Origin of the sequence: Pseudomonas sp. BT-42-2, from assembly GCF_025847435.2 — a bacterium.
GTDB classification, from domain to species: Bacteria; Pseudomonadota; Gammaproteobacteria; order Pseudomonadales; family Pseudomonadaceae; genus Aquipseudomonas; species Aquipseudomonas urmiensis.
The window spans coordinates 113439-169831 of sequence record NZ_JAOYTM010000006.1; the positions used below are offsets into that span (position 1 = coordinate 113439).

General features: G+C 62.8%; 51 protein-coding genes and 1 pseudogene (2 of these 52 cut by a window edge). 25 read left to right on the plus strand and 27 right to left on the minus strand.

Going from position 1 to position 56393, the window contains the following annotated elements; all coding sequences use genetic code 11:
• From OIU19_RS05135 to OIU19_RS05150, 4 genes are all read right to left on the minus strand, one after another.
• A protein-coding gene (locus OIU19_RS05135; RefSeq protein WP_264233877.1) for a uroporphyrinogen-III C-methyltransferase crosses the window boundary here: on the minus strand, window positions 1–189 show its 5' portion. It extends 912 nt beyond the left edge of the window; only the first 189 of its 1101 coding nucleotides appear in the window; the start codon lies at window positions 187–189; the stop codon falls past the left edge of the window.
• A gap of 45 nt (window positions 190–234) precedes the next feature.
• Window positions 235–1002 carry a uroporphyrinogen-III synthase gene (locus OIU19_RS05140; protein WP_264233879.1) on the minus strand — a complete coding sequence of 256 codons (768 nt, stop codon included), beginning with the start codon at window positions 1000–1002 and terminating at the stop codon, window positions 235–237.
• Window positions 999–1940 (minus strand): hydroxymethylbilane synthase, encoded by a 942-nt coding sequence (hemC, locus tag OIU19_RS05145; protein WP_264233881.1) that lies wholly within the window; start codon window positions 1938–1940, stop codon window positions 999–1001. Before hemC ends, OIU19_RS05140 begins: the two co-directional genes overlap by 4 nt.
• A 135-nt stretch (window positions 1941–2075) precedes the next feature.
• Window positions 2076–2825 carry a LytTR family DNA-binding domain-containing protein gene (locus OIU19_RS05150; protein WP_264233883.1) on the minus strand — a complete coding sequence of 250 codons (750 nt, stop codon included), beginning with the start codon at window positions 2823–2825 and terminating at the stop codon, window positions 2076–2078.
• 311 nt (window positions 2826–3136) lie between these two features.
• On the opposite strand from OIU19_RS05150, the gene argH reads away from it, so the two are divergent.
• Window positions 3137–4531, plus strand: coding sequence for an argininosuccinate lyase (argH, locus tag OIU19_RS05155; RefSeq protein WP_264233885.1), 1395 nt, complete (start codon window positions 3137–3139; stop codon window positions 4529–4531).
• 235 nt (window positions 4532–4766) lie between these two features.
• On the opposite strand, the gene OIU19_RS05160 is transcribed toward argH, so the two are convergent.
• Window positions 4767–5426, minus strand: a complete 660-nt coding sequence (locus tag OIU19_RS05160; RefSeq protein ID WP_264233887.1) for a glutathione S-transferase — start codon at window positions 5424–5426, stop codon at window positions 4767–4769.
• A gap of 145 nt (window positions 5427–5571) precedes the next feature.
• Between OIU19_RS05160 and OIU19_RS05165 the strand changes: the two genes are divergently transcribed.
• The 3 genes from OIU19_RS05165 to OIU19_RS05175 all read left to right on the plus strand — a co-directional run bounded on the left by OIU19_RS05165 (window position 5572) and on the right by OIU19_RS05175 (window position 9234).
• Window positions 5572–5871 (plus strand): hypothetical protein, encoded by a 300-nt coding sequence (locus OIU19_RS05165; RefSeq protein WP_186552941.1) that lies wholly within the window; start codon window positions 5572–5574, stop codon window positions 5869–5871.
• 72 nt (window positions 5872–5943) lie between these two features.
• Window positions 5944–6189, plus strand: a complete 246-nt coding sequence (locus tag OIU19_RS05170; protein ID WP_186552942.1) for a TIGR02647 family protein — start codon at window positions 5944–5946, stop codon at window positions 6187–6189.
• Between the two features lie 180 nt (window positions 6190–6369).
• Window positions 6370–9234 carry a class I adenylate cyclase gene (locus OIU19_RS05175; protein ID WP_264233890.1) on the plus strand — a complete coding sequence of 955 codons (2865 nt, stop codon included), beginning with the start codon at window positions 6370–6372 and terminating at the stop codon, window positions 9232–9234.
• Window positions 9235–9310: 76 nt separating this feature from the next.
• Here the strand turns inward: OIU19_RS05175 and rnk are convergent, their stop codons facing one another.
• The 3 genes from rnk to cyaY form a co-directional block, all read right to left on the minus strand.
• Window positions 9311–9721, minus strand: coding sequence for a nucleoside diphosphate kinase regulator (rnk, locus tag OIU19_RS05180; RefSeq protein ID WP_264233893.1), 411 nt, complete (start codon window positions 9719–9721; stop codon window positions 9311–9313).
• A gap of 135 nt (window positions 9722–9856) precedes the next feature.
• Window positions 9857–10069, minus strand: a complete 213-nt coding sequence (locus tag OIU19_RS05185; protein ID WP_264233895.1) for a DUF1289 domain-containing protein — start codon at window positions 10067–10069, stop codon at window positions 9857–9859.
• 1 nt (window position 10070) lies between these two features.
• Window positions 10071–10403, minus strand: a complete 333-nt coding sequence (gene cyaY, locus OIU19_RS05190; protein WP_264233897.1) for an iron donor protein CyaY — start codon at window positions 10401–10403, stop codon at window positions 10071–10073.
• A gap of 188 nt (window positions 10404–10591) precedes the next feature.
• Here cyaY and OIU19_RS05195 point away from each other — a divergent pair, with 188 nt between their 5' ends.
• Genes OIU19_RS05195 through OIU19_RS05220 form a run of 6 tightly spaced genes read left to right on the plus strand, consistent with a single transcriptional unit; the run spans window position 10592 to window position 15202 of the window.
• Window positions 10592–10795, plus strand: a complete 204-nt coding sequence (locus tag OIU19_RS05195) for a lipoprotein (protein ID WP_264233899.1) — start codon at window positions 10592–10594, stop codon at window positions 10793–10795.
• Between the two features lie 9 nt (window positions 10796–10804).
• Complete coding sequence (gene lysA / locus OIU19_RS05200; protein WP_186552949.1) at window positions 10805–12052, plus strand: diaminopimelate decarboxylase; 1248 nt, start codon at window positions 10805–10807, stop codon at window positions 12050–12052.
• A gap of 4 nt (window positions 12053–12056) precedes the next feature.
• Window positions 12057–12887, plus strand: a complete 831-nt coding sequence (gene dapF, locus OIU19_RS05205; RefSeq protein WP_264233902.1) for a diaminopimelate epimerase — start codon at window positions 12057–12059, stop codon at window positions 12885–12887.
• A 13-nt stretch (window positions 12888–12900) separates the two neighbouring features.
• Window positions 12901–13611 (plus strand): DUF484 family protein, encoded by a 711-nt coding sequence (locus OIU19_RS05210; RefSeq protein WP_264233903.1) that lies wholly within the window; start codon window positions 12901–12903, stop codon window positions 13609–13611.
• A complete protein-coding gene (gene xerC / locus OIU19_RS05215) occupies window positions 13611–14510 on the plus strand; it encodes a tyrosine recombinase XerC (RefSeq protein WP_264233905.1) in 900 nt (299 codons plus the stop codon). Before OIU19_RS05210 ends, xerC begins: the two co-directional genes overlap by 1 nt.
• Window positions 14507–15202 (plus strand): HAD family hydrolase, encoded by a 696-nt coding sequence (locus OIU19_RS05220; protein ID WP_264233907.1) that lies wholly within the window; start codon window positions 14507–14509, stop codon window positions 15200–15202. The genes xerC and OIU19_RS05220 overlap by 4 nt, the downstream gene beginning before the upstream one ends.
• A 104-nt stretch (window positions 15203–15306) precedes the next feature.
• Here OIU19_RS05220 and sutA read toward each other — a convergent pair whose 3' ends face one another.
• The 3 genes from sutA to glnK all read right to left on the minus strand — a co-directional run bounded on the left by sutA (window position 15307) and on the right by glnK (window position 17769).
• The gene (gene sutA, locus OIU19_RS05225) at window positions 15307–15630 is read right to left on the minus strand and encodes a transcriptional regulator SutA (RefSeq protein ID WP_186552954.1); all 324 of its coding nucleotides are present in this window, start codon (window positions 15628–15630) and stop codon (window positions 15307–15309) included.
• A gap of 430 nt (window positions 15631–16060) precedes the next feature.
• Window positions 16061–17383: an ammonium transporter gene (locus OIU19_RS05230; protein ID WP_186552955.1), complete on the minus strand. Its 1323-nt coding sequence runs from the start codon at window positions 17381–17383 to the stop codon at window positions 16061–16063.
• A gap of 47 nt (window positions 17384–17430) precedes the next feature.
• Window positions 17431–17769, minus strand: coding sequence for a P-II family nitrogen regulator (gene glnK, locus OIU19_RS05235; protein ID WP_002555808.1), 339 nt, complete (start codon window positions 17767–17769; stop codon window positions 17431–17433).
• A gap of 419 nt (window positions 17770–18188) precedes the next feature.
• Between glnK and OIU19_RS05240 the strand changes: the two genes are divergently transcribed.
• From OIU19_RS05240 to OIU19_RS05260, 5 genes are all read left to right on the plus strand, one after another.
• On the plus strand, window positions 18189–18479 hold the full coding sequence (locus OIU19_RS05240; protein WP_264233910.1) for an accessory factor UbiK family protein: 291 nt from the start codon (window positions 18189–18191) through the stop codon (window positions 18477–18479).
• A gap of 131 nt (window positions 18480–18610) precedes the next feature.
• Complete coding sequence (locus OIU19_RS05245) at window positions 18611–19765, plus strand: hypothetical protein (protein WP_264233912.1); 1155 nt, start codon at window positions 18611–18613, stop codon at window positions 19763–19765.
• 123 nt (window positions 19766–19888) lie between these two features.
• Window positions 19889–21376: a YifB family Mg chelatase-like AAA ATPase gene (locus tag OIU19_RS05250; protein ID WP_264233913.1), complete on the plus strand. Its 1488-nt coding sequence runs from the start codon at window positions 19889–19891 to the stop codon at window positions 21374–21376.
• Window positions 21377–21518: 142 nt separating this feature from the next.
• Window positions 21519–21770, plus strand: coding sequence for a DUF2790 domain-containing protein (locus tag OIU19_RS05255; protein ID WP_264233915.1), 252 nt, complete (start codon window positions 21519–21521; stop codon window positions 21768–21770).
• A gap of 173 nt (window positions 21771–21943) precedes the next feature.
• The gene (locus tag OIU19_RS05260; protein ID WP_186552976.1) at window positions 21944–23245 is read left to right on the plus strand and encodes an Nramp family divalent metal transporter; all 1302 of its coding nucleotides are present in this window, start codon (window positions 21944–21946) and stop codon (window positions 23243–23245) included.
• 42 nt (window positions 23246–23287) lie between these two features.
• On the opposite strand, the gene OIU19_RS05265 is transcribed toward OIU19_RS05260, so the two are convergent.
• Both OIU19_RS05265 and OIU19_RS05270 read right to left on the minus strand, forming a co-directional pair.
• Window positions 23288–23671, minus strand: coding sequence for a response regulator transcription factor (locus tag OIU19_RS05265; protein WP_264233919.1), 384 nt, complete (start codon window positions 23669–23671; stop codon window positions 23288–23290).
• Window positions 23668–24663: a response regulator gene (locus OIU19_RS05270; protein ID WP_264233921.1), complete on the minus strand. Its 996-nt coding sequence runs from the start codon at window positions 24661–24663 to the stop codon at window positions 23668–23670. The genes OIU19_RS05265 and OIU19_RS05270 overlap by 4 nt, the downstream gene beginning before the upstream one ends.
• A gap of 262 nt (window positions 24664–24925) precedes the next feature.
• On the opposite strand from OIU19_RS05270, the gene OIU19_RS05275 reads away from it, so the two are divergent.
• Window positions 24926–30025, plus strand: a complete 5100-nt coding sequence (locus OIU19_RS05275; RefSeq protein WP_264233923.1) for an AAA family ATPase — start codon at window positions 24926–24928, stop codon at window positions 30023–30025.
• A 31-nt stretch (window positions 30026–30056) separates the two neighbouring features.
• Here OIU19_RS05275 and ycaC (OIU19_RS05280) read toward each other — a convergent pair whose 3' ends face one another.
• Both ycaC (OIU19_RS05280) and OIU19_RS05285 read right to left on the minus strand, forming a co-directional pair.
• Complete coding sequence (gene ycaC, locus OIU19_RS05280; RefSeq protein ID WP_186552979.1) at window positions 30057–30683, minus strand: isochorismate family cysteine hydrolase YcaC; 627 nt, start codon at window positions 30681–30683, stop codon at window positions 30057–30059.
• Window positions 30684–30741: 58 nt separating this feature from the next.
• Window positions 30742–31104: a helix-turn-helix domain-containing protein gene (locus OIU19_RS05285; RefSeq protein ID WP_264233926.1), complete on the minus strand. Its 363-nt coding sequence runs from the start codon at window positions 31102–31104 to the stop codon at window positions 30742–30744.
• A gap of 135 nt (window positions 31105–31239) precedes the next feature.
• Between OIU19_RS05285 and OIU19_RS05290 the strand changes: the two genes are divergently transcribed.
• Window positions 31240–32214 (plus strand): GlxA family transcriptional regulator, encoded by a 975-nt coding sequence (locus OIU19_RS05290; RefSeq protein ID WP_264233928.1) that lies wholly within the window; start codon window positions 31240–31242, stop codon window positions 32212–32214.
• A gap of 133 nt (window positions 32215–32347) precedes the next feature.
• Complete coding sequence (locus OIU19_RS05295) at window positions 32348–34132, plus strand: monovalent cation:proton antiporter-2 (CPA2) family protein (protein ID WP_264233930.1); 1785 nt, start codon at window positions 32348–32350, stop codon at window positions 34130–34132.
• Between the two features lie 5 nt (window positions 34133–34137).
• On the opposite strand, the gene OIU19_RS05300 is transcribed toward OIU19_RS05295, so the two are convergent.
• Entirely contained in the window at window positions 34138–34422 is a 285-nt protein-coding gene (locus OIU19_RS05300) for a HigA family addiction module antitoxin (RefSeq protein ID WP_264233931.1), read from the minus strand.
• Between the two features lie 463 nt (window positions 34423–34885).
• Here OIU19_RS05300 and OIU19_RS05305 point away from each other — a divergent pair, with 463 nt between their 5' ends.
• Window positions 34886–35179, plus strand: coding sequence for a hypothetical protein (locus OIU19_RS05305; RefSeq protein ID WP_186552983.1), 294 nt, complete (start codon window positions 34886–34888; stop codon window positions 35177–35179).
• A gap of 84 nt (window positions 35180–35263) precedes the next feature.
• On the opposite strand, the gene ycaC (OIU19_RS05310) is transcribed toward OIU19_RS05305, so the two are convergent.
• A complete protein-coding gene (ycaC, locus tag OIU19_RS05310; RefSeq protein ID WP_264233933.1) occupies window positions 35264–35893 on the minus strand; it encodes an isochorismate family cysteine hydrolase YcaC in 630 nt (209 codons plus the stop codon).
• Window positions 35894–36114: 221 nt separating this feature from the next.
• On the opposite strand from ycaC (OIU19_RS05310), the gene OIU19_RS05315 reads away from it, so the two are divergent.
• Together OIU19_RS05315 and OIU19_RS05320 are read left to right on the plus strand one after the other, a co-directional pair.
• Window positions 36115–37026, plus strand: a complete 912-nt coding sequence (locus OIU19_RS05315) for a LysR substrate-binding domain-containing protein (protein WP_186552985.1) — start codon at window positions 36115–36117, stop codon at window positions 37024–37026.
• A 220-nt stretch (window positions 37027–37246) separates the two neighbouring features.
• Entirely contained in the window at window positions 37247–38509 is a 1263-nt protein-coding gene (locus OIU19_RS05320; RefSeq protein WP_264233935.1) for an OprD family porin, read from the plus strand.
• A gap of 54 nt (window positions 38510–38563) precedes the next feature.
• On the opposite strand, the gene OIU19_RS05325 is transcribed toward OIU19_RS05320, so the two are convergent.
• The 4 genes from OIU19_RS05325 to ycaC (OIU19_RS05340) all read right to left on the minus strand — a co-directional run bounded on the left by OIU19_RS05325 (window position 38564) and on the right by ycaC (OIU19_RS05340) (window position 42895).
• Window positions 38564–40405 carry an amidohydrolase gene (locus tag OIU19_RS05325; RefSeq protein ID WP_264234330.1) on the minus strand — a complete coding sequence of 614 codons (1842 nt, stop codon included), beginning with the start codon at window positions 40403–40405 and terminating at the stop codon, window positions 38564–38566.
• A 333-nt stretch (window positions 40406–40738) separates the two neighbouring features.
• A complete protein-coding gene (locus OIU19_RS05330; protein WP_186552987.1) occupies window positions 40739–41557 on the minus strand; it encodes an alpha/beta fold hydrolase in 819 nt (272 codons plus the stop codon).
• Window positions 41558–41610: 53 nt separating this feature from the next.
• Entirely contained in the window at window positions 41611–42177 is a 567-nt protein-coding gene (locus OIU19_RS05335) for an antibiotic biosynthesis monooxygenase (RefSeq protein ID WP_264233938.1), read from the minus strand.
• A gap of 88 nt (window positions 42178–42265) precedes the next feature.
• Window positions 42266–42895, minus strand: coding sequence for an isochorismate family cysteine hydrolase YcaC (gene ycaC, locus OIU19_RS05340; protein WP_264233940.1), 630 nt, complete (start codon window positions 42893–42895; stop codon window positions 42266–42268).
• Between the two features lie 326 nt (window positions 42896–43221).
• On the opposite strand from ycaC (OIU19_RS05340), the gene OIU19_RS05345 reads away from it, so the two are divergent.
• Entirely contained in the window at window positions 43222–44649 is a 1428-nt protein-coding gene (locus tag OIU19_RS05345) for a mechanosensitive ion channel family protein (protein ID WP_264233942.1), read from the plus strand.
• A gap of 313 nt (window positions 44650–44962) precedes the next feature.
• On the opposite strand, the gene OIU19_RS05350 is transcribed toward OIU19_RS05345, so the two are convergent.
• Together OIU19_RS05350 and OIU19_RS05355 are read right to left on the minus strand one after the other, a co-directional pair.
• Entirely contained in the window at window positions 44963–46249 is a 1287-nt protein-coding gene (locus OIU19_RS05350) for an FAD-binding oxidoreductase (RefSeq protein ID WP_264233950.1), read from the minus strand.
• Window positions 46250–46375: 126 nt separating this feature from the next.
• Window positions 46376–47866, minus strand: coding sequence for an aldehyde dehydrogenase family protein (locus OIU19_RS05355; RefSeq protein WP_319004484.1), 1491 nt, complete (start codon window positions 47864–47866; stop codon window positions 46376–46378).
• Between the two features lie 136 nt (window positions 47867–48002).
• On the opposite strand from OIU19_RS05355, the gene OIU19_RS05360 reads away from it, so the two are divergent.
• Together OIU19_RS05360 and OIU19_RS05365 are read left to right on the plus strand one after the other, a co-directional pair.
• The gene (locus OIU19_RS05360; protein WP_264233952.1) at window positions 48003–48890 is read left to right on the plus strand and encodes a LysR family transcriptional regulator; all 888 of its coding nucleotides are present in this window, start codon (window positions 48003–48005) and stop codon (window positions 48888–48890) included.
• 215 nt (window positions 48891–49105) lie between these two features.
• A complete protein-coding gene (locus tag OIU19_RS05365; RefSeq protein ID WP_264233954.1) occupies window positions 49106–50500 on the plus strand; it encodes a VOC family protein in 1395 nt (464 codons plus the stop codon).
• 166 nt (window positions 50501–50666) lie between these two features.
• Here the strand turns inward: OIU19_RS05365 and OIU19_RS05370 are convergent, their stop codons facing one another.
• The 3 genes and pseudogenes from OIU19_RS05370 to OIU19_RS05380 all read right to left on the minus strand — a co-directional run bounded on the left by OIU19_RS05370 (window position 50667) and on the right by OIU19_RS05380 (window position 53768).
• Window positions 50667–51533 (minus strand): methyl-accepting chemotaxis protein, encoded by an 867-nt coding sequence (locus OIU19_RS05370; protein ID WP_372353291.1) that lies wholly within the window; start codon window positions 51531–51533, stop codon window positions 50667–50669.
• Window positions 51528–52649 (minus strand): annotated as a pseudogene (locus OIU19_RS05375) (Cache 3/Cache 2 fusion domain-containing protein); the annotation flags it as partial. The pseudogene OIU19_RS05375 and the gene OIU19_RS05370, both read right to left, overlap by 6 nt.
• 189 nt (window positions 52650–52838) lie before the next feature.
• The gene (locus tag OIU19_RS05380) at window positions 52839–53768 is read right to left on the minus strand and encodes a LysR substrate-binding domain-containing protein (protein ID WP_264233958.1); all 930 of its coding nucleotides are present in this window, start codon (window positions 53766–53768) and stop codon (window positions 52839–52841) included.
• Window positions 53769–53925: 157 nt separating this feature from the next.
• Here OIU19_RS05380 and OIU19_RS05385 point away from each other — a divergent pair, with 157 nt between their 5' ends.
• Window positions 53926–55314: a NorM family multidrug efflux MATE transporter gene (locus OIU19_RS05385; protein WP_264233960.1), complete on the plus strand. Its 1389-nt coding sequence runs from the start codon at window positions 53926–53928 to the stop codon at window positions 55312–55314.
• Window positions 55315–55427: 113 nt separating this feature from the next.
• Here OIU19_RS05385 and OIU19_RS05390 read toward each other — a convergent pair whose 3' ends face one another.
• A protein-coding gene (locus tag OIU19_RS05390) for a bifunctional diguanylate cyclase/phosphodiesterase (RefSeq protein WP_264233962.1) crosses the window boundary here: on the minus strand, window positions 55428–56393 show its 3' portion. It continues 699 nt past the right edge of the window; the window shows 966 of its 1665 coding nt (coding positions 700–1665); its start codon lies beyond the right edge, outside the window — the gene reads right to left on this strand; the stop codon is at window positions 55428–55430.

Below are 56393 nucleotides of genomic sequence, written 5' to 3' on the forward strand. Positions count from 1 at the left end.
TTGCTCGCTGCCCTGCAGCTGTCGCACCTGCCAGACGCCCCAGCCCCCGACCGCGACCCCGGCGGCACCGAGCAGCAACGCCAGCACTGCAAGGCCATTGCCTGAACGCTTGGCGGGCTTTGCGGCTGGGGTTTCCAGCGCGTCGGCTGCGGTGGGCTGTTCGTTGTTGGACAAGACAGTTTCGCTCACGTATCCATCCTTTGCATGGGGGCGCATCGCTCTGAGCTTAGCGCCTTAAGAGGCAGGTGCAGCGCTGCGCTGCACAGCTGCCAGCAAGGCCGTGGCACTGGCGCCACGGCAATCCACAATGTGTTGGGCGCCGGCCGCTCGCGCTTGCTCGGCTACCCGCGGGCTTGGCACGAACAACGGCACATGCGCCAAACGTGGCCAATCTGCACCTGCCAGCTGCCGCAAGTGTGCAAAACCCTGCCCACTGCTGACCACTAGGCCATTGAGGCGTTCCGCTTCGATCTGGCGTACCAGTGTGCCTGGCGGGTACTGCGGCAGGCAGCGGCGATACAGTTCCAGATAATCGACACTAGCACCTTGCTCAACAAGACGCTCTGCCAGCAGTTCACGACCTCCGACACCGCGGATGATCAAGACCCGTGAATCCGCCCTGGCGGTAGCCTTACGCAGATCGGGTAGCTCAAGCAAGGCCTCGCTGTCGTCACCTGCAGTAGGGTAAGTCACCAAAAGCCCAACATCCTCAAGCACGCGGGCGGTCGCTTCACCCACCGTGAACCAGCCCTCGCGGGGTGCCTGCAGGCCGGTCTGGGCGAGCCGTTCGAGCAATAAGCGGGCAGCCGGCTTGCTTACCACGATGAAAGCCTGATAGCGCTGCAGCTCGCTCAGGCGCAGGGTTTGTGGCGCATCCAGGGCAACTGGCTCGATCGCCAACAGCGGCAGGCTGCTGCTGGCGATACCGGCAAGCGCCAGGCTGTGCGCCAGTGCCGCACAATCCTCTTCAGGTCGGGTCAGCAGCAGGCGCCAGGGGCTCACGGATGGCCAGCCTCGCCATAGACTTCCTTGAGGATCGCCTCGGCACCCTGCCCCAGCAGGTCTTCGGCGACCTGCACGCCCAAGGCTTCGGCTTGCGTGCGCGGCGCACGCGCCTCGGCGACCAGCAAGGTGCCACCACTCGGTTGCCCCACCAGGCCACGCAGCCACAGCTGCTCGCCTTCGAGCACCGCGTAGCAGGCAATCGGCACTTGGCAGCCGCCATTGAGGTGTTTGTTGAGCGCGCGCTCGGCCACCACTCGGTCGGCGGTATCAATGTGGTGCAGTGGCGCCAGCAAGGCGTGGATTTCACTGTCGGCGCTGCGGCATTCGATACCTACCGCACCCTGGCCACCGGCTGGCAGGCTGTCGTCGACGCTGATGCTGGAAGTAATACGGTCTTCAAAACCCAGGCGAATCAAACCGGCAGCGGCGAGGATAATGGCGTCGTACTCACCCGCATCGAGCTTGGCCAGGCGGGTATTGACGTTGCCGCGCAGGAACTGGATCTTAAGATCCGGCCGACGCGCCAGCAGTTGGGCCTGACGACGCAGGCTGGAGGTGCCGACGACGCTGCCCGCTGGCAGCGCTTCAAGACTGGCGAAGCGGTTGGAAACGAACGCATCACGCGGGTCTTCGCGTTCACAGATGCAATACAGACCCAGGCCTTGCGGGAAGTCCATGGGTACATCTTTCATCGAATGCACAGCGATGTCGGCTTCGTTGTCCAGCAGCGCGGTTTCCAGCTCCTTGACGAACAAGCCCTTGCCGCCAATTTTCGCCAGCGGCGCGTCGAGCAACTTGTCGCCGCGGCTGACCATGGGCACCAAGCTCACCCGCAGGCCTGGATGAGCCTGTTCCAGGCGCGCTTTGACGTATTCGGCCTGCCACAGGGCCAGGGCACTTTTACGGGTTGCAATGCGGATTTCGCGAGTGGACATGTAACGCCCCGATACAGAGAGATGCTGTCGATGATAACAGCTCCTCCGGGTCTGCCTGCAGACCCAGATCAGCAATCGACGGCCCTCGCCGCAAAGGCGCAGTGCTGCCCTGCGCGAGCAGCTGGCAGGGTTGTGTCAGTGCAGCCCCTGCATCATCTTGCGCACGCCGGCCACATGCCGGCGGCTGACCGTCAGCGCATCACCGTCCAGCCCTTTGAGGAACAGCTGGAAATGCCCAAGCGGCGTGCGCTGCAGACGCTCGATACGCTCGCGGGCCACCAGCGCATTGCGGTGAATCCGCACGAAGCGTTCGCCGAACTCGTCCTCAAGCGCCTTGAGCGGTTCATCGAGCAATACTTCCCCGGCCTCGTGGCGCAGGGTGACGTACTTGTGGTCGGCGATGAAATAGATGACTTGCGGCAGGGGGATCAACTCGATGCCCTTGCGCGTTCGCGCGCTGATATGGCTACGCGGATTGCCACCGCCTTCATTGGCTGGGCGTGTCAGCGCTGCCAACTCGGCGCGGTTGGGTTTTTCGGCTTTACGCAGGGCATCACGCAGCGCCTGCGGCTGAATCGGCTTGGCGACGTGGCTGAGCTTACTGTCCTTGAAAGCTTCGCTGTCGTATTCATCGCCGGCGGTGCAGAACACCACAGCTGGCGGCGCTTCGCGTTCGCACAAGCGTGCAGCGACTTGCAAGCCATCAAGGCCGGGCATGTCGATATCCAGCAGGACCACGTCGGGCTTGTGGCTTTCGATCAGGGCCAAAGCCTCATCGCCGTTGGTGGCGCTGGGCTCCAGCACTGTGTAGCCCTCCAGCTCGCCTAGCAAGCGGCTTAGGCGTTCGCGGGCTTGGGGTTCGTCATCAACGATCAGGACATTCATAATTGCGCTGGATTCCTGAATGAGTCTCGCACGGGTATAGCGTAGACAGGTGTGGGTCGACCGACACCGCGGTCACGCTCTAGACCGATGCAATGGCCAAAGATTCACTAGTCCGGCAGATTCACTGCCAGTCCTTTGTCCAACTGTAGACGGTCCGTGGAACACTGCCGTTCAATCGCTAAATATCCTTACGCAAGACAGGGTCTGGGGTTTTCTCGCGATTTCAATCGACCGGCGCCCTGCGGCAGCCCGCGCAACCCTGCTATTATCGGCGCCACTTTTTATCGTTCACGCCTTCAACGAGTGAATCCATGAGCACCGACAAGACCAATCAGTCCTGGGGCGGCCGCTTCAGTGAGCCCGTCGACGCCTTCGTCGCCCGTTTCACCGCCTCGGTCGATTTCGACAAGCGCCTGTACCGCCACGACATCATGGGTTCGATCGCCCACGCCACCATGTTGGCGCAGGTCGGCGTACTCAGCGACGCCGAGCGCGACACCATCATCGATGGCCTGAAGACCATCCAGGGCGAAATCGAGGCCGGCAACTTCGACTGGCGCGTCGACCTGGAAGACGTGCACATGAACATCGAAGCGCGCCTGACCGACCGCATCGGCATCACCGGCAAGAAGCTGCACACCGGCCGTAGCCGTAACGATCAGGTGGCCACCGACATCCGCCTGTGGCTGCGTGACGAGATCGACTTGATCCTGGCCGAAATCACGCGCCTGCAGCAGGGCCTGCTGGAGCAAGCCGAGCGTGAGGCCGAGACCATCATGCCGGGCTTCACCCACCTGCAAACCGCGCAGCCTGTCACCTTCGGCCACCACCTGCTGGCCTGGTTCGAGATGCTCAGCCGTGACTACGAGCGTCTGGTCGACTGCCGCAAGCGCGCCAACCGCATGCCCCTGGGCAGCGCCGCGCTGGCCGGCACCACCTACCCGATCGATCGCGAACTGACCTGCAAGCTGCTGGGCTTTGAAGCAGTGGCTGGCAACTCGCTCGATGGCGTCTCCGACCGTGACTTCGCCATCGAATTCTGCGCCGCCGCCAGCATTGCCATGATGCACCTGTCGCGCTTCTCTGAAGAGCTGGTGCTGTGGACCAGCGCCCAGTTCCAGTTCATCGACCTGCCTGATCGCTTCTGCACCGGCAGCTCGATCATGCCGCAGAAGAAGAACCCGGACGTACCGGAGCTGGTACGCGGCAAGAGCGGCCGCGTGTTTGGCGCCCTGACCGGCCTGCTGACCCTGATGAAAGGCCAACCACTGGCCTACAACAAGGACAACCAGGAAGACAAAGAGCCGCTGTTCGACGCCGCCGATACCCTGCGCGACTCGCTGCGGGCCTTTGCCGACATGATCCCGGCGATCAAGCCACGTCACGCGGTCATGCGTGAAGCGGCGCTGCGTGGTTTCTCCACCGCGACCGACCTGGCCGATTACCTGGTACGCCGCGGCCTGCCGTTCCGTGATTGCCACGAGATCGTTGGCCATGCGGTGAAGTACGGTGTCGATACCGGTAAAGACTTGGCCGAGATGAGCCTGGACGAGTTGCGCCAGTTCAGCGATCAGATCGAGCAGGATGTATTTGCCGTGTTGACCCTGGAAGGCTCGGTCAATGCGCGTAATCACATCGGCGGGACTGCACCGGCGCAGGTGCGTGCGGCTGTAGTGCGCGGCAAGGCGTTGCTGGCTGCGCGATAAGCTTCCTTGCGAGGGCTTCGCCCTCGTTCGCGGGCAAGCCCGCTCCCACAGGGACTGCGCTGAATCCGTAGTCGACGCGGCCCTTTTCGCAGGGGCTGCGCAGAATCCACAATCGGCGCGGTCCCTCTCACCGGGACTGCGCGCAGCCCACAATCGACGCGATCCCTGTGGGAGCGAGCTTGCTCGCGAAGGGCCGCAAAGCGGCCCCACTGCAGCCAACTCACTGACCTAAAGATCAGCGCTTCTTGCTGATCATCTCCAGGAAGCCCGGCATCGCCGCTGCTTTATCTGCGACAATCGTCGCCATGTGCGGGTTATCCCCCATCAGCGCCAGCAGCGCCTTGGCCTGCGGGAAGTCTTCCAGCAAGTCCAGGTTCAACACCTTCTTGCCCACCGCACAGGCCAAATCGACCGAGAAACAGAACATCAGGTCGGCGAGGGTCAACTGCTCGCCAGCAACATACGGGGCGAACTTGCCATTACGCTTGAGCGTGGCAAACCCGGCAATCAGCTCGGCACGCGCCTTTTCCTTGACCAGCGGCTCGACCGCCTGGCCAAAGAACGCCTCGGGGTAGCAGGTACGCGCGGGAAGTTCGATATACAACTCGATCTCCTTGAGCAGCTCGCGCACCTTGGCCTGGCCGAAGGCATCGGCTGGGAGCAGCGGCTTGCCAGGTTGGGTCTGCTCGATATAGTCGAGGATCACACTGGTTTCACTGATAAAGCCATGTTCAGTCTCCAGCGTCGGCACCTTGCCACGTGGGCTGATAGCCAGGGCCTGGGGTGTTTGCCCGCCAAAGAAGGTCACCTCCTCGAACGGCAGGCCCTTCTCCAGCAAGGCCAGCTTGACCATGTTGTAGTAGTTACTGACCGAAAATCCGTGAAGCTTGAGCATTGATACAGCCTCCAGGCCGTGTGGGGATGGCCCCGGTGTTATAGCCGCAACCCCTCGCCATGACCAGCGTCATGCACCGCGTCGATGGCCGGGCATTGCCTGCGCGAGCATGGCAAACTGTGCACTTCACTACAGGAGCACCGCCATGAGCGAACCCCGCGACATCGATACTGATGAAGAAGAAGCCTTCGCCGAGGCCACCCTGACCCAGGCCATCGAAAACCAGATTGAAAGTGGCGAGCCCCCCGCCGCCAAGGCCACCTTCAACAAGCTGACCCTGGTCGGCTACGAGCGCGAAGACATCCTCAACCTGATGGCTCACGTGTTGGCCATCGAGATTGACGCCCTGCTCGACGAAGATCGCCCGTTCAATACCGAGTGGTACGAAAACGCCTTGCGGGCACTGCCGGAGCTGCCACCTGAGGCGGATCAAGGCGACCAGTAAAAAGTCTGACTACACTCCACGCTCAGGCACCCATTGCGGTGCCCCATCCTTGTCTGGAAGTCAGGAGTCGCCATGTCCCTTACCCCCGAGCTGATCGCTGAACTGGAAGTCCTTGCCCTGTTCAATCTGGACAGCAGCCAGGAAGGCATCCAAGTCCACAATAACGCTTCCCCCGCGCTGATCGCCGCCGCCAAGCGCCTGCACGAAAAGGAACTGACCGACCAGCCCGATGGTGGTTATCTGACCAGCCTGGGACGTGATGCGGCTGAGCATGTTCAGTCACTGCTGATCATTCTGAAAAGCGCAGAGACCGCCTGATTTGTGTAATCCTGTTCGCGGCCAAGCCCCCTCCCCTACATAGCCCTGTAGGCGCGGGCTTGCCCGCGAAGAGGCCTACAGCCACGCTAGAAATCTGACGCCAAAAATTCACATAACCCTTATCCGACTTCCCCGCTCAGGCTAAACTCGCCACAGCCCCGGCCTGACCCTGAGTGCGCAATGAACCACCCCCACGAAATTCGCCCCGATCTGGATGAAGGCATCGACCGCAAGGTGCTGGCGAAATTGCGCGCGCGCTTTCTGCTCATCAATAACGGCCGACTGGAACGGGCGATGGACGGCCTGTCGACACGCCAGCAGCAGGTGCTCACGCTGTTACCGCTATTGTTCCACGTCAACCACCCCCTGCTACCGGGGTATGTCAGCGGCAACACCCCCGCCGGTGTGTCAGGCTTCGAGCCTGAGCCCGAGCGGGTTGCAGAAGCCCAGCGCCTGGCCCGCTCGTTCACCCACAAGCCGCGCCTGGGCAATGCGCCACGGCCCATTCACGGTCTGTTCCTGATGGGCAGCCTGGGCACCCTGGCCCAAGCCGAACACAGCGACATGGACCTCTGGGTCTGCCACGCCCCGGACCTTGGTGAGGGCGCACTGGCGGAGCTCAGACGCAAATGTCAGCTGCTTGAAGCCTGGGCGATGAGCCTGGGCACCGAGGCGCACTTTTTCCTGATCGACCCGCAGAACTTCGTCCAAGGCGAGCGCGACAGCCAGCTCAGCTCCGATGACTGCGGCACCACCCAGCATTATCTATTGCTCGACGAGTTCTATCGCACCGCGATCTGGCTGGCCGGGCGCACCCCGCTGTGGTGGTTGGTACCCGTGTATGAAGAGCACAATTACCAGGCGTACACGCAAACCCTGCTGTCCAAACGGTTCATTCGCGCCGACCACGATCTGGACCTTGGCCACCTGGCGCACATCCCGGCAGGCGAGTTTGTCGGAGCCGGCCTGTGGCAGCTGTTCAAGGGCATCGACTCACCGTACAAATCGCTGCTCAAGTTACTGCTGACCGAGGTCTATGCCAGCGAACAGCCAGCCGTGCGCTGCCTGAGCCTGGATTACAAACAGGCGGTGTTCGCCAACCAGCTCGACCTCGATGCGCTCGACCCTTACGTGATGGTCTATCGCCGCATCGAGCAATACCTGCAGCGGCGCGGTGACCCGCAGCGCCTGGAGCTGGTGCGCCGCAGCCTGTACCTGAAGATCAACAAGAAACTCAGCGGCCTTGGCCGTTCGCGCAATGGCGGCTGGCAGCGGCGCTTGCTCGCCCGACTGGTCGAGGAATGGGGCTGGGACGAACGCCAATTGGCCCTGCTCGACAGCCGCAGCCAGTGGAAGGTGCGCCAGGTCGCGGTCGAGCGCCGGGAGCTGGTCGCCGAGCTCAACCACAGCTACCGCTTCCTCAGCCAGCTCGCCCGCGAGCAGAACGCCAGCAGCCGCGCCGACCAGCGCGACCTCAATGTGCTAGGACGCAGACTGTACGCGGCGTTCGAGCGCCGTGCCGGCAAGATCGAAGTGATCAACCCAGGGATCGCCCCGGATCTGGCTGAAGATACCCTGACCCTGGTGCAATCACCCAACCGCAAGGAGCCAGGCACCCACCACTGGGGCCTGTACAACGGCAACCTGGGCGTGCACGAGTGGGAGCATTTCAGCCCGATCAAGCGCTGCCGCGAACTGCTCGAGCTGCTGACCTGGGCGCACCGCAATGGCGTGATCGACAGCAGCACGCGGCTCGCTCTGCACCCCGGCGTCAGTGACTTGAGCGAGTTCGAGCTGTTCAACCTGCTGGGCAGCTTGCAGCAGAGCATCGCCCTGCCGCTGGAGCCAGTCAGCGAGGTGCGTCTGCTGCAACCAAGCGTGGCCGACGAGATCCTCCTGCTGGTCAACGTTGGCCTGGACCCCCTGCGCCACCACCGTGACCTGAACATCCTGATGACCACCGAACGGACCGACTCGCTGAGTTATGCCGGCGTGCGTGAGAACCTGGTACTCAGCCTCGACCAGATCACCCTCAACAGCTGGAACGAAGTGCTGGTGCAGCGCTATGACGGCGAGCATGCCCTGATGCGCTGTCTACGCGACTTCCTCAACAGCCTGGGCCAGCGCAGTCATCGCCCGCGAGTGCGGGTGCGCTGCTTCTGCCATAACCGCGCCCAGGCAATCGCCCAGCGGGTCGAGGAACTGTTCGACACCGCGCAACTGCTGCTCGATCAAAACTTGAACCACCGCTACTTGGTGCAGATTGCCCAAGACACCCACGTATTGGAGCTGCTGCCTGGGCATGTCACCTTGGCCACCCTGGCCAACCATGAAGACGTGCTCAGCTACCTGGGCGAGGAACGCGGCCAGTACAGCCCCTTGCACCTGGATGCCAATGCCCTGCAGGACCACGACCTGCCGCGGATTCTTGAGCTCGGCCAGCCGCAGTGCATCCAGGTGTTCTACCGTCTGCTCGAGGGCTGGGCCGACCTGTATGTGCTGGATGAATACAATGCGCTTTGGCAACAGCGCCTGCCGCTGGATGATGAAACCCACCTGCTGCTGCCGCTGCAGCGCTTCCTGCGCTCGGTGGTGATGCGACGCGATGCCAGATTGCCGCTGGACAGCCTGCAGCAAGCGTCATTGCAGATCGACTACTACCAGTTACTGCCCTCGGGATCAGGAAAGGTCCGCAGCCTCGAGCCGCGTCCGGCGCCAACCGACGGCAGCGTCCAGCCCTATTACGAGGTCCAGGCGATTGTCCAGGCTGGTATTGGCGACGCAGTGCATATCACGCTGTATTGCGACCAGCAGGAGTTCTCGCAACTGGATCATGGCGACCAGTTGTATGCCGTGGTCGCACGGCAGATCCTCGGACAGCGCCGTAGTGCCGGCAGTTATCGCTGCTATATCACCGATTTGGATCTGTCCGAATTGCTAGCCGATGAGCAGGGGTCGACCTGCCTCTACCTGCGCTACAAAAGCGAACTGGAGCAGGCGTTGAATGCAGGCCTGGCGCAATTGCAGGCGTCACTGGAGCCCTGACTGCCCCATCGCGGCACAAGCCCACTCCGACAGCCCTGGAGGAGCGGGCTTACCCGGCGATGAAGTCACGTCGTTTTCAAAGATCGAAGTCGCCAGCCGCTTCCGGCTGGTACTCAACCTCAAGCAGCTTGAGTTTGAGGGTCTTGCCAGCCGGTGCCGGCCAATCGATCTGGTCGCCCACCGACAGCCCCAGCAGCGCGCAGCCAATGGGCGCAAGGATCGAGACATTGCCTTCGGGCCCCGCGTCTTTCGGATACACCAGGGTCAGGTGGTAGTCCTTGCCACTGGCTTCTTCACGGCAGTGCACGCGCGAATTCATGGTCACCACCCCAGCCGGGACCTCCTCGTGACCGACCACCTTGTCGGCGCGGTCAAGCTCGGCCATCAAGGCCTCCACACCTGGCGTGTTTTCATCGAGGCTGTCGATCAGACGCTCGAGACGTTGCACGTCCAATCGGGTGAGGATGAGGGAAGGTTTGGTGCTCATGATCCAGTCAGACTCCTTGTTCATCAGGCAAATTGTGGTGGGCAGATAAAGCAAAACCCCGCCCAAGGGCGGGGTTTGTGAATGCTTTCGGCAGCACCGACGCAGAGCCCGACAGTATCACAGCCGGGTAAATACTCAAGCCCGGGCGCGCTGGGCCTCGGCTTCGCGGCAAATCTGCCGGCGCCGTTCGTCGTCGGCCGAGCGCCATTCGCGGATATGCTCGACATGGCGGTGGCAACCGGTGCACACCCGCTGCTCATCCAACCGACAAACGCTGATGCACGGCGACTTCACCGCGGTGCTGACATTACTGTAGAGCGGCTTGGGTGGCCGCGGCTGCTCGCTCATCTCAGATCTCGTCGAAGTCCAGCTTCTCGCCGACCCGCTCCCAAACGATGCGCTCGAGCATTTCGCCGAGCAGCTCCTCGCTTTTCTCGCAGACCCACTTCTTGCTTTCTTCGTCGTAGTCGAAGTGGAAGCCCCCGGATTTGTCAGCCAGCCACAGTTGGCGCAGCGGCTCCTGGCGGCTGAAGATCAGCTGGCTGCCGTTGTCGAACTTGATGGTCAGCACGCCGGCGGAGTTTTCCATGTCCAGGTCCAGGTCGGTTTCATCGAACAGGTCTTCCAGGGCCTGTTGGGTCGCGTCGACCAGATCGTGGAAACGCGCTTCGCTCAAACTCATTACACAAACCTCGAAATTGGCTGCTTACGGCAAGCGGGGCACGATACGGACGCTGGCCGGCGAATGCAAAGGATAACCCAATCTCGAGGCAGGCCCGCGCCCGCCAGGCGGACCGGCCCTTGCATAGGCAATCAGGCAGGCGCTCGGTATACTCGGGCGCAATACTGCATATTTCAAGGATTTCACCAATGAAGCGCCTGATTTCCTCCCTCGCGGCGCTGGTCGCGGTTGCCTGCCTCGTTTCGGCCTGCGGTCAGAAGGGCCCCCTGTACCTGCCGGAAGACGGCAAGAACGGCAAAGCCAACAAATCGCACCAGCACCAGCACGCTCAGCCCTCGCAGCAGCCAGCGCCGCAGCCAGAGCAAGAACCCGAGCAGCAGCCAGCGCAGTAAGGAAATCCAATGGACGCTTTCAACTACCGCGACGGCCAGCTGTTCGCGGAAGGCGTGGCCCTCTCGGCCATCGCCGAACGGTTCGGTACGCCGACCTACGTTTACTCGCGCGCTCACATCGAGGCGCAATACCGCAGCTACACCGATGCCCTGCAAGGCGTCGAGCACCTGGTGTGCTTCGCGGTCAAGGCCAACTCCAACCTCGGCGTGCTGAACCTGCTGGCCCGCTTGGGCGCAGGCTTCGATATCGTCTCTGGCGGTGAGCTGGAGCGGGTCTTGGCCGCTGGCGGTCGGGCTGACCGCGTGGTGTTCTCCGGTGTCGGCAAGACCCGCGAAGACATGCGTCGCGCCCTGGAAGTCGGCGTGCACTGCTTCAACGTCGAATCCACCGATGAGCTGGAGCGCCTGCAAGTGGTGGCCGCCGAGATGGGCAAGGTTGCCCCGGTCTCGCTGCGGGTCAACCCGGACGTCGATGCCGGTACCCACCCGTACATCTCCACCGGCCTCAAGGAAAACAAGTTCGGTATCGCCATCGCCGATGCCGAAGAAGTCTACGTGCGCGCCGCGCAGCTGCCGAACCTGGAAGTGGTCGGCGTCGACTGCCATATCGGTTCGCAGCTGACCACCCTGGAGCCGTTCCTCGATGCCCTCGACCGCCTGCTGGCGTTGATCGACCGCCTCGGTGAGTGCGGCATCCTGCTGCGCCACCTGGACCTGGGCGGCGGCGTCGGCGTGCGTTATCGCGACGAAGAGCCGCCGCTGGCCGGCGACTACGTCAAGGCCATCCGCGAACGCGTCGGCGACCGTGACCTGGCCCTGGTGTTCGAACCAGGCCGCTACATCGTGGCCAACGCCGGCGTCCTGCTGACCCGCGTCGAATACCTCAAGCACACTGAACACAAAGATTTCGCCATCGTCGATGCGGCGATGAACGACCTGATCCGCCCAGCCCTGTACCAGGCCTGGATGGGCGTCAGCGCGGTCCAGCCGCGTGACGGCGAAGGCCGTGCCTACGACCTGGTCGGGCCGATCTGCGAGACCGGCGACTTCCTCGCCAAGGACCGCGTGCTGAACCTGGCCGAAGGCGATCTGCTGGCCGTCGAGTCGGCGGGCGCCTATGGTTTTGTCATGAGCTCGAATTACAACACCCGTGGCCGCTGCGCCGAGGTGCTGGTCGACGCTGACCAGGCCTTCGAGGTACGTCGCCGCGAGACCATTGCTGAACTGTTCGCTGGCGAAAGCCTGCTGCCGGAGTGAAACCATGCTGCTGCGTTTCACCAAGATGCACGGCCTGGGCAACGACTTCATGGTCCTCGACCTGGTCAGCCAGCACGCGCACATCCAGCCCAAGCACGCCAAGCAATGGGGTGATCGGCACACCGGCATCGGTTTCGACCAGCTGCTGATCGTCGAGGCGCCGAACAATCCCGACGTGGATTTCCGCTACCGGATCTTCAACGCCGACGGTTCCGAGGTCGAACAGTGCGGCAACGGCGCGCGCTGCTTTGCGCGCTTCGTGCTGGACAAGCGCCTGACCGCGAAAAAACTGATCCGCGTCGAAACCAAAGGCGGCATCATCGAGCTGGACGTGCGCAACGACGGGCAGATTTGTGTCGACATGGGGCCGCCACGGTTCAATCCGGTGGATATTCCGTTCGAGGCGCCCGAACAGGCCCTGAGCTATCCGCTGGAAATCGACGGCCAGAGCTATTCGATCGCCGCCGTCTCGATGGGTAACCCACATTCGGTACTGCGCGTCGACGACGTGCAAACCGCGCCCGTACACGCGCTGGGCCCGAAGATCGAAAACCACCCGCGCTTCCCACAACGGGTCAACGCCGGCTTCATCCAGGTCATCGACCGTCACCGCGCCAACCTGCGGGTTTGGGAACGCGGCGCCGGCGAAACCCAGGCCTGCGGTACCGGCGCCTGCGCCGCTGCGGTGGCCGCCATCAGCCAGGGCTGGATGGATTCGCCGGTGTCCATCGATCTGCCAGGCGGACGCCTGAGCATCGAATGGGCTGGCCCAGGCCAACCGGTGTTGATGACCGGCCCGGCCGTACGTGTCTACGAAGGACAGGTTCGTCTCTAAGCGAGTAACCGCCATGACCGATCAGCCACAGGTTGTACCCGAACAAACCACCGACCTCGATGCCGAGGCGGTGGTGGCTTACCTGCGTGCCCACCCGACGTTCTTCGCCGAGCACGACGAACTGCTCATAGAGCAACGTATCCCCCACCAGCGCGGCGACAGCGTGTCGCTGGTGGAGCGCCAGCTCAAGCTGCTGCGCGACCGCAACATCGAGATGCGCCATCGTCTGTCGCAACTGATGGACGTGGCCCGCGACAACGACCGCTTGTTCGATAAAACCCGCCGGCTGATTCTCGACCTGCTCGATGCCAGTAGCCTGGAAGAAGTGGTGATGGCCGTCGAAGACAGCCTGCGCCAGGAATTCCAGGTGCCCTTCGTCAGCCTGATCCTGTTTGGCGAGAACGCCACGCCCGTCGGCCGCTGGGTCAGCAACAGCGAGGCGCAACAGGCCATCGGGGCTCTGCTGGGCAGCGGCAAGACCGTCAGCGGCAACCTGCGCGAACACGAGCTGGCCTTCCTGTTCGGTGACGAGCAGCGCAAGGAAGTCGGTTCCAGTGCGGTCGCGACGCTGGAATACCAGGGCCTGCACGGCGTCCTGGCCATCGGCAGCCGCGATCCGCAGCACTACAAAAGCACGGTCGGCACGTTGTTCCTCAGCTACATCGCCGAAGTGCTCGGCCGGGTCGTCCCGCGCCTGACCCAGACCCTGCGACCGGTGCGCTGATGGAGCGCCAGCTGGAGGCTTATTGCGCACACTTGCGCAACGAGCGCCAGGTGTCGGAACACACCCAGCTGGCGTACCGTCGCGACCTGGAAAAGGTCCTCGAATACTGCAACAGCCAGGGCATCGCCAGCTGGCAAGCGCTGCAGATACAGCAGATGCGCCAGCTGGTGGCGCGCCAGCATCACCATGGCCAGTCTTCACGTAGCATCGCCCGACTGCTGTCGGCAGTGCGCGGGCTGTATCGCTACCTCAACCGCGAAGGCGTTTGCACGCACGACCCAGCCAATGGTCTGTCGCCGCCCAAGGGCGAAAAGCGCCTGCCCAAGGCACTGGACACCGACCGCGCCCTGCAACTGCTCGAAGGCGGCGTCGATGACGACTTCATCGCCCGCCGCGACCAGGCCATTCTTGAGCTGTTCTACTCCTCAGGCCTGCGCCTATCGGAATTGACCAACCTCGATCTTGAGCATTTGGACCTGGCCGCTGGGTTGGTCCAGGTCCAGGGCAAGGGCAACAAGACCCGCGTTCTGCCAGTCGGTCGCAAAGCCCGCGAGGCGTTGCAAGAGTGGCTCAAGCTGCGCGGCATCAGCGCCCCCCGTGACAACGCGGTGTTCTTGAGCCGCCAAGGCCGGCGCCTGGGCCCACGGGCCATCCAGCTGCGGGTCAAGGCGGCCGGAGAGCGCGAGCTGGGCCAGCACCTGCATCCCCACATGCTTCGCCATTCTTTCGCCAGCCATTTGCTGGAATCGTCCCAGGACCTGCGCGCCGTGCAAGAGATGCTCGGCCATGCCGACATCAGCACCACGCAGATCTATACCCACCTGGACTTCCAGCACCTGGCCGCGGTGTACGACAGCGCCCACCCCCGGGCCAAACGCAGCAAAGGCACAGACTCATGAGCATCAAGCTGATTACCTTCGACCTGGACGACACCCTGTGGGACACCGCACCGGTCATTCTCAGCGCCGAAACCGTCCTGCGCGACTGGCTCGAAGCCAACGCCCCGCGCCTGGGCGGTGTGCCGGTCGAGCACCTGTATGCCATCCGCGAACGCCTGGTCCAGGCTGAGCCTGGGCTCAAGCACCGCATCAGCGCCCTGCGCCGGCGGGTGCTGTTCCATGCTCTGGAAGAGGTCGGCTATAGCGAGCAGCAGGCCCAGGCATTGGCCAACGAAGGCTTCGAGGTGTTCCTGCATGCGCGGCATCAGGTCGAGGTATTCCCTGAAGTGCAGCCGGTACTGGAGATCCTGCGCCACCACTACACCCTAGGCGTGGTCACCAATGGCAATGCCGACGTCAGCCGGATCGGCTTGGCGGATTACTTCAAGTTCGCCCTGTGCGCCGAGGACCTGGGGATTGGCAAGCCAGACCCGGCGCCCTTCCTCGAAGCGCTCAAGCGCGGTGAAGTGCAGGCGGCGCATGCCGTGCACATTGGCGACCATCCTGGCGATGACATCGCCGGGGCCCAGCGCGCCGGTTTGCGCGCGGTGTGGTTCAACCCGCAAGGCAAGGCCTGGGCCGGCGAGAAAGCGCCGGACGCGGAGATTCAGCGGCTGTCGCAATTACCCGAGGTGCTAGCGCGCTGGCGCTGAGGCAATCAGCAAGCACTCAAGCGACTGGGTGGGAGCGGGCTTGCCCGGCGCCATCACCCACAAAAAAGCCCGCAGCGACGGCGGGCTCTTTTGCAAACAACCACTCAGATAGGGCGGCTGCCGTATTTGTTGTCCGGCTTCTTGGGCGGATCGGCGACCACGTTGGCCTCCACTTCCTGCACCTTGCCACCGCGCGACAGAAACTCTTCCATCGCCTTGGCCAGCGCATCACGCTCCTTTTGCTTGGCTTCCATGCTCGGCATCTCGTCTACCGAGACCGCCGCCTTGGACTTGCCCTTGGCAACCGGAGCGGGGCTATCGTCGCCAGCGTCTTCCGCGCCGTCGTCAGCCGCAGCTTCCAGGCCGTCATCCGCCTCGTCTTCGTCGCCTACTTCGAGGTCATCATTTTCCAGATCGTCGTCGCTCATGTTCTACCTCATGACTTGCGAAAAGCAGGTTAGTTATAGACCAGTGCAGCCGTAGACCGGCCGCCACCGGTGAAAATTCAACTGGCCGTGGGTTGGCCACTGCCCTGGGCATCCGCCTCCGGATGGGCGGCGGGACCCTGCAGGCCCTGCTCCTGGCAGGACCTGACGAAATCTTTTGAGCCCTTGCTGGCCATACGATATTGGCAAGCCTAGCAAAGGGTAGCGAAGTGTGGGGACTACTCGTCTAACACCCTTCGGCGCGCATTCTAGCGTGCTCGCAGAAAAAGCAAAGCTCCATAAACGCCCTATGTGTTGTAAGTTTTTTGCGCGCGTCGCAAACGGCGCAGATAAACCGTTTGCTGTGCGCGAAACTGCAAAATTCAGACAAAAAAATGCCCGGCGAACCGGGCAAGTTTTTCCAGCGTCGCAGTTACAGGTTGTAGCCGCGTTCGTTGTGTTGAGCCAGGTCGAGGCCGACCGACTCTTCTTCTTCGTTGACCCGCAGGCCCATCAGCACATCCAGCACCTTGAGAATCACGTAGGTGACGATGGCGGTGTAGACCACGGTGAAGATCACGCCTTTGGCCTGGATCCAGAACTGCGCGCCGATGTCCTCGACCGCGCCGAAGCCGCCCAGGGCCGGTGCTGCGAACACGCCGGTCAGCAGCGCGCCGACGATGCCGCCGATGCCGTGCACGCCGAAGGCGTCCAGCGAGTCGTCATAGCCCAGCTTGCGCTTGAGGCTGGTGGCGCAGAAGTAGCAGATCACACCCGAGGCCAGGCCGATCACCAGGGCGCCCATCGGGCCGACGGTGCCAGCGGCCGGGGTGATGGCGACCAGACCGGCAACCACACCCGAAGCGATGCCCAGGGCGCTCGGTTTGCCATGGAAGATCCACTCGGCGAACATCCAGCCCAGCGCCGCAGCAGCGGTGGCGATCTGCGTGACCAGCATGGCCATGCCCGCAGTGCCGTTGGCCGCAGCCGCGGAGCCTGCGTTGAAGCCGAACCAGCCGATCCACAGCATGGCTGCGCCCATCAGGGTGTAGCCCAGGTTGTGCGGGGCCATTGGCGTGGTTGGGTAGCCTTTGCGCTTGCCCAGTACCAAGCAGCAGACCAGGCCTGCAATACCGGCGTTGATGTGCACCACGGTGCCGCCAGCGAAGTCCAGTACGCCCCAGTCCCACATCAGCGCGCCGTCACCGCTCCAGACCATGTGCGCAATCGGCGCATACACCAGGGTGAACCACACGGCCATGAAGATCAGCATCGCCGAGAACTTCATCCGCTCGGCGAAGGCACCGACGATCAGCGCCGGAGTGATGATGGCGAAGGTCATCTGGAAGGTGATGAACACCGCTTCCGGGAAGGCAGCGGTCAGGCTGTCAGGGGTAACGCCATTGAGGAAGGCTTTGGAGAAGCCGCCGACAAAGGAACTGAAATTGAGAACGCCTTTTTCCATACCGGTGGTATCGAAAGCCAGGCTGTAGCCGTAGACCATCCACAGGATGCTCATCAGGCCGGTAATGGCAAAGCACTGCATCATTACCGACAGCACGTTCTTGGAGCGGACCATGCCGCCGTAGAACAGGGCCAGGCCCGGAATGGTCATGAACAGGACCAACGCCGTCGCCGTGAGCATCCAGGCGGTATCGCCGGAGTTCAGCGTGGGGACAGCTTCCTCGGCCAGGGCGAGGCCTGGCATTGCGAGGGACAATAGGGCTCCTAGCCCTGCGATCTTACGCAGAGTCATGTTGTTTTCTCCTGGGGCGTTGGGTTTGGTGAGGCTTTTTTTGTTGCTTAGATCGCGTCGGTATCGGTTTCGCCGGTACGGATGCGGATCGCCTGCTCCAGATTGACTACGAAAATCTTGCCGTCACCGATCTTGCCGGTGTTGGCGGCCTTGGTGATGGCCTCGATTACCCGGTCCAGGTCCTTGTCGTCGATGGCAACGTCGATCTTCACCTTGGGCAGGAAGTCGACCACGTATTCAGCACCGCGATACAGCTCGGTGTGGCCCTTCTGCCGACCGAAGCCTTTGACTTCGGTGACGGTGATGCCCTGCACGCCGATTTCCGACAGCGACTCGCGCACGTCGTCCAGCTTGAACGGCTTGATGATGGCAGTGACTAGCTTCATGAAACTCTCTCCCGATTTGGTGGACTTGCCCCAGGAAAACAAACCCGTCTCAAGTCTAAGCGCAGCGCCCGGCTTTGTAACGCATCGTTGGCACCCTCCTCACCGTCGATGCACGCCTCGACGGTGCTGAACAGCCTTTCGGCTCGGCCTGCGCACTGCCTGGTCACAAGGAACTGCATCAGTGCATGGCTCGCAGAGGTCTTTGCAGAAACCTTGCCAGGTCGGATAAACCGCCCAAAAACAGCTTGTTGCGTGAAACACGAAGGATTGGCCAGTCGCCACCAGCAAAAACATGCACAACTTCGGTGCGCGTCATTCAGGGGCGCTGCGCAAAAACTGTGCAACGCAGGGGCAGCCAGAGAGCCAAAGGTGGCGTGCTACACTGGCGCTCTTTTCACTGATCAAGCGGACAGCCGAACATGCTCGCGCCCAAAGCCCTACTCGACGCCCTCAGCGACCAAGCCTCACGCCTGTTCAGCGGCGACACCGCGCAACCACGCGCCGAACTGGAAAGCCAGTTCAAAGTCCTCATGCAAAGCGCCTTCAGCAAGCTGGACCTGGTCAGCCGCGAAGAATTCGACAGTCAGATGGTGGTCCTGGCGCGCACCCGTGCACGCCTGGAGGCTCTGGAGAAACAGGTCGCCGAGCTGGATGCGCGGATGGCTCCCGCTGCGGCGCCCCAGCCAACAGCGGATCCCGCAGCAGATTGACGCAGGCCGTCATTTAGGGTCGTTAGCCCTGCCCCGCCAGGGGGCAGGCGCCGGGGCCTGAATTTTGTTTTATACCAAGATTATCTTTTTAGGTATAAATTATACCAAGCGAGATAATTTAGGATAATTCGATGAGCCCTTCCCGCCCGATCTTCAAACGAGAGCTATTGGCCAAGACACTTGCCAACGATCTGGCCGGGGAATCGCTGGTCGACTATAGCTCGGGGATGTTCCTGGCAGCCCCGCGGCGTACGGGTAAGAGTACCTTCCTCAACAACGACCTGATCCCGGAGTGCGCACGCCGTGGCTGGCTGCCGGTGTATGTCGACCTCTGGGCAGACCGCGAAGCAGACCCCGCCGACTTGATCAGCGCCGCCATCGGTAACGCCTTGGGCCAATACCAAAGCGCGTTCGAAAAAGTCGCCAAGAAGGCGGGAATCGACAAGATCAACTTGCTCCGTACCCTGAGTTGGGATTTCAGCAAGCCGCGCCTGCCACAAGGCACCACCCTGGCTCAGGCACTGGGGGTATTGCATGCGGTAGCGGGCAAGATGGTCGTGCTGGTGATCGATGAAGCGCAGCACGCGCTCAATACCGAAAGCGGCATCAACGCCATGTTTGCCCTCAAGGCTGCCCGCGACCAGCTCAACCGCGGCAGCGACCCGGATGGCCTACGGTTGGTATTCACCGGATCAAGTCGCGACAAACTGGCCAACCTGGTACTCAAAAGCAAACAGCCCTTCTATGGCGCCAACATCACGCCCTTTCCGCTCCTGGGCAAAGAGTTCGTCGCATTCATCACCCAGGTGTGGAACCAACGCCTGGCCGCTACCAACCAGTTCAAGGTCGAAGATCTCGAGTATGCATTCGGCCTGGTCGGCAGACGCCCGGAAATGCTCGCCAAATTGCTCGCGGAAGTCAGTGTCGGCTTGGGCGAAGCGGGCAATCTTGGCGAGTTGCTGAAAACCGGTGCACTCAATCACCAGGCCGGGGTCTGGAGTGATTACGAAAGTGCCTTCAACGAGCTTTCGCCCTTGCAGCAGGCGGTATTGGCGGTGATGGCGCGGCGCGTCATCGACAAACAGCCGTTTTCGCCGTTCAGTGAACAGACCTTCACAGAAATCAACCGTCGGCTGGAGCTGGGCCAGAACCTGCCGAACGCGACGGCTCCCAATGTGCAGAAAGCCCTTGAGGTGCTGCGCGAGCAAGAGCTGGTATGGAAAGCCAATCGCGGCGAATACGCATTGGAAGATTCCGCCATGGCCGAGTGGCTGACCAGAGCGTAAGCCGCGCACCTGCGCTTGCCGGTAAAACCTCGACTCACTCTTTCCAGTTGCCTCGGTGACGGCGCCGCTACGCTTTGAAAAGCCGCAGGAGGCGGCCTACATCTCAGCGACCACGGAGTGTCCATGTCCCTTGCCCTTGTCCACAGCCGCGCCCAGGTCGGCGTGCAGGCGCCGGCTGTCAGCGTTGAAACCCATCTGGCCAACGGCCTGCCCAGCCTGACCCTGGTCGGTTTGCCGGAAGTGACGGTCAAAGAAAGCAAGGACCGCGTGCGCAGCGCCATCGTCAATGCCGGTCTGAACTACCCCGCCAGGCGCATCACCCAGAACCTCGCCCCCGCCGACCTGCCCAAGGATGGCGGACGCTACGACCTGGCCATTGCCTTGGGCATCCTCGCCGCCGATGGCCAGGTCCCGGTAGCTACCCTGAGCGACATCGAATGCCTGGGAGAGCTTGCCCTCTCGGGGGCAGTGCGCAGCGTGCAAGGCGTGCTACCCGCCGCGCTCGCTGCCCGCGAGGCCGGTCGCGCCTTGGTGGTGCCGCGCGATAACGCCGAAGAAGCGAGCTTGGCGAGCGGGCTGGTGGTGTATGCCATCGGCCATTTGCTGGAACTGGTCGCTCACCTCAATGGCCAGGTGCCGCTGCCACCTTATGCTGCCAATGGCCTGGTCCTGCAGAGCAGGCCTTACCCAGACTTGAGCGAGGTGCAAGGCCAAATCGCGGCAAAACGCGCCCTGCTGGTAGCGGCGGCAGGTGCGCACAACCTGCTGTTCACCGGCCCGCCAGGTACTGGCAAGACCCTGCTCGCCAGCCGCTTGCCGGGTTTACTGCCGCCGCTGGATGAACACGAAGCGCTGGAAGTTGCCGCCATCCAGTCAGTCAGCGGGCGCACACCCTTGAACAGCTGGCCACAGCGACCCTTTCGCCACCCGCACCACTCGGCCTCCGGGCCGGCCCTGGTCGGCGGTGGCAGTCGTCCACAGCCAGGCGAGATCACCCTGGCCCATCACGGCGTGTTGTTTCTGGACGAACTGCCCGAGTTTGAACGCCGGGTGCTTGAGGTGCTACGCGAGCCGCTGGAATCGGGCGAAATCGTCGTCGCCCGGGCCAAGGACAAAGTCCGCTTCCCTGCCCGCTTCCAGTTGGTGGCGGCAATGAACCCCTGCCCCTGTGGTTACCTGGGCGACCCCAGCGGACGCTGTCGCTGCAGCACCGAGCAGATCCAGCGTTATCGCAACAAGCTCTCCGGCCCGCTGCTCGACCGCATCGACCTGCACCTGACCGTGGCCCGCGAAAGCACCGTGCTGACCAACACCCCCAGCGGTGAGACCAGCGCCAGCGTCGCCCGCGTGGTCGCCGAAGCTCGCGACGTACAGCAGCGCCGCCAAGGCTGCGCCAATGCCTTTCTCGACCTCGAGGGTCTGCGCCGGCACTGCCCCTTGAGCGGCGAAGACCAGCGTTGGCTGGAAAACGCCTGCGAACGCCTGACGTTGTCGCTGCGCGCGGCGCACCGATTACTGAAGGTCGCACGGACCTTGGCCGACCTGGAACAGGTGCAGGACATCGCACGCACGCATCTGGCCGAGGCGTTGCAGTATCGGCCGGGGTCCTGACAGGAGCGGGCTGGGATGCCCATACACCGATTCAATCCCAGCCATAGCAGCAATATATTTTGCGCGCTAACTATTTGCGCTCAATATTACCTCCAGACAGCAAGCAGTCGTCGCCCACTACCGACTCATCTGGAGAACGATCATGACCCTTCGCAAAAGCTTCGCCATTGCCGCTACCACCTTCGCCGTTGCCAGCAGTGCCAGTGTCTTCGCCCAATCCGGTGAAGTCCGCGCCTACCACTACGGCATGGACATCGATCAGGTGATCAGCGTGCAGGCCCCGGCAAACCCTCAAGGCCACAGCAGTACCGCCACACTCACCTACCGCGACAGCAATGGCCAGGTACACCAGGTGAGCTACAGCCAACCCAACACCCTCGCCAATCAGAACTGAACGTGAGTCAGACACACCGAACAGGGCCGCTTTGCGGCCCTTTCGCATTAAAAGGCCATCACCAAAATAGAAACATCTTGTAATATTTAGCGTGTAATTTTAGTTGTACGACATCCTATCTACTGTGTTCGACTGCGCCAGCTCTCACAACAAAAATAACGGAGACACCATCGATGACGAGCATACCTTCCGTGGAGGGCAAAACTGCCACGCCCTCGCAAAGCCGCCTTTCTCGGGTAGTCAAACTGCTCGGGCCGGGCATCATTGCCGTGCTGTCCTGGCTCGGCGCAGGTGATCTGATCACCTCGTCGGTGGCCGGGGCCAACTACGGTTACGCGATGATGTGGGTGCTGGCAGTGTCACTGCTGCTTCGCTACCTGATCGTCAACATCATTGCCCGCTTCCAGCTGTGCAATAACCAGGGCATGACCATTCTCCAGGGTTACGCCCAACTGCATCCGGTGTTTGCCTGGTTCATGCTCGGCTATGCCTTGCTCATGGGCCATCTGATGAATGCCTACATGATCAAGGGTGCTGGTGAAGCGCTGGCGATGCTGCTGCGCATCGACTATCCGCTGCTGTGCTCGATGGCCGTGGTGCTGGCGGTATGGATGCTGGTCGGGCGCAATATCTACTCGATGATCGAAGGGGTGATGAAGCTGCTGCTGGCAGTGATGACCCTGGCGTTTCTCGCCCTGGCGGTGATGTCTGGCCCAGATGTGGTCGGCATCGTCAAAGGCACCATCGGCTTTAGCATCCCTGCTGATGAGGGCGTGCACGGCGCCATGCTGGTCGCGGTGTCGGTGATCGGTGCGGTGGCAGGGTCGGTGGCCAACTTCGTCCACCCGTACGTGATGCGCCAGAAAGGTTGGACCGGCCCGCAGCACAAGCGTGTACAGCGCAATGACCTGCTGTTCGCGGTGTTCGTCGGCATCGTGATCAACCTGGCGATCTGGATCGTCGGCGCAGAAATCCTGCGTCCCAATGGCATCGAAGTGAACACCCTGGGCGACCTGGGCAAGGCCCTGGAAATGTTCTTCGGCCCGATCGGTTGGTACATTTTCTTCATCGGCGTGTTCGCGACCTTGTTCGCCAGCATCTCGGGCAAGACCACTGCCTTCCCGATGCTGATTACCGATGCCTTCCAGCACGTGCGGCCACAGCGACGTGAGCGCTATGGCAAGGAGTTCCACAAGGACCCGGCGCACCGCTGGTTCATGCTGTTCATCCTGGTCACGCCGCTGATCTGGTCGATCCCCGGCATGCCGGACTTCGTCACCCTGACCATCGGGGTCAGCGCACTGAACATCGTCGGTTTGCCGGTGATCTCGCTGGGCTTGCTGATCATGTCCAACCAGAAGTCGTTGCTGAGCAAGGAGTACCGCAACAACCTGTTCGAGAACATTGCCCTGGCCTTCGCCACCGGCCTTGCGTTGTGGGTAGCGTTCCAGCTGGGTGTGGATCTGTTCACTTAAGTCATCGTACAACGTGACCGGGGTTGCTTCGCAGCCCCGGTATCAAACAGCCAAGGCCAAGCCTATTGCCTGCAACAACGCCTCTTCGCTGAATGGCTTGCGCAAACAGGCCACCGCCCCTTCGCGCATCGACTCATCCAGCCCGGCATCGCTCCAGTGTGCAGACATGCAGATCACTGGCACGCGCCAACCCATCGCCGCCAGTTCACGTAGAACCTGCAAGCCACCGAGCCCCGGCATTTTCAAGTCGAGCAAGACGCAGCCCGCCTCACGCGCCATCCCTGACCCGAGGAATGCCTCCCCCGAGCTGAACGACAGCGGGTCCAAGCCTGCTGAGCGCAACAGGTTGGCCAGGCTTTTGCGAACGGACTCGTCATCATCGACGATGCACACCCAAGCCTTGGCGGTTGAAACGGGTCCGTTCATGCGGCGCCCTGGCCCTCGACGTAGCCAGAGCTAGCGACCACGTTGTGCATCGAAACCAGATCGACCAGCGAGCGCGACTGCATCTTGTTCATGATGTTTTTCTTGTGCACCTTGGTCGTCACTTCACTGGTTCCGATGTGTTTGGCGATCTGTTTGTGCGACAGCCCACTGACCACCAGCGAAAACACCTGGCGCTCGCGAGTAGTGAGGCGCGCATACTTGTCTTTAACCTGTCGCGCGTGCTGCCACGCCCTGCCCGCTGCCACCGCGCGCAAACGTACGACATCGAGCAGCGCCAACAGCCGCTGCTCATCGAACGGTTTGGTCAGCACCTCGATCGCCCCCGCGCGCATTGCCTGCACCGCCATGGGAATAGTCCCGTAGCCGGTCATGAACACCACCGGCCACGGCAGGTCGAGCTTGCCGAGCATGTCCTGAAGCTCCAGCCCAGTAGCGGCTGGCAGATTGATGTCCAGCAACAGGCAGGCATAAGGTGAATCCCACTGCGCCTGCAGCAGTTCCTCTGCCGAGGCGTAAAGCCGGTGAGGGATACCCTCCACCCGCAACAACCTGCCCAGCGCGGAGCGCACCGATGGATCGTCGTCCACCACCAGCACCGGCACAGCGGCGCCATCGTCGCTCGGGGGCGGTAGGTCGGGATCGAGGTTGAATGAAGGGCTATGGGCAAATGACGCAAGGTCTGCGGCAGTATCGACTGCCAACCGGTAGCCTCGACGGGCGACGGTCTGGATCAGGCGCTTGTCACCGAGCATCTTGCGCAGCAGCGATACCTGCACCTGAAGATTGTTGTCCTCGACTACGGTGCCCGCCCAGACCTGGCTGAACAGCTCTTCCTTGCTAACCACGCGGCCCTTGGCCCTGACCAGCATCGCCAGGACATCGAACGCACGGCCACCCAGAGGCAATGGCTTGCCGTCGAGGAAAGCCTCTCGTCGCTCCAGCGACACCAGCGCATTGCCTAGTCGGATCATGATCGTCTCGAGTTTCACAGGCCAAGGCGGTTGCACAGCCCCATGCAATCTAGGTGAGCGTGCGCGTTCAGACAATTATCCCGAGGGATAGGTTGGCCTGAGGATACACCTCCAACGCACGCGGCAATCGAGCAAAGGCCGCGGCGCAGGATCCAGAACGGTCAGATTGGTTCCCATTCCTGCCAAGCCGCCTACAACGGGCATTCGCGCCGGGTCCGCTGCGTATACTCGCGTTGAACATGCAGGCTGCAGGGGATGCGCGATGCTGGGTGAACGCCTCGTTCAATGGCCTATCGATCACGATCCGTCGATCGATGAAGACTGGCTCAACCGTTGCGATACGGCCTTGCTGGCACAGGAGGGCGAGCTCAGCTACTTCCGCTTGTGGGACGCACGTTCTGCTCGAGCTTGGACGGCGATACGCGCGCCAGTGGAATCGCCCGCTGCCTGCCAGCGTCTGGAGCGCGACTACCGACTGCGGCTCGACCCTGAATGGGCTGTCACGCCATGTGCATTCGTGCGCTCGGCCGAAGGCCCCTTGTTGGTCTACCCAGCAGGTGAATCGCTGGCCGAGGTCATCGCCCAAGGACGGCCTACCCTGAGCGCGTTTCTGCAGATCGCGGTCAACGCCAGCAACGCACTGGCGCAGGCCCATCAGGCCGGGGTCTTGCATGGCGCGCTGCAGCCCCAGCATGTCGTATTGCTCGCTGATAATCGGGTCAAGCTCGGTGGGTTCCAGGCCGACAGCGGCCAGCGGATCAATGATCAGGGCAGAGCAATCGACACCTGGTCGTTCCTCGCACCCGAGCAGGTTTGCCCGCACGGCTCCAGCAGCGACCGGCGCAGCGACCTCTACGCCCTAGCCGCCATCCTCTACCAACTGCTGGTGGGTGAACTACCGCTGGCCGGTCGCGACAAGCAGCATTGGCGCCAGCTGCACGCAGGCGTTCTGCCCCGCCCCGCCGCCGAGCTCAGCCCAGACGTGCCCCAGGCGATCAGCCTGATCCTCGCCAAGGCCTTGGCCAAAGAGCCTGATGCGCGTTACCAGAGCGCCCAGGCGCTGGCCGTCGATCTTGCCCATTGCCAGCGTCAATGGCAGGCGAGCCAGACGATCGCGACCTTTACCCTGGGCTGCTCCGACCCCATGCCCTGCACTCACGAGCGCCTGTATGGCCGCAGCAGCGAGTTGCAGTCCATCGCCCGCATTCTCAAGACCTTGCGTCGTGACAGCACAGCCCAAGCGCTGTTCATCAGCGGGGCGACGGGCATGGGCAAATCGAGTCTGGTCAAGGCGGCCTTGCGCGATCATGACGCCGGCTATTGGGCGGCCGGCAAATGCAACAGCCTGGAGCAGGCCATCCCCTACGCCCCGTGGGTCGACATCCTCGGCGCGCTGACCACCCAGTTGCTGGCCAAGAACCCTGCAGACCTGGAGACCATCCGCAGCCAGATCCAGCAGCGCATCCAAGACCGCGGCCGCTTGCTCGGCACGCTGGCTCCAGAGCTGAAGCTGATCATCGGGCCCATGGCCGAATTTCCGCAACAACCCTCTCGGCTGGCACTGGAAAAGGAGTTGCGGGCGATCGTCGATTTCCTTCAACTGTTCACCGCGCCTGGCCGGCCATTGATTCTTTTTTTCGACGACTTGCAGTGGGCTGACGACGCCTCGTTGCACCTGCTCAGGGAGTTGCTGGCGCGCTCCCCGGCTAACCTGCTGCTGATTTTTGCCAGCCGCTGCAATGCTGCCGGCAACCCGGCTGGCAAAGCCTACGAACTGGCCAACTCTACCCATTTGACCCCGCTGCACAGCCATCACCTGGAGCTGCTGGCGCTGCCGGTCGATGCCGTCGCTCAGCTGATCAGCGAGCGCTATCACGTCAGCACTGACGACGCCCAGCAGGTCGCTGAACTGGTGCACGCGAAAACCGCCGGCAACCCGCTTTTCACTCGGCAAATCCTCAAAGCCATGGTCGAAGACAAATTGTTCACCTTCGACCCCCTGGCCATGCGCTGGTCGTGGTCTCTCGAAGCTGTGGCCCAACACCGTTATGCCGACAATGTCGCCGACCTGATGATCCATCGCCTGGGCCGCTTGCCAGCGGCGCAACGGGAGATCCTGCGAGTCGCCGGCGCCGCTGGCGGGCGCTTCGACCCACCGCTGCTGGCCAAGCTGGTGACGCTCGACCACGATCGCTTGGGTGAGCATCTCAACGCTTTGCTGGACGCAGGCTTTCTTGCGGCCAGCCAGCACGGCTTGAGTTTCTCGCACGACCGCGTGGAGGAAGCCGCCTACCTGCTGACTGCCGCTCCGGAGCGCGCTGCACAGCATGCCCAGATCGCCCGGGTGATGAAATACGTGTGGCGCAATGCGCTGGCCGATGCAGTGTTCGAGATCGCCAATCAGGTGCAACGTGCAGAAAAGTCTGTGTTCAGCACTGAGGAGTGCGAGGCCTACCTGATTCTCCTGATGGAGGCGGCACGACGCGCCCGTGACTCGGCCTCGTACGAGCAAGCCGCAGGATATCTGAACGCCGGCGAGGAACTGCTACAGACCTGCGGCTCGCCAGCGGTCGACTACCGACACGCCTTCAGCCTTGCCTGCATGGCGGCAGAAGGCGACATGCTGCTGTCGCGCATGAGCCAAGCCCAGCAGCGGATCGGTGAATGCCGCAAACGGGCGCGCTCGCCGCTCGACCAGGCCATCGCCTGCAAACTGCGCGCGCGATTCAAAACCCTGCATTCAGACTATGACGCGGCGATCAACGATGCGCTTGAAGGCCTGCGCCTGCTGGGCATCGAGCTAGGCCGTGGCAGCGATGCGCTCCAGGTCGAGGCTCAACTGCGCAGTATCCAGGCGCTGATCGAACAGCGCGGCCGGCATTGCCTTGAGGCGTTGCCCAAGGCCGAGAGCGAAACAGTCATCGTCGCCATTGGCCTACTGGCGACCTTGTCTTGCTCCTTCTTCATCGATGACGATATCCGTTACCTGCACCTGGCGAAAATCCTCGAACTGACCCTCGCGCACGGCGTTGCCCCCGGCAGTACCTATGGCCTTGCCTGGTTCGGGGTGATGGCGGCAGAGCGCTTTGGTGCGTATCACGATGGTCACGCCTACTGCCTGGCGGCGCTCAAACTGATCGAGCGGTACGGCTTTGAGGTCGACCTGACCAGCACCCTGCTAGCCCTCGACCAAGTCAGCGCCTGGACTGCGTCGATGGATTTCGCCCGGCGCACCGCGCAGCAAGCCATCGACTCAGGACGCTTGAGCGGCGACCTGGCGATGGCCTGCTACGCCTGCAACCATTTGGTCTCCGATTCGCTCGTGATGGGCCAGCCCTTGCATTCGGTTGCCGAGGAAATCCAATGCGGCCTGGCTACTGTGCGCCAGTATGGCTATCGCGATATCGAACAGATCCTGCTGGCCCAACAGGCCTTCGTGAGCGCCTTGAGCGAGGGTGGCGAAGCCTACCGCGACAACCTCGAAAGCTCGCTCTACGACGCCGTGGAAACCCACGCCACCTCACGCACGACGTTATTCTTCAAGCGGCTGTTCGAAGGCATGTCGGCGTTCTACCTGGGGGATATCAACCAGGCCGTGGTCGCCCTAGAACGCGCTGCCCCCCTGACCTGGGCAGTGCCTGCGCATATCAACCTGGCCGACTATCACCTGTTTTGCGGCTTGACCCTGGGCAGCCCGGAAGCGCCCGGCAGCCTTGAGCACAAGCGTGAACAGTTGAGCCGGCTGCGCGAGCTGTTCAGCCAGTGGGCACAGTTCAATCCAGTCACCTTCCGCAACAAACTGCTGTTGATCGAAGGGGTGATCGCCAGACTCGACGGCGATGGACTGGCAGCCATCCGCTGCTTTGACCAGGCGCAGATCGCCGCTACCGCCGCAGGCTTCATTCATGAACAAGCGCTGGCCCACGAGCAACTGGCCGAGGTGTGCATCCCCAGCGGTCTGATATCCGGCGCCAACCTGCACCTGCGTATTGCCCGCGACTGCTTCCATATCTGGGGTGCAGTCGGCAAGGTGCGGCAGTTGGAAACACTGCACCCGTTTTTGCGTACCCAGCCGATTCAGGAGACCTATCGCTCGACCTCCCAGGCCAGCCTGGACCTTGAAGCCGGCATCCAGGCTGCGCGGGCGCTGTCTGAAGAAGTGCTGCTTGAAGGGCTGATCGAAACGCTCATGGGCCACCTGACCCTGCACTCCGGTGCCGACCACGGCGCGTTGCTGATCGTCAGCGGTGCCGAGTTCCAGATGGCCGCCAGCGCAGCCATCAGCGACAGCGGGCTGCAAGTGAGCATGGAAGATTGCCAGAAGTTCATCACCCAAGCGCCGCTATCGATCATCAACGCGACCATGCGCACCAAGAAGCCGCTGCTGCTGCATGACGCCCTGTCCGACTGCCCCGAGGCCTTCCGCCACGACCTGCAAGCGCGCGGCGCGCGCTCGGTGCTATGCCTGCCGCTGGTGATCCAAGGGGTGTTGATCGGCCTGGTCTATCTGGAAAATCGCCTGGTGCCCAACCTGTTCGGTAGCCAGCGGCTAGCCATGCTGGAAATCCTCGCCTCGCAGGCCGCCGTATCGCTACAGACGGCCAAGTTCTACACCCGCCTGGCCGAAGACAATCAGGCCCGCGCGCAGATGGCCGCGGAACTGCGCCACTCGCGCGCCGAGCTTGCGCGCAGCTCGCACCTGCAGGTGATGAACGAGTTGTCCGCCTCAATCGCCCACGAAATCAGCCAGCCCCTGCTGGGCATCGCCTCCAATGCCGCAGCCAGCCTGCGCTGGCTCAAGCGCGAGCAGCCCAACCTTGAGGAAGCCATCGGCGGCCTGCAAGACATCCGCGCCGACAGCGAACGGGCGGCGAGCATCGTCAAGGCGTTGCGCGCCCTGGCCAAGCAGGCGCCGATGCAGGTCAAGGAGGTCAGGCTGGATGAGTTGCTCGAAGACGTTATCCGCATGACTTCATCCGATGCGCTCAGGGCTGCGGTGAAGGTCCAGGCGCAATTACAGCCTGGAGTAAGCGCCAAGGTCGATGCAGTGCAGATTCAGCAACTGGTGTTCAACCTGATCACCAATGCCCTGGAAGCGCTAAGCGATTTTCGCACTGACGGGGTGCTGCAGATTGTCTGCGCCCTTGGCGAGGCGGGCGTTGAAATCAGTGTGGATGACAACGGACCAGGCATCGCGCCAGAGGAACAAGAGCGGATTTTCGACGCGTTCTATACCACCAAAGCCAGTGGCTTGGGGATGGGCTTGGCGATCTGCAATTCAGTCGTGCAGGCGCATGGCGGCAGTCTGCGTGTGCAGGCCTCGACGTTGGGCGGCTGCCGGATTGTAGTGACGCTGCCCTGAAAGCCGGGGCCGCCGCAGCGGCCCCGCGGTATTACTTGGCCGTGAGTGCCGAGTAGCTGTTCATCAAGTTGCGATAGTTAGGAATCCGCTGCGACAGCAGATTGCCCAAGCCTTCGATGTCGTTGCGCCAGTCACGGTGCAGCTCACACGCCACCGAGAACCAGTTCATCATCTGCGCCCCGGCCTGGGTCATGCGCACCCACGCCGCCTGCTGCACGGTTTCGTTGAAGGTACCGGACGCATCCGTCACCACGAACACCTCAAAGCCTTCGGCCAGGGCCGACAAGGTCGGGAACGCCACGCACACGTCAGTGACCACGCCCGCGATGATCAACTGCTTGCGCCCAGTGGCCTTGATCGCCTTGACGAAATCTTCGTTATCCCACGCGTTGATCTGCCCTGGACGAGCAATGTATGGCGCGTCCGGGAACATTTCCTTGAGCTCGGGCACCAGCGGGCCGTTCGGGCCTTGCTCGAAGCTGGTGGTCAGAATGGTCGGCAGGCCGAAGAACTTGGCCAGATCGCCCAGGGCCAGAACGTTGTTCTTGAATTCGTTGGGCGAGAAATCCTGGACCAACGAAATCAGACCGGTCTGGTGATCGACCAGCAGTACCACGGCATCATCTTTGTTCAGGCGCTTGTAGTCGGGATTGCTCATGATGTAACTCCTTGGGTTGGGAACACCCTTCAGACCTATCCATAGGGATAGAAATGGCTTAAGGGTGGTAGCTCGGAACTTGCGATCTGGCCGACTGGCGCCAGGCCTTGGGCGGCTGCCCGACCAGGCGGCTGAAGACACGGGTGAAGTGCGACTGGTCGAAAAACCCGCACTCCAGGCTGACATGGGTGATTGGCGCTTCAGTGACCAGCAGTTGCTTGGCCTTCTCCAGCCGCGCCAGCAGGCGCCAGGCCTGTGGTGAGAGCCCGGTATTGATCTTGAACGCGCGAGAGAAGTGGCTGCGGGTCAGGTTGCACACAGCGGCGATCTCGATGATCGACAGGTCGCTGTGCAGCATCAGCTCCTTGGCTCGATGCAGACGCCCGGCCGTAAGTGCGCCTGGCTCGGTCTGGATGGGCATGGCGAGGCTCCTCTTTCAATGGGAGCAGTCTCGCCGCCGGCTCATGACAAAGTCCTGAGGCAAAGCTTAATAGTTCTTAATTGTGCCGCCCGCGCCTTGTTAAGATGCCGCACAGATTCAAGAGGTATATGGGTTATGCAGCAGCCTCATGCTTACAAAACCGTGGCAGTGGTCCTGTTCGATGATGTGCTGATGCTCGACGTGACGGGCCCATTGGACGCGTTCGCCCTGGCCAACCGCTTCTTGCCTGCAGAACGCCGTTACCGCCTGCTTACCCTGGCTGAGGGCGAAGGCAAGATCCGCAGCTCCTGTGGCTTGCAGGTGGTGGCTGACCTCAGCTTGCAGCAGCTGCCCGGTGACATTGACCTGTTGCTGGTACCAGGCGGACCGGGCGCCTATGACGTGGCGCTGCCTGGGCTGGAAAACTGGCTGCCCCGGGCCGTAGCCAGCGCCAAGCGCTTTGGCGCGATCTGCACCGGGGTGTTCTTGCTCGGCCGCGCCGGCCTGCTCGGCGGCTTTCGCTGCACGACCCATTGGAACTACGTGGAGCGCCTGGCCCAGCAGTTTCCCGAAGCGAAGGTCGAGACCGAGCAGATCTACGTGACTGACCGCAACCTGATCACCTCGGGCGGGATTACCGCCGGGATCGACCTGGCCTTGGCCGTGGTCGCCGAAGACCACGGCAAAGCGTTGGCCTTGGAAGTGGCCAAGGTGCTGCTGGTGGCCCGCCATCGCCAGGGCGGCCAGTTGCCCTACGGGCCATTGCTTGCCGCTGTGCCGCGCGATGGCTCACCTATCGCCAGGGTCCAGGCGTATATCGTCGATCACATCGACCAAGCGTATACCGTGCAAAAGATGGCCGAGCTGGTGGCGATGAGCAGCCGCAATTTTGCTCGCACCTTCCACCGCGAGGTGGGCCTGACACCTCTGCAGTACCTGCAGAATGCGCGGATCGACCACGCCCGCAAACTGCTTGAAGGTAGCGACCTTGCGTTGAAGGTAGTGGCGGCGCGCAGTGGTTTTGGTAGCGATCGGCACATGCGCAAGGTGTTCTGCGAACGGATCGGGATGACGCCGAATCAGTATCGCGCGCAGTTTGGCGAGGGCTGAGGGCAAAACTGACTGTCACCTTGAAGGAGACAATCAGTCTCATACGATCCAGATTGTCCAAGCCTCACCGGCACCCCACAATCCGCCCTCCACCTATCAACGCTGCCCCGTAGCAGCTCATGGAGTCCGAGCGATGCCACACGAAGGCAGCCTTCTACAAACCGCGGTGATCTTTCTGCTTGCCGCCGTCATTGCCGTGCCTCTGGCCAAGCGCCTGCAGCTGGGGGCCGTTATCGGCTATCTGCTCGCCGGGGTGGCCATCGGCCCACAGGCCTTGGGGCTGATCCGCGATACTGAAAGCGTCGCGCATATCTCCGAACTGGGCGTGGTCCTGCTGCTGTTCATCATCGGCCTGGAGCTTTCGCCTCGACGCCTGTGGCTGATGCGCAAGGCGGTCTTCGGCGTGGGCCTGGCGCAAGTGCTGCTGACCGGCGCCGTCATTGGCGCCATTGCCGTGTTCGGCTTCGGCCAATCGCTGCCGGCGGCGCTGGTGGTGGGGCTGGGCCTGGCGCTCTCCTCCACTGCGCTTGGCCTGCAAAGCCTGGCCGAGAGTAAGCAGCTCAACGCGCCGCATGGCCGCTTGGCGTTTGCCATCCTGCTGTTTCAGGACATCGCCGCCATTCCCCTGATCGCACTGGTGCCGTTGCTGGCTGCCAGTGGCCCGGACACCAGTCATGGCGACAGCCTGGAGCATGGCCTGAAGGTATTCGCCAGCATCGCAGTAGTCATCATCGGCGGTCGTTACCTGCTGCGCCCGGTGTTCCGCATCGTCGCCCGCACCGGCCTGCCAGAAGTCTCCACCGCCACTGCGCTGCTGGTAGTAATCGGTACCGCCTGGCTGATGGAAGAAGCCGGTATCTCCATGGCCCTGGGCGCTTTCCTGGCCGGCCTGCTGCTGGCGGACTCGGAGTATCGCCACGAGCTGGAGTCACAGATCGAACCGTTCAAAGGCTTGCTGCTGGGGTTGTTCTTCATCAGTGTGGGCATGGGCGCAAATCTCAGCCTGCTGCTCGAGGCCCCCCTTCTGCTGCTGGGCCTGACGCTGCTGCTGGTGGCGGTGAAACTGCCACTGCTGATGCTGGTCGGGCGCATCGGCGGCCTCAACAAAGCCAATGCGTTGCGCTTGGGCGTGGTGCTGGCGGCCGGTGGCGAGTTTGCCTTCGTGGTCTTCAAGCTGGGCAAGGACCAAGGTCTGTTCGACGCCTACACCTATGACCTGCTGCTGATGACCATCACCCTGTCGATGGCCGCTACCCCGCTGCTATTGATCATCTGCGCGCGCCTGCTCAAGCGCCCGCAAGCCACCCGCGAAGTGCCGGAGCAGTACAAACAGATCCAGACCGATGCGCCGCGCGTGGTGATCGTCGGCATGGGCCGCATGGGCCAGATCGTCTCGCGCATCCTGCGCGCGCAGAACATCCCCTTCATCGCCCTCGACACGTCGGTGGACGCCATCGAAATGACCCGCACCTTCGAACAAGTACCGGTGTTCTATGGCGACCCACTGCGCGCCGAGGTGCTGCATGCGGCGAAGGTCGGCGAGGCCGAGTATTTCGTGATCACCACGGATGATCCTGAGATCACCACCCGCACTGCCGAACGGGTCAAGCGCCTCTACCCGCACTTGAAAGTGTTGGCCCGGGCACGTAACCGCCAGCATGTGCACAAGTTGACTGACGTTGGCGCCGTACCGATTCGGGAAACCTTCTACTCCAGCCTGGAGATGACCCGGCGCGCCTTGGTTGGCCTGGGCTTGACCGAGGAGCAGGCGGCGGATCGTATCGAGCGCTTCACCGAGCATGACGAACAGGTGCTGGAGACCCAGGGCCGTGTGCGTGATGACCGCGCCAAGGTAATGCAGAACGCCAAGGAGGCGCGGGAGGAGCTGCAACGCTTGTTCGAGTCTGATGCCGATTGAGCGGCTCAGGCAAAAGCCAGACGGGTAATCTGCGGATGTTCTCTATGTGCGGCCTGCCAGAGATCGTACGCGGCTTGCTCAGCCAAATACTGGCGGGCATCACCGAGGCCTGCCAGCTCAAGACGATAAGCCAAGTCGGCAGAGAGGGCGGCGCGGCCATTGAGCACGGTGGACAACTGCCCTCTGGAATAACCTAGGTGTCGAGCCAATGCCGAGACATTCATGCCGATCGCAGGCAAGACATCTTCGCGCAGAGATTCGCCGGGATGAGGCGGATTGTGCATAGCCATAGTCTGTAACCTGAAGATTTATCAGTTCAGAAGTTTGTGCTTGATGAACTCGAATTACCCGGGCATGCCTTCCATGGGAATCGTGGGATTCTTCCCAAATGCGCGAGTTCTAGAACAACTGGAGCCGCTTTGCGCCCCAAGATTGTTGTATCAGCATCGTCCTACAACCGCTGAATACCTTTCTTACTGGTTACCACCAGACCAGCGAAATACCCTACGAAATCTGTCGCCCCCCATCTGATTGTCCGGGAAATCCAAGCCCACTAGGCTGACCGGGTCGCTGACGTTTCAGCGATCGGGTGTGGAAACCTGGAAGGTCAAGATTGGACTGCCTCAATGGCAGTTGTGCGCGGGAGGCCTCTGGCCTACCGGATTCCTTCTTGACCGGTTTTCCACCCCGCGTACAGCTGCCGCCCTCTGCGTGGAAACAGATTGGTTGCAGTCCACTCAAGAAGGTTCTGCAATGAAAAAAATCGTCCCCGACCCACCGCTCCCCAGCACCCAGCAACACGCCTTCGGCCACTGCGACGCCGGCCATCCGCCGATCTTCTGTGTCAATCCCAACATCACCGCCCACGACGCCTTGGTGCATGTCGCGCTGTACCTGCGCAGCGCCTACGCCAGTGGCTACCAGGCACTCGATCATGTGCACGAAAAAGGCAAAGGTCTGTTCTGGGCCAACCTGCACGCCGTCGAAATGGCTGATGCGCTGGTTGAAGCGATGCTGGAAGGGATCGAGTCGCAGCCTGTGCGCTGAATAGCTCGCCAGCTTTTTCACCGACACATGCAAAAAGGCCGGCACCCCCTTAGGGATGCCGGCCTTTTCAATTGCAGTGGCTGATTATTGACCCGCAGTCAGCGCGTTGTAGCTGGTCATCAGGTTGCGGTAGTCCGGGATGTGGTTGGAGCACAGCGCAGCCAGGCCTTCGATGTCGTTGCGCCAGTCGCGGTGCAGCTCGCAGGCCACCCCGAACCAGGTCATCAGCTGGGCGCCAGCACGGCTCATGCGGTCGTGGGCGGCGTCGCGGGTCATCTCGTTGAAGGTGCCGGAGGCATCGGTCACCACGAACACTTCGAACTCTTCTTCCAGGGCCGCCAGCGCTGGGAAGGCCACGCACACTTCAGTCACCACACCGGCGATGATCAGCTGCTTCTTGCCAGTGGCCTTGACTGCCTTGACGAAGTCTTCGTTGTCCCAGGCGTTGATCTGGCCTGGGCGGGCGATGTACGGCGCATCTGGGAACAGCGCTTTCAGCTCCGGCACCAGCGGGCCGTTGGGGCCTTGCTCGAAGCTGGTGGTGAGGATGGTCGGCAGGTTGAAGAACTTGGCCAAGTCAGCCAGGGCCAGCACGTTGTTCTTGAAGCGGTCCGGCTCGATGTCGCGTACCAGCGACAGCAGGCCAGCTTGGTGGTCGACCAGCAGTACGGCGGCGTCGTCTTTGTTCAGGCGGTTGTATTTGAAGTGGGCCATGGTCGTGCTCCTAAAGGGGGTTTTGATGTTCAGTGAGTTGGGTGTTTCGCGTTGATGGGGAAAGATTAAAACCAAGACCTTTGGCGCACTAGATAGCGAAATTTGCCTTTAGCGTTCTGTTTTACGAACGATGCAGCTATGCTGCGAACGCGGTCCCTGTAGGCGCGGGCTTGCCCCGCGACAGGGCCCGCAGCCCCACTGAATGAACTGGAGCCCCACACGTGGAAGACCTCAACTCGCTCTACTACTTCACCCAAGTGGTCGAGCACGGCGGTTTTGCCCCCGCAGGCCGGGCCCTGGACATGCCCAAGTCAAAGCTCAGTCGGCGCATTGCCGACCTGGAAGATCGCCTGGGCGTGCGTCTGCTGCACCGCACCAGCCGGCATTGCTCGCTGACCGAAATCGGCCAGGAGTACTACCGCCGCTGCCTGGCGATGCGCGTCGAAGCCGAGGGCGCCGCTGAGGTCATCGAACGCAACCGTTGCGAGCCGCGCGGCCTGGTGCGTATCAGCTGCCCGACCACCTTGCTCAACTCGTGGGTCGGGCCGATGCTGACCCGCTACATGCTCAAGTACCCGCTGGTGGAGCTGTTCATCGAAAGCACCAACCGCCGCGTCGACCTGCTGCACGAAGGCTTCGACGTGGCGCTGAGGGTGCGTTTCCCGCCGCTGGAAAACACCGACATGGTGATGAAGGTGCTGAGCAACAGCACCCAATGCCTGGTCGGCCAGCCGTCGTTCCTCGAACAACTGCCACAAGGCTTCGATCCGCTGCAATTGAGCGAATTGCCCAGCGTGCACTGGGGTAGCGCGCAGCGTGAATATCAGTGGGAATTGTTCCAGGGCGAGGACATGAGCCGCAGCATCGTCATCCCGCACACGCCGCGGATGGTCACCGACGACCTTTTTGCCCTGCGCCATTTCGTCGTGGCCGGCGTTGGCATCGCGCACCTGCCGCGGGTGGCGGTGCGCGATGATTTGGCCACAGGGCGCCTGGTCGAGCTGTTGCCGGGCTGGAATCCGCGCTGCGGTATCGTCCATGCGATCTTCCCGTCGCGTCGGGGCCTGTTGCCTTCGGTGCGTTCGCTGATCGATCACCTGGCTGAAGAGTTCTCTTCCAGCGATATGGCCTGAGCAGACGCTCGGGCAAGCCTGATTGGCTGTCCGTGCTGGCCTCTTCGCGGGCAAGCCCGCTCCCACAGGTACAGCGTCCCTGCTTGAGTTACGCGCCCCCTGTGGGAGCGGGCTTGCCCGCGAAGAGGCCAGCACCGACGACTCAGATCACCAGCACACCCTTACAAGACAGTTCAGCGTGCCTGCCCCACAGTGCCCGATCATCCACACCGGAGCACCCATGTCTTTCGCATCATCCAGGCCCGCCCGCGCCCTGCTCGTCATGGTCATCCTCGGCCCCGCCCTGAGCCAGGCGGACGAACCGGGCTGGTCGCTGCTCAGCCGCAATTACCTGCTGCACAACGACTACCGCAGCCCGTCGGCCAGCGGCCAGAGCTATCGCCAGGAATGGGCCCAGGGGTTCATTGGCGAAGTGCGCTCAGGCTTTACTCCAGGCCCGCTTGGCCTGGGCGTCGATGCCCACGGGTTTGTCGGCCTCAAGCTCGATGGCGGACGCGGCCATGCCGGCACCGGCCTGCTGCCGCGTGACAGCGATGGTCGGGCTGAGTCCGCCTACTCCAGCGCCGGTGCCGCCCTCAAGCTACGCCTTGGCAAGACGCTGCTGCGCTACGGCGAGATGACCGTCGAAACACCGGTGTTCGATACCGGCGACAAACGTCTGCATCCCGAGTACGCCAGCGGATGGCTGCTGGAAAACAGCGACCTGCTCGACTGGCATCTGCAAGCCGGGCGCTTCACCGCATTCAACAATCAGGACAACAGCTCCAGCCAGGATGATTTCAGCGGCTACGGCGCAACCACCCATGGGCACGCCATCAGCCTGGCGGGGGCCCGCTACGCGCCCGGCGGGCCGTTCGGCGGCGCTCTGTATGCAGCACAATTGCAGGACACTTGGCGTCAGGCCTACCTCAACCTGAACCTGGCCGAGGGCAACTGGCGCCTGGATGGCAACCTCTACCACAGCCGCGACACTGGCCACGCCAGCGCCGGGCCGATCGATACGCTCGCCTACAGCCTGGCGGCCAAATACCGCTTCGGGCCCCAAGCGCTGACCTTGGCCTATCAACGGATCGAAGGCGAGACGCCGTTCGACTTCGTCGGTGGCGACTCGATCTACCTGGCCAACTCGATCAAGTACGCCGACTTCAACGGCCCCAACGAACGCTCCTGGCAACTGCGCTACGACCTCGACCTGGCCACCCTCGGCATCCCTGGCCTGAGCCTGATGGGTCGCTACGTCAGCGGTCGCGGCATCGATGGTACGCATGCCCCGGCTGGCGGTGCCTACCTTGGCCAGCAAGGCAAAGGCGGCCGTCACTGGGAGCGTGACCTGGACCTCAAGTACGTGGTGCAGAGTGGCACCGCCAAAGACCTCAGCCTGTCGCTGTCACATGTCAGCCATCGGGCCAACAGCGCCCAAGCTGGGGATGACATCGACCGTCTGTACCTGATCATCGAATACCCGCTCAAGGGGGGTTTCTGAGTCGCCCCTGACAGCACAAAAAAAACGGGGGCCAAAGTGGCCCCCGATTTCACATCAGAACGCGAAACACGAACAACCCAACGCACCCCAGAAGCCCTGGAAGTCATTGACCGGCACGCTCGACTGCCGCGCCTTCTCATGGCTATGTGCATGCACCCCACAAGGCCCACTGCATTGGTGCACTGCCGCCACCAGCGAGGGTGTACCGACGCGCCAGTGCCCTGGGACCTTGGCCACCGGCGACCATTCAGGCAGTACCGGCACCTGCGGTGGACCGAGGCGATCGAATTCGCCCGCCGCGTACACTACCTTGCCGTCGACGAGGGTCAGCACCGACTCGATGCCCTTGATCGCTTCTTCCTCGACGCTGAAGAAGTCCTGCGACAGTGCCGCCAAGTCGGCCAGCTGGCCTACCTTGATCTGGCCCTTCTTGCCCTGCTCGCTGGAGAACCAAGCGCTGCCCTGGGTGAACAGCTGCAGCGCGGTATCGCGATCCAGGCCCTGCGGGTACAGCTCCATCCCACCCACGGTCTTGCCGCTGACCAGCCAGTACAGCGAAGTCCACGGGTTGTAGCTGGAGACTCGGGTAGCGTCGGTACCGGCGCCCACTGGCACGCCCATCTCGAGCATGCGCTTGATGGGTGGGGTCTGTTCGGCGGCCTTGGCACCGTAGCGATCGACGAAGTACTCACCCTGGAAGGCCATGCGGTCCTGGATGGCGATACCACCGCCCAGGGCGCGTACGCGCTCGATGTTCTGCGGGGTGATGGTTTCGGCGTGGTCGAAGAACCACGGCAGGCCGTTGAATGGAATGTCGCGGTTGACCTTCTCGAACACATCGAGCATGCGTGTGATCGATTCGTTGTAGGTGGCGTGCAGGCGGAACGGCCAGCGCTGCTCGACCAGATGGCGCACCACCGGCTCCAGCTCTTCTTCCATGGTCTGCGGCAAATCCGGACGCGGTTCGAGGAAGTCTTCGAAGTCGGCGGCGGAGAACACCAGCATCTCGCCGGCGCCGTTGTGGCGCAGGAAGTCGGTGCCACTGTGCAGCTTGACGCTGGAGGTCCACTTGCGGAAGTCGTCCAACTCTTCCTTGGGCTTCTGGGTGAACAAGTTGTAGGCGATGCGCACAGTCAGTTGGTTGTTGTCGGCCAGCTCCTGGATCACCGAGTAGTCGTCGGGGAAATTCTGGTAGCCACCGCCGGCGTCGATGGCACTGGTCAGGCCCAGGCGGTTCAGCTCACGCATGAACTGGCGGGTGGAGTTGACCTGATACTCCAGCGGCAGCTTCGGCCCTTTGGCCAGGGTGGCGTAGAGAATCATCGCGTTGGGACGGGCGATCAGCATGCCGGTCGGATTGCCGAACTTGTCACGCTGAATCTCGCCGCCTGGCGGGTTCGGCGTGCTCTTGTCATAGCCGACCGCCTTGAGCGCGGCGCGATTGAGCAGCGCGCGGTCATACAGGTGCAGCAGGAACACCGGGGTGTCGGGCGCGGCCTGGTTGATTTCTTCGAGGGTCGGCATGCGCTTTTCGGCGAACTGGAATTCGTTCCAACCACCCACCACGCGCACCCACTGCGGAGTCGGCGTACGCGCCGCCTGGTCCTTGAGCATGCGCAGGGCATCGGCCACCGATGGCACGCCTTCCCAGCGCAGTTCCAGGTTGTAGTTCAGGCCACCGCGGATCAGGTGCAGGTGCGAGTCGTTCAAGCCTGGGATGACCGTGCGCTGCTTGAGATCGATGATCTGCGTGGCGGCGCTCTTGTAGGCCATGGCCTCGGCGTCGCTGCCGACTGCGAGGAAGCGGCCGTCCTTGATGGCAACGGCACTGGCGGTGGGCTTCTCGCGGTCGACCGTGTGCAGTTTGCCGTTGAACAGAATGAGATCGGCGGTCATGGGGGCTCCTTGGGTGGATGCATGGGCGGCACCGGCTGAACCGGCAAAGGGCAGCGCGGACCAAAGCGCACCGGCAGCACCGAGCACGGTGCTGGTGGCGAGGAACTGGCGACGGCTCTTGTCGTTGGGGTCCTGACTCATAAGGGTCTCCGTCTGAAGGCGGCATCGGCAGGCGCGACTGCGGAGCATGCCGCTTCATGCCTGGTGACGATTGGATGGATGTGCTGCGTTGAGGTCTTGAGGCTAGCAACGAAGTGCGTGGGGTGCCGGCTGTGCCGGTGGCAGTTGCGGCCTCTTCGCGTATCGATCGGCGAAGGGCCGCAAGAGCGAGACTTACCGGGACACGAATGCCAGCAGGTCTTCGTTCAACTGCTGCGCATGAGTGACCGCGAAGCCGTGCGGCGCACCGCTGTACACTTTCAACTCAGCCCCACCAATGAGCTCGGCAGCGCGCTTGCCGGTGGTTTCGAACGGCACGATCTGGTCGCCATCGCCATGGATCACCAGGGTCGGCACGTCGATTTTGCTCATATCAGGACGGAAATCGGTCTGCGAAAACGCCGTGACGCAGTCCAGGGTGGCTTTCAACGACGCCATCAGGGCGATGTTCAACGTCTGCGTTTGCACACCCTGGGACACCGTCTGGCCCTGGTTCAGCCCATAGAACGGTGTGGCGAAATCGGCGATGAACTGCGCCCGATCCGCGCGCAGCCCCGCCTGGATGCCGTCGAACACCGACCCGTCGACGCCATCAGGATTGCTCGGGGACTTACCGAAGATCGGCGTTACCGCGCCCAGCAATACCAGCCCGGCTACCCGCTGGCTGCCGTGGCGAGCGATGTAGCGGCTGACATCGCCACCGCCCATGGAGAAACCGACCAAGGTCACTTCGCGCAGGTCGAGGTGTTCGATCAACTGGGCGATATCGTCGGCGAAGGTGTCGTAGTCATAGCCAGTCCACGGCTGGTCGGAGCGGCCAAAACCACGACGGTCGAAAGCGATGGCGCGGTAGCCGCGGCTCGCCAGGAACTCCATCTGCGAGTCCCACATGTCGGCGTCCAGGGGCCAGCCGTGGCTGAACAGCACGGGCTTGCCACTGCCCCAGTCCTTGTAATAGATCGAGGTGCCATCGCGGGTCACGAGCGTGCTCATATCGGTAATCTCCTGAAAATGGGTAGGTAGTTGAACGAGGCAGTCAGCAAAACTCAGCCGCGTAGCCAGTTGGCACAGCGGCGGGTCACCCACGGCATGATGTAGAACACCACCGGCAAGATGACGAACAGGTTGACGATCAGGTTGCCCGCCACTGGCCCGCCCAGGTGCGGGAAGCGGGCGAAAAACGGCGCCAGCAACTGCGGGATGACCATGGTCATTGGGCAGATCACCAGGTAGGTCAGCAGTGCCTGCTTCCAGCGCGGCGGCTGCGCGGCGTTGCTGCTCGGCGGGGTGAACCAGAACTCCGGATCCTCATGCACCTGGGTGTGGTCGCCGTCTTCGAGCAACGGCAGCACTTCACTGACCAGCGCCTGGCGCTCGGCTGAGTTGACCCAGGCCTGCAACAGCCCCGCATCGGCAAAGCGCACCACGGTGGTGAAGTGCCGGCCACCGTCGTCTGGGCGAATCACGTTGACGTCCAGATGGCCAGGCTGCAGGCGGGCGGCACAGACCGCGCGCTTGAGCCAGGCCTCGTAGCGGCTCAGTGATTCGGCGCGGGCCTTATGCTGGATGACCAGGGTCACCACGTTGCGGTTGTCTTGGGTTGCAGTGTTCATCGGCGTTCCCTGGAGATGAGCGGGCCAAGGCCTACTGTGCGGCAGTGGGCAGGCGCTGGATTGGATCAATGTGCTGTGGGCGGATGATTTACTTGGCGGCAGTCAGCGCGTTGTAGCTGGTCATCAGGTTGCGGTAGTCCGGGATGTGGTTGGAGCACAGCGCGGCCAGGCCTTCGACGTCGTTGCGCCAATCGCGGTGCAGCTCGCAGGCCACGCCGAACCAGGTCATCAGCTGGGCGCCTGCACGGCTCATGCGGTCGTGGGCGGCGTCGCGGGTCATTTCGTTGAAGGTGCCGGAGGCATCGGTCACCACGAACACTTCGAACTCTTCTTCCAGGGCCGCCAGCGCTGGGAAGGCCACGCACACTTCAGTCACCACACCGGCGATGATCAGCTGCTTCTTGCCAGTGGCCTTGACTGCCTTGACGAAGTCTTCGTTGTCCCAGGCGTTGATCTGGCCTGGGCGGGCGATGTACGGCGCATCCGGGAACAGCGCTTTCAGCTCCGGCACCAGCGGGCCGTTGGGGCCTTGCTCGAAGCTGGTGGTGAGGATGGTCGGCAGGTTGAAGAACTTGGCCAGGTCAGCCAGGGCCAGCACGTTGTTCTTGAAGCGGTCCGGCTCGATGTCACGTACCAGCGACAGCAGGCCAGCTTGGTGGTCGACCAGCAGTACGGCAGCGTCGTCTTTGTTCAGGCGGTTGTATTTGAAGTGGGCCATGGTCGTGCTCCTAAAGGGGGTTTTATGTTCAGTGAGTTGGGTGTTTCGCGTTGATGGGGAAAGATTAAAACCAAGACCTTTGGCGTACTAGATAGCGAAATTTGCCTTTAGCGTTCTGTTTTGTGAACGATGATCGTGCAGGGCACGCCCGGCCCTTATCCCGGGACAAGCCCGCTTCTCCAAGAACCACGCAGCCCATATAGGGGCAGGCTTGCTCCGCGATAAGGCCTGCACAGCCGGCAGCCGATAACCAGTACGCTCCCCTATTGCTTGTCCACCCCACCTGCTCTTTACTAGCCAAAGCCCTCCCCCGCTCCGAGACCGTCATGCTGGCTTTCATCCAGTCATACCCGCTGTTGCTCGGCACCTGCCTGATCTTCCTCGACCTGCTGCTGTGGCAGTTGATCCCGCTCCAGCGCCAGCCCTGGCGCATCGCTACGCGGCTGGTGATCTTCCTGCTGTTCAGCTGGGTATTGCTGGCCGCCGGCATGAGCCCGCTGCAACCGCCGCCGTGGGCCGATGATGTCTCGCGCAATTTGATGGCGACGGTACTGGCGATTGGCTGGTGGCTGTTCGGTGCACGCACGGTCACGGTGGTGTTCGGCCTGCTGCTGGTGGCGCGCGGCAGTCATGGCGGGCGCTTGCTACAGGATGTGCTGGGGGCGTTGATCTTTCTGGTGGCGGTGGTGGCGGCAGCGGCCTATGTCATGCAACTGCCGGTCAAGGGCCTGCTGGCGACCTCGGGGGTAATGGCCATCGTTATCGGCCTGGCGTTGCAGAGCACCCTGAGCGATGTGTTTTCCGGGATCGTGCTGAACACCACCCGGCCCTATCAGATCGGCGACTCGATCTCGATCGATGGCACTGAGGGCAAGGTGGTCGATATCGACTGGCGGGCCACGCGCATGATCACCGGCAGCGGCAGCCTGGCGGTGATTCCTAACTCGGTGGCAGCCAAGGCCAAGTTGCTCAATCACAGCCGACCTGCCGACCGCAACGGCGTGTCGATCAGTGTGGTGGTGCCGGCCAAAGTCCGCCCCAAGCGGGTCTTCGACGCCTTGGAAAAGGCCCTGCAAGGGACGTCGGCGCTATTGGACAACCCCGCCCCCAAGGTCACGGTGAAAACCTCGACGCTTGAGTCAGTGGAATACGAAGCCAGCGGGTTCATCGCCGATATGGCGCGCAAGACCGAAGTGCGCAACCAGCTGTTCGACCTCGCTCACCGTCATCTGGAAGCCACTGGGGTGATGTGGAACGTCGACCTGGCCGTAGCGCCGCGCAGTCGTCAGCGCGAGTTGCTCGACGAGGTGCGGGTCTTCCGCTCGTTGAGCAGTGAGGAGCGCGATGCGCTGAGCCAGCGCATGACGGCCATGGAGTACCTGGCCGATCAGGTGATCCTGGGCGTGGGTGAGCGGTCCGAGCATGTGTTGGTGATTGGCAGCGGCGTGGTCTCGGCCTCGGTGCGCGATGGCGAACGGCTGATCGAGGCTGGGCGCATGGGGCCGGGTGAGGTGCTGGCGATCGAAGGCTTGGTCGATGACGAAGACTCAGCGGTGGAGTTCCGCACGCTGACCGGCTGCGTGCTGTACCGCATCGACAAGGAGCAAGTCCGCAGCTGCCTGGTCGAGCGCGGCGAGGTGCAGTCGGCGCTGACCAAACTGCAGCGGTTCAGGCGGCAGAGCCGAGAGTCATTGCTGATGCAGAAGCCTACGGTGGTGAAAAAAGGTGGCTTCCTGAGTTGGCTGCACAAGTGACTGTGTGTCAGTACTGGCCTCTTCGCGGGCAAGCCCGCTCCCACATGAATCGCACATAACTTAACTATTGTGGTGGGCCTCTAGGAGACGGGAATCACTGTTGATGCATCAGCAGACGGTGATGAACAAAGGCGGTTTTCTGAGTTGGCTGCACAGTTGAGTGTGCCAACGGGTTATTAGGCGTGGGAGCGGGCTTGCCCCGCGATAGCGGCAGGGATTGCCCAGGTGGCGCCTGTTCTGCCGCCATCGCGGGGCAAGCCCGCTCCCACGAGCTGCTCCCACGGCCCGCTACTGGGACGCAACAGACCTCGACTTAGAGCACCACCCGCAGGCACTGCCCCGCGTGGTACAGCGAGAAACCCGACTCGTAGAAAGCTGTGCGCAACGACGGCGCGCTGACCGCCTTCATCGGCGAGAACGGCACCGGCAAACTGTCCGGGTCGTCTTTGAGCAGGAACTCGGCAAACGCCCGTCCGATCACCGTTCCGGTGGTGTTGCCACGGCCGTTGTAGCCCGTCACCGCCACCAGCCCTGGGGCCGGTTCGAACAGGCGCATCAGGTGGTCCGGGGTGAAGTCGATGCAGCCCGTCCAGTGCATCTCCCACTCGACCTTGCCCAGCTCCGGGTAGTAGTGGCTCTGGATGCGATCGGCCCAACTGCGCACGAACCAGGCTGGCTTGTTATCGACCCGGCCGAGGCTGCCAAGCAGCAGCCGGCCCTGGTCGTCACGACGAATGCTGCTGAGCACGGTGCGGGTGTCCCACGAGCCCTGGCCATGCGGCAGCACCTTGTCGGCAGCCGCACCCTGCAAGGGCGTCGAGGCGACCTGGTAGTAGTAACCACGGAAGAAGTGCTTCTGCAGATTGCTCCAGTCGCCTTCGGTGTAGGCGCCGGTGGAAATTACCACCTTGTCGGCGCGTACCGAGCCGCGCGCGGTCTTCACCCGCCAGCCATCACCCTCGCGCTCCAGGCCTTCGACCGAGGACTGCTGGAACACCTTGCCGCCCAAACGCGCCACGGCGCCAGCCAGGCCTTGGGTGTAGCCCATGGGGTTGATGGTGCCGGCGCGGCGGTCGAGCAGCGCGGCGGAGATCTTGTCGGTACCGCAGTATTCCTGGCATTGCGCGCCGGTCAGCAACTCGACATCGGCGCCACGCCGGGTCCATTGCTGGTGGCGAGCCTCAAGGTCGGCGATGCCGGTGGCGTTGTGCGCCATGTGCAGAGTGCCTTTGTGCTGGGCCTGGCAGTCGATGCCAAGCCGCTCGATCATGGCGAACACTTCGCCAGGCGCATCGCCCAAAGCCTTGTTCAGGCGGCTACCCTGCTTGTGGCCCAAGGTGGCCTCGACGTCATCGGGGCGGATCCAGGTGCCGGCGTTGACCAGGCCGACGTTGCGCCCCGAGCCACCGTGGCCGATCTTCCAGGCCTCAAGCAAGATCACCGACTTGCCCTGTTCGAGCAGATGGATCGCGGCGGACAGGCCTGTGATGCCGCCACCGATCACACAGACATCGGCCTGGTGTTCACCAGCCAGGGCCTGGCTGGCGACGGTAGGCTTGGTGACGAATTCCCACAAACATTCTTGACGCAATTGGGGCATGACCGGCTCCAGCATATTGTTCTTATTGCGGGTCGGGCCGCGTAGGCCCTATCGCGGGTCAAGTCGCGGCGGTGCGCCGCTGCGACGTGTCCCGCGAACGGGGGCGATGGCCCCCGCCTACGATCATCAGTCGAACACAATCCCTTGCGCCAGCGGCAGCTCACGCGAGTAGTTGACGGTGTTGGTCTGGCGACGCATGTAGCCTTTCCAGGCATCCGAACCGGACTCACGGCCGCCGCCAGTCTCTTTCTCGCCACCGAATGCGCCGCCAATCTCGGCGCCGCTGGTGCCGATGTTGACGTTGGCGATACCGCAGTCACTGCCCGAGGCGCTCTGGAAGCGCTCAGCTTCGCGGATGTCGGTGGTGAAGATGCACGAGGACAAGCCTTGTGGCACTTCGTTGTTCAGGCGCAGCGCCTCTTCGAAATCGTCATAGGCCAGCACGTAGAGGATCGGCGCGAAGGTTTCGTGACGGACCACGTCGCTCTGCCCAGGCATCTCGGCGATGGCCGGCGAGACGTAGTAGGCATTGGGGTACTCGGTGGCCAGCTGACGCTCACCGCCAAACACCTGGCCGCCCTCGTCGCGGGCCTTGGCCAGCGCACCTTGCATGGCATCGAACGACTGCTTGTCGATCAGCGGGCCTACCAGGTTGTTCTCGCGTGGATCACCGATGCGCACTTTGCCGTAGGCGGCTTTGACGCGGGCCACCACTTCGTCCTTGATCGAGCGATGGACGATCAGCCGGCGCAGGGTGGTGCAGCGCTGACCGGCAGTGCCGACAGCGGAGAACAGGATGCCGCGCACGGCCAGGTCCAGATCGGCGCTCGGCGCGAGGATCATCGCGTTGTTGCCACCGAGTTCAAGAATGCTGCGGCCAAAACGTGCAGCCACCCGTGGGCCGACTTCACGGCCCATGCGGGTGCTGCCGGTGGCGCTGACCAGTGGGACACGCACGTCATCGACCAGTGCTTCGCCGGCTTCGCGGCCGCCAATGACCAGCTGGGCCAAACCTTCAGGGGCATCGCCAAAGGCTTTCAGGGCTTTGTCGAACAGCGCCTGGCACGCCAGGGCGGTCAGCGGGGTCTTCTCCGAAGGCTTCCACACCACGGCGTTACCGGCGACCAGCGCCAGCGCGGTGTTCCATGCCCAGACCGCGACCGGGAAGTTGAAGGCGCTGATCACGCCGACCACGCCCAGCGGGTGCCAGGATTCACGCATGTGGTGGCCAGGGCGCTCGGAGGCGATGGTCAGGCCGTACAGCTGGCGCGACAGGCCTACGGCGAAGTCGCAGATGTCGATCATTTCCTGTACTTCACCCAGGCCTTCCTGAGTGATCTTGCCGGCTTCGACCGAGACCAGCTCACCGAGGTCGGCCTTGTGTTCGCGCAGCACTTCACCGAACAGGCGCACCAACTCACCGCGACGCGGGGCCGGCACACTGCGCCAGGTTTCAAAGGCAGCATGGGCCTGGTCGATGCGCGCAGTGGTCTCGGCCTTGCCGAGCAGCTTCACCGTGGCGATCTGGCTACCATCGATCGGGGTGTGAACAGGGTAGTCGCCCTGGGTGTAAGCCTGGGCAGCGACGCCTAGACGCTCGAGCAATGCAGCAACCATTGTGCTTCTCCTACATCGGGTGAAGGGTGGTAAAGGTGATGTGGATCAGTATTAATCCGATCACAGCGGTGCAACAAACGACCTTTATTCCGCATATCATTCCCTCAGCTCATGATCCCTTGCCATAGAGACTGCTATGTCCAAACGTCTGGTGCCGTCGATGACGGCCCTGCAGTGCTTCGAAGCCGCAGCCCGTCACTTAAGCTTCACCCGCGCCGCAGAAGAACTGCACCTGACCCAGAGCGCGGTCAGCAAGCAAGTCGCGCAGCTCGAAGAGATGCTGCGCAATCACCTGTTCCTGCGTATTCGTCGGCGCCTGCAACTGACGCCGGCCGGCAGCCTGTACCTGGCCGAGGTGAACAAGATCCTCAACCAGGTCGACATGTCCAGCCGCTACATCCTGACCTATGGCGAGCAGACCGAGATATTGAAGGTAGCCACTCAGCCGAGTTTTGGTGTGCGCTGGTTGATTCCGCACCTCAAGGGTTTCGGTAAACGCCACCCGAACATCCACCTGGATATCCGCAACGAGATGGAGCCGTTCTCGCTGCTGCAAGGCTCTGCCGATGTGGTGTTCTTCTTTGGCCAAGGCACCTGGCCGGGGGCAACGTGCGTGGAGCTGTTCCGTGAAGAGGTGGTGCCGGTGTGCGCGCCAGAGCTGCTAAAGGGGCGCGAGTTGACCGATGCGGCGCAGGTGACGGAGTTGGTGCTGATGCAGAGTGCGTCGCGGCCAGAAGCATGGCATGAGTGGTTCCTGGAACAGGGGCTGCATACCGATAACAGTTACCACGGGCCGCGCTTCGATACGTTCTATATGGCCTTGAGTGCTGCGCAGGCAGGCTGTGGGGTGGCGTTGGTGCCGCGCTATCTGGTGGAAAAGGAGCTGGGCGATGGCAGCCTAGTGATTGCCTGGAATCATGCGATGCGTAGCCATGGCGCGCATTACCTGGCGTTTGCCGAGCACGCGGCAGAGGTGCCGAAAGTCAGGGCGCTTGTGGAGTGGACGCGGGGGCAGTTGGGGTAGGGAGATTTTTGCGGCTGCTTTTGCGCCCATCGCAGCGGTTGGGCGGCGCTGCGAAGCCCTGTGGGAGCGGGCTTGCCCGCGAAGGGCCGCACAGCGGCCCCAATACAGCCAACATCGATCGAAAAGGGAATGACACCTCTACTTTTTTTCGCTTGTGGCCCATGTGCATTCCCCGCTTTCATGTAACGGTCCCATTCACCACCAGGAAGCTTGCGATGCCCGCCCATGATTTCGTCAGCCCAGACAGCATCCGCGCGCAGTTCTCTGCCGCCATGTCGCTCATGTACAAACAGGAAGTGCCCCTCTACGGCACGCTGCTGGAGCTGGTAAGCGAGATCAACCAGCAGGTCATGCAACAGCAGCCGCAGGTCGCCGAGGCCCTGCGCTGGACCGGTGAAATCGAGCGGCTCGACCAGGAACGCCATGGCGCCATCCGCGTCGGCACTGCTGCCGAGCTGGCAACCATTGCCCGTCTGTTCGCAGTCATGGGCATGCAACCGGTCGGCTACTACGACCTAAGCTCGGCGGGTGTACCGGTGCACTCCACTGCATTCCGCGCGGTGCACGAGCAGTCGCTGCATGTCAGCCCATTCCGGGTGTTCACCTCGCTGCTGCGCCTGGAGCTGATCGACAACCCGCAACTGCGCGCACTGGCCGAGAGCATTTTGGCCAAGCGGCAGATCTTCACCCCGCGCGCACTGGAGCTGATCGCCCAGTGCGAACGCGATGGTGGCTTGAGTGCAACTGACGCCGAGGCGTTCGTCAGCGAAGCGCTGCACACCTTCCGCTGGCACCAGGACGCGACAGTCACCGCCGAGCAGTACCAGCAACTGCACGACCAGCATCGCCTGATCGCCGATGTGGTGGCGTTCAAAGGCCCGCACATCAACCACCTGACCCCGCGCACCCTGGACATCGATGCGATCCAGGTTGGCATGCCGGCCAAAGGCATCCCGCCTAAAGCGGTGGTCGAAGGCCCGCCCACCCGCCGTCACCCGATCCTGCTGCGCCAGACCAGCTTCAAGGCGCTGCAAGAGAAGGTTGCGTTCAGTGATCAACACGGCAGCGAGGGCAGTCACACCGCACGTTTCGGCGAGATCGAACAGCGCGGTGCGGCGTTGACCCCAAAAGGCCGCCAGCTCTACGACAAGCTGCTCGATGCCACCCGCGCGGCGCTGGGCGGCGTGCCTGCCGAAGCCAATGCCGAACGCTACCGCACATTGCTGGCGCAGACCTTTGCAGCCTTCCCCGATGACCTGACGCAGATGCGTGAGCAGGGCTTGGCGTATTTCCGCTATTTCGCCACCGAGAAGGGTTTGGCCGCACGCGATCTGGCCGAGCGACCGAGCGATCTGCAAGGGCTGATCGATGCCGGGCATGTGCATTTCGAGGCGTTGGTGTACGAGGACTTCCTGCCGGTGAGTGCGGCGGGGATTTTCCAGTCCAACCTGGGCGACGATGCGCAGGCGGAGTACGGCAGCAATGCCAACCGTGAGGCCTTCGAAGCGGCGCTAGGGTTGCAGGTGCAGGATGAATTGGCGCTGTATGCGCAGAGTGAGCAGCGCTCGTTGCAAGCGTGCGCGCAGGCGTTGAGCCTAGGCTCGTTGTAATGCTTTAGATTGCTGGGGGCCGCTTTGCGGCCCTTCGCGGGCAAGCCCGCTCCCACAAGGACCGCGCCATTACAGGCCCCCCGCTGATTTAGGAACAGCGGCAACCCTGTGGGAGCGGGCTTGCCAGCGAAGAGGCCCGCCGAGTCAGTGCAGATCTTGCAGCCGATCAGTTCACCCGAAACCGATCGACTTCCTGGCGCAACTGCGCCGCCAACCCTTCCAGCTCCCGCGCAGTGGTGGCCAGCTCATTGGCCACATCGCGCTGCTCACTGTTGGCCTGGGCGATGCTCTGCAGATTGCGGCTCAGTACGTTCGCTGTACTGCTCTGCTCCTGGGTCGCGGTGCTGATCGCGGCAAACTGTTCGCCCGCGCTGCGGCTCTGTTCATCGATACGCGCCAGGGCGTCAGCCACCTTGTCATTACGCTCCAGGCCTTCCTGCATCAGGCGGTTGCCCTGCTCCAGGGTGCTGATGGCATGCCCGGTCTGCTGCTGAATGCTGCCTATCATCGCGGAAATTTCATCGGTCGCCGAGCGAGTACGCGCAGCCAGGCCACGCACTTCATCGGCAACTACGGCAAAGCCACGGCCCTGCTCGCCTGCGCGGGCGGCTTCGATGGCGGCGTTGAGCGCGAGCAGGTTGGTCTGTTCGGCGATGGCGGTGATCACTCCAACGATGCCGCCAATTTCCTGCGAGCGCGCACCGAGGGTGTCCATCACCTCGGCAGTGCCACCCAAGGCATCGGCAATCTGGCGTAGCGAGGCCGACGCTTCGTCCATCGCCGAGCGCCCCACCCTGGTGTGCTGGACGTTGTCGCGGGCCATGCGCTCGGTGCCGGCCATGTTGTCGGCGATGTTCATCGAGGTAGCGCTGAACTCTTCCACCGCACCCGCCATGCTGGTGATCTCGCCCGACTGCTGCTCCATCCCCTCACAGGCGCCGGAGGACAATCCGGCCAGCGAACGCGCGCGGCCACTGACTTGCTCGGAAGCGCTGCGGATGTGCTCGACCATGGTCGACAGCGCATCACCCATCTGGTTGAAGCTGCGCGCCAACTGGCCGATCTCGTCATGACTGCTAACGGCCAGGCGCGCACTCAAGTTACCCGCGCCCAAGGCTTCGGCCTGACGCACCAGGTCACCCAGCGGGCGCAGCTTGCGTCGCAGCAGGAACAACGTCGCGGCCACTGCCAACAGCATGGCCAGCAGGCTGCCGATGGCCAGCCGCAGGCCGACACTCCAGGTGACGTCGCGGATTTCTGCTTCAGGCATGCTCGCCACGACAGTCCATGGGCCTTCGGCAAACGGCATCGCAACGCTGAACACCTGCTCTTTGCCACTGGCCCAGAAGCTGCCGCTGCCCGGTTGCGCCGCCAGTGCCTTCACTGCTTGTGCAGCGCTGTCGGGGTCGCGTACATCGGCCGGCTGGACCAACCATTTACCCTGCTCGTCGAGCAGCGCCAGCGAGCCGGTGTGGCCAATGCGAAAACGCTTGAGATTGGCCAACTGCGCGTTCTGTGCGTCGGTGTAGTCGAAGCCGACGAACAGTACGGCGATCACCCGCCCGCCGCCATCGCGCACTGGCACGTAGCGGGTCATGTAGTTGCGTTCGAATAGCAGCGCCCGGCCGACATAGGTCTGCCCGGCCATCAGCTTGGCATACGCCGGGTGCTGGCGGTCGAGCTGGGTTCCGATGGCGCGGCTGCCGTCCTGTTTGGTCAGCGAGGTGCTGATGCGAATGAAGTCGTCGCCGCTACGCACGAACAGCGTCGCGACACCAGCAGTCATCTGCTGGAATTCGTCGACTTGCCGGAAGTCGTTGTTCAGCAGGTGCTCGCCCAGGTACAGGGCCGGGGTGGCTTGGCCTGCGACACTGACGGTTTCTCCTGCGTGCAGCGCCAGGCCAGAAGCGAAGCGGCGCTCGAACAGGCCGCTCAGGCGCTGGGTGTTGTCCTTGAGCGAACCGTGGAAGGTATCGAGCTGGTCAGCCAGCAGCCGCGCTTCGCTGGCCAGGTGTTCCTGGCGGGTGGCGAGGTTGGCGTTGTCCAGCGAACGCAGGGCGAACAAGGTACTACCGGTGATGACCAACGCCAGCACGATGGCGAGGGCGATACCGAGTTGCGAGGCAATCCGGGCACGGGGTTCAGACATGAGGAAGCTCCTGGCAAGAGGCCGGGATCATCCTGATCACGCTGACCGCCCACTTCGATCTACGGGGAAACGCATCCTCTAGCGGGACGCTGGTGCCACTGAATCGGCGTCGCGGGCGAATACTTGAGTGTCGGACCGGGAGATTCGCAAACGTTTTCTACGCAGTAGGGCCCGCTCCCTCGCGTCTTGTTAGGCGCCCGCCGATAGGATCTGTACATCCGGCAGATCCATAGCCGCTGCCTCTTCCTGCAAAAACCCACTGAGCCGGCGCAAGCGCTCGCCACCCGGCCGGGTCCGTGGCCACACCAGGTAGTAATCCATGCCGCTGGCCACCGCCGTCGGCCACGGCAGGCTCAGCCGCCCCTGCGCCACATCCTCGGCCACCATCAGCAAATCGCCCATGGAGATGCCGTAGCCACGCGCCGCGGCAATCATCCCCAGCTCCAGGGTATCGAACACCTGCCCGCCCTTGAGCGAGACCTTGTCGCTCAGCCCCATGCGCGCCAGCCAGCTGCGCCAGTCACGTTTGTCCGGGGTTGGGTGAAGCAGCTCAATGCCGGCCAGGCGCCGCTCATCCCACAAACCCTCCTTGAGCAGCTCCGGCGCGCCGACAGGGATCAGCAGTTCCGAGAACAGCCGGCGCACTTCCCAGTCCGCAGGGAAGACGCCATCACTGAGCAGCACCGCGCAATCGAACGGCTCCTGATTGAAGTCCACATGATCGACATCCATCCAGGCACTGGTAAGTTGCACCTCGTTACCCGGCTGCAGGTGGCGAAAGCGGCTCAGCCGCGCCAGCAACCAGCGCATGGTCAAGGTCGAGGGGGCTTTCATGCGCAGAATGTCATCTTCGCCGCGCAAGGTGTCGCAGGCTCGCTCCAAGGCGGCAAAGCCATCGCGCACCCCCGGCAACAGCACCCGCGCAGCCTCGGTCAGTTGCAGGCTACGGCCGCTGCGCACGAACAAGCGACAGGCGAAGTGCTCCTCAAGGGTACGGATATGCCGGCTGACAGCACTCTGGGTGATCGACAACTCTTCGCCCGCACGGGTGAAAGAGCTGTGCCTGGCTGCGGCCTCGAATGCGCGCAGCGCATACAACGGAGGAAGCTGACGGGACATTTCGCACCTATGATCTGGGGGCATGCAAGTGATCTTGGAGATCATACAGTCATGAGTAGAACTCATGCCAACGATCGCATTTATCCTTTTGTGCAAAGTTGACCAAAGCCTCAGAATCCTCGCCTTGCCCCACCCCCAAGGAAAAAGGACCCTACCCATGCATGTCGCGCCCACCACTGAACTCAAGGCTTTGCTGCGCCTGGCCGGGCCGCTGATCGCCTCGCAGTTGGCGCACATGCTGATGGTGCTCACCGACACCCTGATGATGGCCCGCATCAGCCCGCAGGCCCTCGCCGGTGGCGGCCTGGGTGCGGCGAGCTATTCGTTCGTGTCGATTTTCTGCCTGGGGGTGATCGCCGCAGTCGGCACCCTGGTGGCGATTCGCAAGGGCGCAGGCGACATTGCCGGCGCCACGCGCCTGGCCCAAGCCGGTATCTGGCTGGCCTGGGGCCTGGCGTTGGGCGCAGCGCTGGTGCTGTGGAACCTGGGGCCGGTGTTGCTGATGTTTGGCCAGCAGCCGGCCAACGTCGATGCCGCCATGCAGTTTCTCACCCTGCTGCCGCTGGCCCTGCCCAGCTACTTGACGTTCATGGCCCTGCGCGGCTTTACCAGCGCCCTGGGCCGCTCGACCCCGGTGATGGTCATCAGCCTGGTCGGCACGGTGCTCAACTACCTGTTCAACCATGCCTTGATCGAGGGCATGTTCGGCCTGCCCAAGCTCGGTTTGATGGGCATCGGCATGGTGACCGCCCTGGTTTCGCTGGGCATGGCCATCGCCCTGGCCTTGTATATCCGCTGGCACTCGTTCTATGCCGCCTACCCGCTGCGCAAGGGCCTGTGGCGGCCGTCGTTGCCAGCACTGCGCGAGCTATGGCGCCTGGGCCTGCCGATTGGTGGCACGTACATGGTCGAGGTCGGCTTGTTCGCTTTCGCCGCGTTGTGCATGGGCGTGCTGGGCAGTACCGAGCTGGCGGCGCACCAGATTGCCCTGCAGATCGTGTCTACCGCATTCATGGTGCCGACCGGTTTGTCCTATGCGGTGACCATGCGTGTAGGGCTGTACTTCGGCGCCGGTAATCTGCTTGCCGCACGCAGTGCCGGGCGGGTAGGCATCGGCTTTGGCGCACTGCTGATGTTCGGCTTTGCTGCGCTGTTCTGGCTGTTGCCGCAAGAGCTGGTGGGGCTGTTCATCAACCGTGATGATCCAGCGTTTGCCGGGATCTTCCAGCTGGCGGTGAGCCTGGTGATGGTGGCGGCCTGGTTTGAATTGTTCGATGGCGTGCAGACCATCGCCATGGGTTCGATTCGCGGGCTGAAAGACGCCAAGACCACGTTCCTGATTGGCCTGTGCTGTTACTGGCTGGTAGGGGCGCCGGCGGCCTGGCTGTTTGCCTTTAACCTGGGCGGCGGGGCGGTAGGGATCTGGTGGGGGCTGGCGTTGGGGCTGGCCTGTGCTTCGGTGGCGCTGACGTTTGGTTTCGAGTGGCGGATGAAGCGGTTGATGCGCAAGGCTGGGATTGGCAGTGAGGCGGCGGTTTCGGCTTGATCTTGAGGCCCTCATCGCGGGGCAAGCCCGCTCCCACGCATGCGACACCCCGTGTTGGAGCATTGCGTGGGAGCGGGCTTGCGGGAGCGGGCTTGCCCCGCGATGAGGCCAGATCAGACAGCGCAGATACCCGCTGCTGGCGTGCGTGTCAGATACTCGATCAACTCCCCCACCGGCAACGGCCTGCTGACCAGGAACCCTTGCACCTGATCGCAACCAAAACCGCGCAGTAACGCCATCTGCTCCTCACTCTCGACCCCTTCGGCCACGACCTCCAGGTTGAGGTTATGCGCCAGGTTGATCATCGCGTGCACCAACTTGCGGTTCTCCTCGCGCATTTCCATGCCACCGACAAAGCTGCGATCGACCTTGAGCAGGGTGATCGGCAAGCTGTTGAGGTGGACGAACGAAGAGAACCCAGTGCCGAAGTCATCCAGCGAGAAGCGCACGCCAAGCCGGCCCAGCGCATCCATGGTCTGGCGCACCAGCTCATTGCGGCGCATCACCGCCGTTTCGGTCAGCTCGAACTCCAACCAGCGCGCATCGACGCCATGCTCGATGATCAGCCGGCTCAGGGTCGCCAGCAGCTGACTGTCCTGGAACTGGCGGAAGCTCAGGTTGACTGCCATGTGCAGTGGTTGTAGGCCGTGTTCGCGCAGCGCCTGCATGTCACGCAGGGCACGCGAGATGACCCAGTAACCCAACGGCACGATCAGCCCGCTCTGTTCGGCCAACGGCACGAACTCGCTGGGTGCCAGCAAACCGCGCTCCGGGTGATTCCAGCGCACCAGCGCCTCAAGGCCAACGATACGGCCATCGGCAAGATTCAGTCGCGGCTGGTAATGCAGCTCCAGCTCATCGCGGCGCAAGGCGCGGCGCAGCTCGCCCTCAAGGTCGGCAAGGCTGCGGGCGTTGCGGTTGATCCGCTCGTTGAACACATGGAAGGTGCAGCCCTGGCTGCTCTTGGCCTGGCGCATGGCGATGTGCGCGTGCCACATCAGCGGGTCGGCGCCCCCTTGGGCGCGGGCGTGGGCCAGGCCCAGGCTGCAGCCAACCAGCAGGCTTTCTCCATCGATCCA

Excerpts from the sequence above, each read along its gene's own strand:
- OIU19_RS05265 (WP_264233919.1), bottom strand. The coding sequence starts at position 23,671 with ATGAACGGACCCGTTTCAACCGCCAAGGCTTGGGTGTGCATCGTCGAT.
- cyaY (WP_264233897.1), bottom strand. The coding sequence starts at position 10,403 with ATGAGTTTGAGCGAAGCGCGTTTCCACGATCTGGTCGACGCGACCCAA.
- ycaC (WP_264233940.1), bottom strand. The coding sequence starts at position 42,895 with ATGGCCCACTTCAAATACAACCGCCTGAACAAAGACGACGCTGCCGTA.
- OIU19_RS05150 (WP_264233883.1), bottom strand. The coding sequence starts at position 2,825 with ATGAATGTCCTGATCGTTGATGACGAACCCCAAGCCCGCGAACGCCTA.
- OIU19_RS05250 (WP_264233913.1), top strand. The coding sequence starts at position 19,889 with ATGTCCCTTGCCCTTGTCCACAGCCGCGCCCAGGTCGGCGTGCAGGCG.
- hemC (WP_264233881.1), bottom strand. The coding sequence starts at position 1,940 with ATGTCCACTCGCGAAATCCGCATTGCAACCCGTAAAAGTGCCCTGGCC.
- glnK (WP_002555808.1), bottom strand. The coding sequence starts at position 17,769 with ATGAAGCTAGTCACTGCCATCATCAAGCCGTTCAAGCTGGACGACGTG.
- OIU19_RS05295 (WP_264233930.1), top strand. The coding sequence starts at position 32,348 with ATGCCACACGAAGGCAGCCTTCTACAAACCGCGGTGATCTTTCTGCTT.
- OIU19_RS05360 (WP_264233952.1), top strand. The coding sequence starts at position 48,003 with ATGTCCAAACGTCTGGTGCCGTCGATGACGGCCCTGCAGTGCTTCGAA.
- OIU19_RS05160 (WP_264233887.1), bottom strand. The coding sequence starts at position 5,426 with ATGCTCAAGCTTCACGGATTTTCGGTCAGTAACTACTACAACATGGTC.
- OIU19_RS05195 (WP_264233899.1), top strand. The coding sequence starts at position 10,592 with ATGAAGCGCCTGATTTCCTCCCTCGCGGCGCTGGTCGCGGTTGCCTGC.
- OIU19_RS05385 (WP_264233960.1), top strand. The coding sequence starts at position 53,926 with ATGCATGTCGCGCCCACCACTGAACTCAAGGCTTTGCTGCGCCTGGCC.
- OIU19_RS05355 (WP_319004484.1), bottom strand. The coding sequence starts at position 47,866 with ATGGTTGCTGCATTGCTCGAGCGTCTAGGCGTCGCTGCCCAGGCTTAC.
- OIU19_RS05370 (WP_372353291.1), bottom strand. The coding sequence starts at position 51,533 with ATGGGTGATGCGCTGTCGACCATGGTCGAGCACATCCGCAGCGCTTCC.
- OIU19_RS05170 (WP_186552942.1), top strand. The coding sequence starts at position 5,944 with ATGTCCCTTACCCCCGAGCTGATCGCTGAACTGGAAGTCCTTGCCCTG.
- OIU19_RS05325 (WP_264234330.1), bottom strand. The coding sequence starts at position 40,405 with ATGACCGCCGATCTCATTCTGTTCAACGGCAAACTGCACACGGTCGAC.
- OIU19_RS05350 (WP_264233950.1), bottom strand. The coding sequence starts at position 46,249 with ATGCCCCAATTGCGTCAAGAATGTTTGTGGGAATTCGTCACCAAGCCT.
- OIU19_RS05330 (WP_186552987.1), bottom strand. The coding sequence starts at position 41,557 with ATGAGCACGCTCGTGACCCGCGATGGCACCTCGATCTATTACAAGGAC.
- OIU19_RS05185 (WP_264233895.1), bottom strand. The coding sequence starts at position 10,069 with ATGAGCGAGCAGCCGCGGCCACCCAAGCCGCTCTACAGTAATGTCAGC.
- ycaC (WP_264233933.1), bottom strand. The coding sequence starts at position 35,893 with ATGGCCCACTTCAAATACAACCGCCTGAACAAAGACGACGCCGCCGTA.
- OIU19_RS05300 (WP_264233931.1), bottom strand. The coding sequence starts at position 34,422 with ATGGCTATGCACAATCCGCCTCATCCCGGCGAATCTCTGCGCGAAGAT.
- rnk (WP_264233893.1), bottom strand. The coding sequence starts at position 9,721 with ATGAGCACCAAACCTTCCCTCATCCTCACCCGATTGGACGTGCAACGT.
- OIU19_RS05290 (WP_264233928.1), top strand. The coding sequence starts at position 31,240 with ATGCAGCAGCCTCATGCTTACAAAACCGTGGCAGTGGTCCTGTTCGAT.
- OIU19_RS05380 (WP_264233958.1), bottom strand. The coding sequence starts at position 53,768 with ATGTCCCGTCAGCTTCCTCCGTTGTATGCGCTGCGCGCATTCGAGGCC.
- OIU19_RS05220 (WP_264233907.1), top strand. The coding sequence starts at position 14,507 with ATGAGCATCAAGCTGATTACCTTCGACCTGGACGACACCCTGTGGGAC.
- OIU19_RS05230 (WP_186552955.1), bottom strand. The coding sequence starts at position 17,383 with ATGACTCTGCGTAAGATCGCAGGGCTAGGAGCCCTATTGTCCCTCGCA.
- OIU19_RS05270 (WP_264233921.1), bottom strand. The coding sequence starts at position 24,663 with ATGATCCGACTAGGCAATGCGCTGGTGTCGCTGGAGCGACGAGAGGCT.
- dapF (WP_264233902.1), top strand. The coding sequence starts at position 12,057 with ATGCTGCTGCGTTTCACCAAGATGCACGGCCTGGGCAACGACTTCATG.
- OIU19_RS05320 (WP_264233935.1), top strand. The coding sequence starts at position 37,247 with ATGTCTTTCGCATCATCCAGGCCCGCCCGCGCCCTGCTCGTCATGGTC.
- OIU19_RS05365 (WP_264233954.1), top strand. The coding sequence starts at position 49,106 with ATGCCCGCCCATGATTTCGTCAGCCCAGACAGCATCCGCGCGCAGTTC.
- ycaC (WP_186552979.1), bottom strand. The coding sequence starts at position 30,683 with ATGAGCAATCCCGACTACAAGCGCCTGAACAAAGATGATGCCGTGGTA.
- OIU19_RS05305 (WP_186552983.1), top strand. The coding sequence starts at position 34,886 with ATGAAAAAAATCGTCCCCGACCCACCGCTCCCCAGCACCCAGCAACAC.
- OIU19_RS05345 (WP_264233942.1), top strand. The coding sequence starts at position 43,222 with ATGCTGGCTTTCATCCAGTCATACCCGCTGTTGCTCGGCACCTGCCTG.
- OIU19_RS05260 (WP_186552976.1), top strand. The coding sequence starts at position 21,944 with ATGACGAGCATACCTTCCGTGGAGGGCAAAACTGCCACGCCCTCGCAA.
- OIU19_RS05210 (WP_264233903.1), top strand. The coding sequence starts at position 12,901 with ATGACCGATCAGCCACAGGTTGTACCCGAACAAACCACCGACCTCGAT.
- OIU19_RS05285 (WP_264233926.1), bottom strand. The coding sequence starts at position 31,104 with ATGCCCATCCAGACCGAGCCAGGCGCACTTACGGCCGGGCGTCTGCAT.
- OIU19_RS05275 (WP_264233923.1), top strand. The coding sequence starts at position 24,926 with ATGCTGGGTGAACGCCTCGTTCAATGGCCTATCGATCACGATCCGTCG.
- OIU19_RS05240 (WP_264233910.1), top strand. The coding sequence starts at position 18,189 with ATGCTCGCGCCCAAAGCCCTACTCGACGCCCTCAGCGACCAAGCCTCA.
- OIU19_RS05165 (WP_186552941.1), top strand. The coding sequence starts at position 5,572 with ATGAGCGAACCCCGCGACATCGATACTGATGAAGAAGAAGCCTTCGCC.
- OIU19_RS05245 (WP_264233912.1), top strand. The coding sequence starts at position 18,611 with ATGAGCCCTTCCCGCCCGATCTTCAAACGAGAGCTATTGGCCAAGACA.
- xerC (WP_264233905.1), top strand. The coding sequence starts at position 13,611 with ATGGAGCGCCAGCTGGAGGCTTATTGCGCACACTTGCGCAACGAGCGC.
- argH (WP_264233885.1), top strand. The coding sequence starts at position 3,137 with ATGAGCACCGACAAGACCAATCAGTCCTGGGGCGGCCGCTTCAGTGAG.
- sutA (WP_186552954.1), bottom strand. The coding sequence starts at position 15,630 with ATGAGCGACGACGATCTGGAAAATGATGACCTCGAAGTAGGCGACGAA.
- OIU19_RS05175 (WP_264233890.1), top strand. The coding sequence starts at position 6,370 with ATGAACCACCCCCACGAAATTCGCCCCGATCTGGATGAAGGCATCGAC.
- lysA (WP_186552949.1), top strand. The coding sequence starts at position 10,805 with ATGGACGCTTTCAACTACCGCGACGGCCAGCTGTTCGCGGAAGGCGTG.
- OIU19_RS05335 (WP_264233938.1), bottom strand. The coding sequence starts at position 42,177 with ATGAACACTGCAACCCAAGACAACCGCAACGTGGTGACCCTGGTCATC.
- OIU19_RS05255 (WP_264233915.1), top strand. The coding sequence starts at position 21,519 with ATGACCCTTCGCAAAAGCTTCGCCATTGCCGCTACCACCTTCGCCGTT.